Source organism: Stenotrophomonas acidaminiphila (assembly GCA_002951995.1).
Classification (GTDB): Bacteria; Pseudomonadota; Gammaproteobacteria; order Xanthomonadales; family Xanthomonadaceae; genus Stenotrophomonas; species Stenotrophomonas acidaminiphila_A.
Window position 1 is genome coordinate 3,181,623 of record CP019797.1, and the last position, 57,008, is coordinate 3,238,630.

The 57,008-nt window shown below is 70.0% G+C and carries 52 protein-coding genes and 2 pseudogenes (2 of these 54 cut by a window edge); 25 read left to right on the forward strand and 29 right to left on the reverse strand.

Features of this window, described 5'->3' with window-relative positions; genetic code table 11:
• Nucleotides 1-85, reverse strand: partial view of an ABC transporter gene (locus tag B1L07_14245; GenBank protein AUZ56054.1) — the 5' end (the start) only. Its footprint begins 2,036 nt before the window's first position; 85 of the gene's 2,121 nt are visible here — the first part of the coding sequence; the start codon lies at nt 83-85; the stop codon falls past the left edge of the window.
• Nucleotides 86-735: 650 nt separating this feature from the next.
• Nucleotides 736-2,000 (reverse strand): annotated as a pseudogene (locus B1L07_14250) (hemolysin D).
• 285 nt (nt 2,001-2,285) lie between these two features.
• Here B1L07_14250 and B1L07_14255 point away from each other — a divergent pair.
• A complete protein-coding gene (locus B1L07_14255) occupies nt 2,286-2,651 on the forward strand; it encodes a hypothetical protein (protein AUZ56055.1) in 366 nt (121 codons plus the stop codon).
• A 56-nt stretch (nt 2,652-2,707) separates the two neighbouring features.
• On the opposite strand, the gene B1L07_14260 is transcribed toward B1L07_14255, so the two are convergent.
• Nucleotides 2,708-3,616, reverse strand: coding sequence for a hypothetical protein (locus tag B1L07_14260; GenBank protein AUZ56056.1), 909 nt, complete (start codon nt 3,614-3,616; stop codon nt 2,708-2,710).
• A gap of 178 nt (nt 3,617-3,794) precedes the next feature.
• Here B1L07_14260 and B1L07_14265 point away from each other — a divergent pair, with 178 nt between their 5' ends.
• The gene (locus B1L07_14265; GenBank protein AUZ56057.1) at nt 3,795-5,447 is read left to right on the forward strand and encodes an ABC transporter substrate-binding protein; all 1,653 of its coding nucleotides are present in this window, start codon (nt 3,795-3,797) and stop codon (nt 5,445-5,447) included.
• Nucleotides 5,448-5,740: 293 nt separating this feature from the next.
• Nucleotides 5,741-7,843, forward strand: a complete 2,103-nt coding sequence (locus B1L07_14270; protein ID AUZ56058.1) for a phosphoglycerol transferase I — start codon at nt 5,741-5,743, stop codon at nt 7,841-7,843.
• Nucleotides 7,844-7,913: 70 nt separating this feature from the next.
• Here the strand turns inward: B1L07_14270 and B1L07_14275 are convergent, their stop codons facing one another.
• Both B1L07_14275 and B1L07_14280 read right to left on the reverse strand, forming a co-directional pair.
• A complete protein-coding gene (locus B1L07_14275) occupies nt 7,914-10,328 on the reverse strand; it encodes an Ion channel protein (GenBank protein ID AUZ56617.1) in 2,415 nt (804 codons plus the stop codon).
• 135 nt (nt 10,329-10,463) lie between these two features.
• The gene (locus tag B1L07_14280; protein ID AUZ56059.1) at nt 10,464-10,712 is read right to left on the reverse strand and encodes a hypothetical protein; all 249 of its coding nucleotides are present in this window, start codon (nt 10,710-10,712) and stop codon (nt 10,464-10,466) included.
• A 133-nt stretch (nt 10,713-10,845) separates the two neighbouring features.
• Between B1L07_14280 and B1L07_14285 the strand changes: the two genes are divergently transcribed.
• The 3 genes from B1L07_14285 (at nt 10,846) to B1L07_14295 (ending at nt 13,102) form a co-directional block, all read left to right on the forward strand.
• On the forward strand, nt 10,846-11,337 hold the full coding sequence (locus tag B1L07_14285) for a hypothetical protein (protein ID AUZ56060.1): 492 nt from the start codon (nt 10,846-10,848) through the stop codon (nt 11,335-11,337).
• Between the two features lie 21 nt (nt 11,338-11,358).
• Nucleotides 11,359-12,570, forward strand: a complete 1,212-nt coding sequence (locus tag B1L07_14290; protein AUZ56061.1) for an amino acid oxidase — start codon at nt 11,359-11,361, stop codon at nt 12,568-12,570.
• Nucleotides 12,571-12,667: 97 nt separating this feature from the next.
• On the forward strand, nt 12,668-13,102 hold the full coding sequence (locus B1L07_14295) for a hypothetical protein (GenBank protein AUZ56062.1): 435 nt from the start codon (nt 12,668-12,670) through the stop codon (nt 13,100-13,102).
• 33 nt (nt 13,103-13,135) lie between these two features.
• Here the strand turns inward: B1L07_14295 and B1L07_14300 are convergent, their stop codons facing one another.
• Nucleotides 13,136-13,459 (reverse strand): hypothetical protein, encoded by a 324-nt coding sequence (locus B1L07_14300; GenBank protein AUZ56063.1) that lies wholly within the window; start codon nt 13,457-13,459, stop codon nt 13,136-13,138.
• A 239-nt stretch (nt 13,460-13,698) separates the two neighbouring features.
• Between B1L07_14300 and B1L07_14305 the strand changes: the two genes are divergently transcribed.
• Nucleotides 13,699-14,169, forward strand: coding sequence for a hypothetical protein (locus B1L07_14305; protein ID AUZ56064.1), 471 nt, complete (start codon nt 13,699-13,701; stop codon nt 14,167-14,169).
• Nucleotides 14,170-14,273: 104 nt separating this feature from the next.
• Here the strand turns inward: B1L07_14305 and B1L07_14310 are convergent, their stop codons facing one another.
• From B1L07_14310 to B1L07_14320, 3 genes are all read right to left on the reverse strand, one after another.
• On the reverse strand, nt 14,274-14,849 hold the full coding sequence (locus tag B1L07_14310; protein ID AUZ56065.1) for an Ax21 family protein: 576 nt from the start codon (nt 14,847-14,849) through the stop codon (nt 14,274-14,276).
• Nucleotides 14,850-14,984: 135 nt separating this feature from the next.
• Nucleotides 14,985-15,455, reverse strand: coding sequence for a Cu(I)-responsive transcriptional regulator (locus B1L07_14315; protein ID AUZ56066.1), 471 nt, complete (start codon nt 15,453-15,455; stop codon nt 14,985-14,987).
• A 39-nt stretch (nt 15,456-15,494) separates the two neighbouring features.
• Nucleotides 15,495-17,969 carry a copper-translocating P-type ATPase gene (locus B1L07_14320; GenBank protein AUZ56067.1) on the reverse strand — a complete coding sequence of 825 codons (2,475 nt, stop codon included), beginning with the start codon at nt 17,967-17,969 and terminating at the stop codon, nt 15,495-15,497.
• A gap of 230 nt (nt 17,970-18,199) precedes the next feature.
• Here B1L07_14320 and B1L07_14325 point away from each other — a divergent pair, with 230 nt between their 5' ends.
• Entirely contained in the window at nt 18,200-18,397 is a 198-nt protein-coding gene (locus B1L07_14325) for a hypothetical protein (GenBank protein ID AUZ56068.1), read from the forward strand.
• Nucleotides 18,398-18,490: 93 nt separating this feature from the next.
• On the opposite strand, the gene B1L07_14330 is transcribed toward B1L07_14325, so the two are convergent.
• Nucleotides 18,491-18,925, reverse strand: a complete 435-nt coding sequence (locus B1L07_14330) for a hypothetical protein (GenBank protein AUZ56069.1) — start codon at nt 18,923-18,925, stop codon at nt 18,491-18,493.
• A 137-nt stretch (nt 18,926-19,062) separates the two neighbouring features.
• Here B1L07_14330 and B1L07_14335 point away from each other — a divergent pair, with 137 nt between their 5' ends.
• Nucleotides 19,063-19,458, forward strand: coding sequence for a hypothetical protein (locus B1L07_14335; GenBank protein ID AUZ56070.1), 396 nt, complete (start codon nt 19,063-19,065; stop codon nt 19,456-19,458).
• 329 nt (nt 19,459-19,787) lie between these two features.
• Here the strand turns inward: B1L07_14335 and B1L07_14340 are convergent, their stop codons facing one another.
• The 11 genes from B1L07_14340 to B1L07_14390 form a co-directional block, all read right to left on the reverse strand.
• Nucleotides 19,788-20,438, reverse strand: a complete 651-nt coding sequence (locus B1L07_14340) for a dethiobiotin synthase (protein ID AUZ56071.1) — start codon at nt 20,436-20,438, stop codon at nt 19,788-19,790.
• Nucleotides 20,435-21,724 (reverse strand): adenosylmethionine--8-amino-7-oxononanoate transaminase, encoded by a 1,290-nt coding sequence (locus B1L07_14345; GenBank protein ID AUZ56618.1) that lies wholly within the window; start codon nt 21,722-21,724, stop codon nt 20,435-20,437. The genes B1L07_14340 and B1L07_14345 overlap by 4 nt, the downstream gene beginning before the upstream one ends.
• Nucleotides 21,725-21,774: 50 nt before the next feature.
• Entirely contained in the window at nt 21,775-22,338 is a 564-nt protein-coding gene (locus tag B1L07_14350) for a damage-inducible protein DinB (protein ID AUZ56072.1), read from the reverse strand.
• A gap of 49 nt (nt 22,339-22,387) precedes the next feature.
• The gene (locus B1L07_14355) at nt 22,388-22,657 is read right to left on the reverse strand and encodes a hypothetical protein (GenBank protein AUZ56073.1); all 270 of its coding nucleotides are present in this window, start codon (nt 22,655-22,657) and stop codon (nt 22,388-22,390) included.
• Between the two features lie 293 nt (nt 22,658-22,950).
• Nucleotides 22,951-23,391, reverse strand: coding sequence for a hypothetical protein (locus B1L07_14360; protein AUZ56074.1), 441 nt, complete (start codon nt 23,389-23,391; stop codon nt 22,951-22,953).
• Between the two features lie 120 nt (nt 23,392-23,511).
• A complete protein-coding gene (locus B1L07_14365) occupies nt 23,512-24,636 on the reverse strand; it encodes an alpha/beta hydrolase (GenBank protein AUZ56619.1) in 1,125 nt (374 codons plus the stop codon).
• 151 nt (nt 24,637-24,787) lie between these two features.
• Nucleotides 24,788-25,498 (reverse strand): hypothetical protein, encoded by a 711-nt coding sequence (locus tag B1L07_14370; GenBank protein ID AUZ56075.1) that lies wholly within the window; start codon nt 25,496-25,498, stop codon nt 24,788-24,790.
• A gap of 196 nt (nt 25,499-25,694) precedes the next feature.
• Nucleotides 25,695-26,411, reverse strand: coding sequence for a hypothetical protein (locus tag B1L07_14375; protein ID AUZ56076.1), 717 nt, complete (start codon nt 26,409-26,411; stop codon nt 25,695-25,697).
• 167 nt (nt 26,412-26,578) lie between these two features.
• The gene (locus B1L07_14380; protein ID AUZ56077.1) at nt 26,579-27,343 is read right to left on the reverse strand and encodes an NrdJb; all 765 of its coding nucleotides are present in this window, start codon (nt 27,341-27,343) and stop codon (nt 26,579-26,581) included.
• Nucleotides 27,344-27,419: 76 nt separating this feature from the next.
• On the reverse strand, nt 27,420-28,106 hold the full coding sequence (locus B1L07_14385) for a hypothetical protein (protein AUZ56078.1): 687 nt from the start codon (nt 28,104-28,106) through the stop codon (nt 27,420-27,422).
• Nucleotides 28,107-28,248: 142 nt separating this feature from the next.
• Nucleotides 28,249-30,402: a ribonucleoside-diphosphate reductase, adenosylcobalamin-dependent gene (locus B1L07_14390; protein AUZ56079.1), complete on the reverse strand. Its 2,154-nt coding sequence runs from the start codon at nt 30,400-30,402 to the stop codon at nt 28,249-28,251.
• Between the two features lie 461 nt (nt 30,403-30,863).
• On the opposite strand from B1L07_14390, the gene B1L07_14395 reads away from it, so the two are divergent.
• The 10 genes from B1L07_14395 (at nt 30,864) to B1L07_14440 (ending at nt 39,442) form a co-directional block, all read left to right on the forward strand.
• Nucleotides 30,864-32,288 carry a heat-shock protein gene (locus tag B1L07_14395; protein ID AUZ56080.1) on the forward strand — a complete coding sequence of 475 codons (1,425 nt, stop codon included), beginning with the start codon at nt 30,864-30,866 and terminating at the stop codon, nt 32,286-32,288.
• 96 nt (nt 32,289-32,384) lie between these two features.
• Nucleotides 32,385-32,744, forward strand: coding sequence for a hypothetical protein (locus B1L07_14400; GenBank protein ID AUZ56081.1), 360 nt, complete (start codon nt 32,385-32,387; stop codon nt 32,742-32,744).
• A gap of 7 nt (nt 32,745-32,751) precedes the next feature.
• Nucleotides 32,752-33,249 (forward strand): hypothetical protein, encoded by a 498-nt coding sequence (locus B1L07_14405; protein AUZ56082.1) that lies wholly within the window; start codon nt 32,752-32,754, stop codon nt 33,247-33,249.
• On the forward strand, nt 33,246-33,677 hold the full coding sequence (locus B1L07_14410) for a hypothetical protein (GenBank protein AUZ56083.1): 432 nt from the start codon (nt 33,246-33,248) through the stop codon (nt 33,675-33,677). Before B1L07_14405 ends, B1L07_14410 begins: the two co-directional genes overlap by 4 nt.
• Nucleotides 33,678-33,724: 47 nt before the next feature.
• Complete coding sequence (locus B1L07_14415; protein AUZ56084.1) at nt 33,725-34,834, forward strand: AI-2E family transporter; 1,110 nt, start codon at nt 33,725-33,727, stop codon at nt 34,832-34,834.
• A 38-nt stretch (nt 34,835-34,872) separates the two neighbouring features.
• The gene (locus B1L07_14420) at nt 34,873-35,568 is read left to right on the forward strand and encodes an HAD family hydrolase (protein AUZ56085.1); all 696 of its coding nucleotides are present in this window, start codon (nt 34,873-34,875) and stop codon (nt 35,566-35,568) included.
• 4 nt (nt 35,569-35,572) lie between these two features.
• Nucleotides 35,573-36,232 (forward strand): hypothetical protein, encoded by a 660-nt coding sequence (locus tag B1L07_14425; GenBank protein AUZ56086.1) that lies wholly within the window; start codon nt 35,573-35,575, stop codon nt 36,230-36,232.
• 55 nt (nt 36,233-36,287) lie between these two features.
• Entirely contained in the window at nt 36,288-37,661 is a 1,374-nt protein-coding gene (locus B1L07_14430; protein ID AUZ56087.1) for a leucyl aminopeptidase, read from the forward strand.
• A gap of 141 nt (nt 37,662-37,802) precedes the next feature.
• A complete protein-coding gene (locus tag B1L07_14435; GenBank protein AUZ56088.1) occupies nt 37,803-38,909 on the forward strand; it encodes a catalase in 1,107 nt (368 codons plus the stop codon).
• Complete coding sequence (locus B1L07_14440; protein ID AUZ56089.1) at nt 38,906-39,442, forward strand: cytochrome B; 537 nt, start codon at nt 38,906-38,908, stop codon at nt 39,440-39,442. The genes B1L07_14435 and B1L07_14440 overlap by 4 nt, the downstream gene beginning before the upstream one ends.
• Before the next feature lie 108 nt (nt 39,443-39,550).
• Here B1L07_14440 and B1L07_14445 read toward each other — a convergent pair whose 3' ends face one another.
• From B1L07_14445 to B1L07_14460, 4 genes are read right to left on the reverse strand one after another with little or no spacing between them, the layout of a single operon-like run.
• Nucleotides 39,551-40,153 carry a DNA-binding response regulator gene (locus B1L07_14445; protein ID AUZ56090.1) on the reverse strand — a complete coding sequence of 201 codons (603 nt, stop codon included), beginning with the start codon at nt 40,151-40,153 and terminating at the stop codon, nt 39,551-39,553.
• On the reverse strand, nt 40,150-41,361 hold the full coding sequence (locus B1L07_14450; protein AUZ56091.1) for a two-component sensor histidine kinase: 1,212 nt from the start codon (nt 41,359-41,361) through the stop codon (nt 40,150-40,152). Before B1L07_14450 ends, B1L07_14445 begins: the two co-directional genes overlap by 4 nt.
• Before the next feature lie 15 nt (nt 41,362-41,376).
• A complete protein-coding gene (locus tag B1L07_14455; GenBank protein AUZ56092.1) occupies nt 41,377-42,162 on the reverse strand; it encodes an ABC transporter permease in 786 nt (261 codons plus the stop codon).
• On the reverse strand, nt 42,162-43,088 hold the full coding sequence (locus B1L07_14460) for a multidrug ABC transporter ATP-binding protein (protein ID AUZ56093.1): 927 nt from the start codon (nt 43,086-43,088) through the stop codon (nt 42,162-42,164). Before B1L07_14460 ends, B1L07_14455 begins: the two co-directional genes overlap by 1 nt.
• Nucleotides 43,089-43,291: 203 nt before the next feature.
• Between B1L07_14460 and B1L07_14465 the strand changes: the two genes are divergently transcribed.
• From B1L07_14465 to B1L07_14490, 6 genes and pseudogenes are all read left to right on the forward strand, one after another.
• On the forward strand, nt 43,292-44,542 hold the full coding sequence (locus B1L07_14465) for an efflux transporter periplasmic adaptor subunit (protein AUZ56094.1): 1,251 nt from the start codon (nt 43,292-43,294) through the stop codon (nt 44,540-44,542).
• A gap of 798 nt (nt 44,543-45,340) precedes the next feature.
• Nucleotides 45,341-46,027, forward strand: coding sequence for an ABC transporter ATP-binding protein (locus B1L07_14470; protein AUZ56095.1), 687 nt, complete (start codon nt 45,341-45,343; stop codon nt 46,025-46,027).
• Nucleotides 46,028-46,109: 82 nt separating this feature from the next.
• Nucleotides 46,110-47,270 (forward strand): hypothetical protein, encoded by a 1,161-nt coding sequence (locus B1L07_14475; protein ID AUZ56096.1) that lies wholly within the window; start codon nt 46,110-46,112, stop codon nt 47,268-47,270.
• 10 nt (nt 47,271-47,280) lie between these two features.
• Nucleotides 47,281-48,587, forward strand: a pseudogene (locus B1L07_14480) (hypothetical protein).
• A 240-nt stretch (nt 48,588-48,827) separates the two neighbouring features.
• Entirely contained in the window at nt 48,828-51,683 is a 2,856-nt protein-coding gene (locus tag B1L07_14485) for a TonB-dependent receptor (GenBank protein AUZ56097.1), read from the forward strand.
• A 191-nt stretch (nt 51,684-51,874) separates the two neighbouring features.
• Entirely contained in the window at nt 51,875-53,008 is a 1,134-nt protein-coding gene (locus B1L07_14490; GenBank protein ID AUZ56098.1) for an alpha/beta hydrolase, read from the forward strand.
• Nucleotides 53,009-53,048: 40 nt separating this feature from the next.
• Here the strand turns inward: B1L07_14490 and B1L07_14495 are convergent, their stop codons facing one another.
• The 4 genes from B1L07_14495 to B1L07_14510 all read right to left on the reverse strand — a co-directional run.
• Nucleotides 53,049-53,960 carry a hypothetical protein gene (locus tag B1L07_14495; protein AUZ56099.1) on the reverse strand — a complete coding sequence of 304 codons (912 nt, stop codon included), beginning with the start codon at nt 53,958-53,960 and terminating at the stop codon, nt 53,049-53,051.
• Nucleotides 53,957-54,856 (reverse strand): drug/metabolite exporter YedA, encoded by a 900-nt coding sequence (locus B1L07_14500; protein ID AUZ56100.1) that lies wholly within the window; start codon nt 54,854-54,856, stop codon nt 53,957-53,959. Before B1L07_14500 ends, B1L07_14495 begins: the two co-directional genes overlap by 4 nt.
• A gap of 301 nt (nt 54,857-55,157) precedes the next feature.
• On the reverse strand, nt 55,158-56,810 hold the full coding sequence (locus tag B1L07_14505) for a peptidase M20 (GenBank protein ID AUZ56101.1): 1,653 nt from the start codon (nt 56,808-56,810) through the stop codon (nt 55,158-55,160).
• A gap of 114 nt (nt 56,811-56,924) precedes the next feature.
• Nucleotides 56,925-57,008 carry the end of an MBL fold metallo-hydrolase gene (locus B1L07_14510; GenBank protein AUZ56102.1) on the reverse strand. 849 nt of this gene lie beyond the right edge of the window, so the window shows 84 of its 933 coding nt (coding positions 850-933); the start codon falls outside the window, past its right edge — the gene reads right to left on this strand; the stop codon is at nt 56,925-56,927.

The window sequence follows — 57,008 nt, forward strand, 5'->3', positions numbered from 1 at the left end:
CGATATGGAGGCCGTGGGCGGAAGCAGCCATTGCCAGAGAGGCCAAGCCGCATTCGGCGGACTCGGATTGGAGGATTTGTTTCAACCTTCATGCCCTATCAATGCGTAATAGCAAGCCTTGATCCGTCCTGCCGCAGATCCGGCAATTTCAAGCCCACCGCCTGCTTGCACAAAATCCAGGGCATGCCCAGGAAATCACCTTCCCTTGCGCCTCCTTAAATCCATAAAACTGAACAACATCAAACAAAGAAAAATTCCAGCCCCCATAGAAATAAATGCCTCTGCATTAACCCGCCCACCAATCCTGAAAAATGCAACAACAAAAACAAAGAAAGAAAATATCATCAATACGAGCCTTCCCATATTTATTCTCCAAATCAACCATCAGGACCAACAAAGGGCGCCAAATAGACTTTGGCGCCCGTCAGACCTATTTTAGATTAGCTTCGCATGCGGCCTGCTTATCCATCAAAGACTTCTGGAAAGCCAACATACCCATCAATCCCGCAAACCCCGCAACGCCACCAGCGGCAAACCCCAAGCCCGTTGCAATTGACAGCCCGCCAATATCAAAACATCACCACCATCCGCATCGCATTGCGAAGCAGCGCCATCAACAAACGAAACCTCCTCAGACATCAAATCGCGCATATCCTCAATCTCCAACGTATGCGACACAGACCCCCTGCGCCACGGGGCCGGGATACACCGGCAATCCATTACCTGCGAAGAAGATCAGCCATTGCCGACTTTCCCTTTCAGCGAATACAACGGCTCAAAAATCCATTCGATCAGCCGACGCCGCTCCCCCATCACATCGGCGTCCAGCAGCATGCCGGGCTTGAGCGGCTCGGGCTTGCCATAGGCAGTGATGGCCTGCTGCGCCAGCGCCACGGTAATGCGGTAATACGGTTCGCCCTGCTGGGCATTGCCGATCAATGCCCCCAACTCGCCACTGCTCAATGCGCTGCGGCTGATGCGCGCCACCCGCCCCTCCTGGTGGCCGAATTTCTGGTACGGAAACGCCTGGTAGCGCAGCAGCACGGTGTCGCCGGGGGCGATGAAGCCGATGGCACGGCTGGGCACCAGCAGTTCGGCTTCCAGCTTTCCGTCACCGGGCAGCAGGCTCAGCAACGGTTGTCCGGCCTGTACCGCCTGCCCCGGCTTGACGATCTGCGTGGCGACCACACCAGTTACCGGCGCCTTCACCAGCAGCGCACCACTGGCTTGCGTCTGCACCCGTTCCTGTTCCAGCTGGGCCAGATCGCGCTGGTAGCCGGCGTCGCTGGCCTGATGCTGGCCGGGCAGTTCGCGCTGTGCCTGCTGCAGTTGCGCCATCAGCCGGCGGGTGCCGATCGCTTGCCGCTGCAGAGTCTGCATCTGGCCGGTGTAGTCCAGCACCAGCGCTTCCTGCTGTTTGATCTGCAGCACGCTGACGTACTGCCCGCCCTCGAGCCGGCGCAGGCGATCGAGGGTTTCGCTGGCGATACGGATCTGCTGCTGGCGGGTGACTACTTCTGCCTCCACCTGCGCCAGTTCGCGCTGCGCATTCGCCAGTTGACTGGCGATGCCCTGCGCCTGCGCCTGCAACTGTGCGTGCTGGGCCTGTTGCGTAGCGAGCAGACCGTCCTGACGTTGCTGCAGGCGTTGTTCCAGGGCCGCCAGGGTGTCGCCGCTGCCTTGGGTGGCGCGCGGTACGGTGACCAAGGCCAGTGTCCCGCCGGCGGCGACCTGCCCCCCTCCGGAACCTCCATACGCGTCACGACGCCACTGGCAGGCGCCACTACGGTCGCCAACCCCTGCGTTGGCACCAATTGACCCGTGACGGTGGAACGGCGGGTGTAAGTCCCCAAGGTGACGAACAGCACGATGGCGGATGCGGCCATTACTGCCAGCCCGGTCAGTACCCAAAGTCGCAGCGGTTGCGCCAGCGAAATGCCACCCAGCCAGCTGGTGCGGCGAGCCTTGAGCACTTCATCGCGGAACAACGGTTGCGACATTGCATCCCCATGCGTCGTCATCGGACGAGAATGACTCTTTCCCATCCACGGAGATGCGGCAAGCCCCGATACATGCCACATCTGATGACACAACCGCTTCATGAACCAGACACGACAGCACATATGAGACAGCTGTCAGCCTTAATGACCAGATGCGACAGTATCAATGGCATGCCTATTTGACGTGGCGACATGCCATCGCGGAATCAGGCGTGAGCCTTGATCAGGCGACCCCATCCCGGTCGTGCCTATAATGACCACGTTCCTGTAGGGGGAAGGAGTGAAATGGCGGGAAGCCTGGGAATAAGAATCCGCATGGCGCGACAGCGGAAGAAGATGACGCAGGGCGAACTGGCCGCGGAACTGCGGGTCAGCCGCAGTGCGGTCGGCAACTGGGAAAGCGTTACCGGGATTTCGCCCAGCAGTACGCGCCTGATCGCCATCGCGCTGGCAACGGACGTCTCGTACGAATGGCTGGCAACGGGCCGCGGCGAGCCCTCGCTGCACGAGGACTGGACGCCCGCCGCCGATGCCGAACTGGTCGACGATCCGGTCGAACGGCGCCTGCTGCACGCATTCCGCCACGCCCGCTCGGCCACGCGCAGGATGGTGTTGCAGATGCTTGAGGCAAGCACGACGTCACGCACCTGAGAAGCGCCATCGAGACGGCGCCCTGCGGCATCCTCATCTGGCGGGATATGTGAGGCTCAATGCGCCGACTTGCCGCTCCGCAGGCGTTGCACCCCGGTCACCGCCGCCAGCACCAGCGCGCCAACCAGGATGCCGACCACCACGCTGCCCAGCGCGTTGGCCGCGATCTCCCAGGACGGTGACGGAATCCAGCCCACCACCAAGTGGTGCAGTGCCGGTATCGCGTGCACGAGGATGCCGCCGCCCACCAGGAACATCGCCGCGGTGCCGGCGATCGACAGGCCGCGCATCAGCCACGGCATGGCGCGCAGGATGCCGCGGCCCAGCGCGGCGGCGGCACGGCCGCGACGCAGCAGCCACAGGCCGATGTCGTCGAGCTTGACGATGCCTGCGACCAGTCCGTAGACGAACACCGTCATCGCCAGGGCGATGGCCGCCAGCACCAGCACCCGCTGCAGGAACGGCACGTGCGCCACCACGCCCAGCGACAGCACGATGATCTCGGCCGAGAGGATGAAATCGGTGCGGATCGCGCCGCGCACCTTGTCCTTTTCCCAGGCGACCATGTCCACCTCGGCATCGGCCAGCGCCTGGATGCGCTCGGTGTGGCGTTGCGCGTCTTCCTTGCCGTGCAGGAACTTGTGCGCCAGCTTTTCCACACCCTCGTAACAGAGGAAGGCACCACCGAGCATCATCAGCGGCGTGATCGCCCACGGCAGCCATGCGCTGATCGCCAGCGCCGCCGGCACCAGGATCGCCTTGTTGAGCAGCGAGCCCTTGGCCACCGCCCAGACCACCGGCAGCTCGCGCACGGCGCTGACCCCGGTGACCTGCTGCGCATTGAGCGCCAGGTCGTCGCCAAGCACGCCGGCGGTCTTCTTGGCCGCGACCTTGGTGAGGATGGAAACGTCGTCGAGCAGGGTCGCGATATCGTCGAGCAGGGCGAACAGGCCGGCTCCAGCCATGGGGCACCGTGAGTGTTGGGGATTCCGGGATTGTCCCGCATCGCGGCGCCGCGCGACATGTCCGCCACGTTCACCCGGCGACCACCGGCCGCCGGTGACACTGCCAGGCCATGCCGTACGGGAGAACGCCTTGACCGCTGCGAAACAAGATCCGGCCGCGCCCGCCACCGTCGGCAGCATGAGCCGGCGCCAGCAGATCCTGCGGTTGCTGCTGCGCTATCGCAATTCGGGGGTGTTTTCCGGGCTGCAGCTGGACGGCGAGCCACCGCCCAGCACCCGGCTGCCCGATGATGCCGATCCGGCGCAGTTCGTGGCCGACCTGGAGGCATTGGGGACGACCTTCGTCAAGCTCGGCCAGGTGCTGTCCACGCGCCCGGACATGATCCCGCTGGAGTACGTGGCCGCGCTGGAGCGCATGCAGGAGCAGGTCGCGCCGATCCCGGTGGAACAGGTGCGCGCGGTGATCGAGGAAGAGCTGCAGGCGCCGGTCGGCAAGCTGTTCGCCGTGTTCGACCCGGAGCCGCTGGGCTGCGCCTCCATCGCCCAGGTCCATCGCGCGGTGCTGCACGATGGCCGCGAAGTGGCGATCAAGGTGCAGAAGCCCGATGTCGCCGCGCAGTTGCGCTCGGACATCGCGGTGCTGCGCAGCTTCGCCAGCGCCGCCGACCACCTGACCCGGGTCGGCCGCCGCGTGCGCTTCGCCGACTGGCTGGACGAGTTCGCCACCACCCTGCGCATGGAGCTGGACTACGAAGCGGAGGCGGCGAACCTGGCGCGCTTCGGCCAGCACCTGGCACCGTATCCGGAGCTGTGGGTGCCGCAGCCGCTGTGGGACCTGTGCCGGCGGCGGGTGCTGAGCATGGAACTGGTGCATGGCGTGCGTGTGGACGCGATTCCGCCGGTGCGCCGCACCGAGCAGTCGATGCAGCCACTGGCCGCGGCGCTGGTACGCGGCTACCTGGACCAGATTTTCGTGCACGGCGAGATCCATGCCGACCCGCATCCGGGCAACCTGCGGGTGACCGACGACCAGCGCCTGGCGGTGTTCGACCTGGGCATGGTCGCGCACGTGCCGCCGCGCCTGCGCGAACGGCTGCTCAAGGTGCTGTTCGCGGCGGTGGACGGGCGTGGCGAGGAAGTGGCCGACGAAATCATCGGCATCAGCACGCGCCTGGAGGACTACGACGAGGAGCGCTACCTGCGCCTGACCGGGCAGATGATTGCCCGCTATGCCGCCAACGACACCCTGTCCGAGGGCCGCGTGGTCCTGGAGATCGTGCGCATCGCCACCGCCTGCGACCTGCGCACGCCGCCGGAGCTGAGCCTGCTGGGCAAGGCGCTGCTCAACCTGGAAGGGGCGTGCCGGCTGCTGGCACCGGAGCTGGATACACGCAGCGTGGTCGAGCGCCAGCTGCAGCACGTGATGCGCGCGCGTCTGGTCAAGTCGTTGTCGATGGCCAACGTCGCCAGCGAGGCGATGGAACTGCAGCAGTTGTTGCGCACCGGCCCGCGGCGGGTGTCCGACATCCTCAGCCTGGTGGCCGAGAACCGGCTGCAGATGAAGGTCACCGGGCTGGAGGAATCGCGGCTGATGGAGAACATCCAGAAAGTCGCCAACCGCATCGCCGCCGGCCTGATCACCGCCGCGCTGCTGCTGTCGTCGGTGCTGCTGATGCGCGTGCCCAGCCGCTTCTCGCTGTTCGGCTACCCGGCGTTCGCGATGCTGCTGTTCCTGGTCGGCGTGGTGATCGGCCTGGGCCTGATCGTCAGCGCGCTGCTGTTCGACCGCCGTACCCGTGCGCGGGCGCGCGAGGAACGCGGGCACCGCTGAACGCCTGCGCGGCGACACCGCCGCGCGGATGCCGTGCGTCATTGCGCACCGGTAAACGCACGCGTCCGCGCGGTGTGTGCGTGGTGCGCGCATGCCCCGCACGCGGGAATCCATGCCGCTGAATGGACGCGGTTTCGCGGCATGCGCCATGCCGCTTCGTGCAAACATTCCAGTCAGGTTCGTCTGTGCATGATTTCCGTCATCCACGTTTCATGAGCCTGACATGGGCCTGTGGATCGCGCCTTTGCTCCCCGTGCGAAGGCGCCTTCCGTCTCCACTACCCAAGCGACCGCATGCATTGGACTTTCTGGCTGTACCTGCCCGCCCTGTTCCTGTTGTTGCTGTGTACGCCCGTGCTGGCGCGGCTCAAGGCGGCACTGTTGGCACTGACGCTGCTGGCGTTCAGCGGGTGGTGGCTGATCGACCGGCTGAGCGGTGATGGCATCAACTCGGCCACGCTCTACCACCTGCGCAGCGACATGGAAGGAGCGGGCGTCGGCGACTTCACCGGGTATATCGCCGCGTTCGCGGTACTGGCGGTGCTTTCGCTGGTTCCACTGCTGCTGGTGCGGGTGCGGCGCCTGCACCGGCCACGCCATGGCGGCCTGCTGACGGCGGCATTCGCGGCGCTGCTGGTGGCCGCCGTCGTCGGCAGCCCGCTGTACGGCGACGCGCGGCGCATGTACCAGCAGATGAAGCCGGTCGACTACAGCGCGGTGGCGCCGGAGTACGTGGTTCCCACGCGGGCACTGGCGCGTGCCAGGAACATCGTGTGGATCTACGGCGAAAGCCTGGAACGCACCTACCTGGACGAGCGCGTGTTCCCCGGGCTGATGCCGAACCTGCAACGGCTGGCCGGGCAGGCACTGGACCTGCGCGGCATCGCCTCGGCAGATGGCAGCGGCTGGACCATCGCCGGGCTGGTGTCTTCGATGTGCGGCGTGCCGCTGACCACCGCGCAGGGCGACGAGAACAGCATGGGCCGCATGGGCAGCTTCCTGCCGGAAGCGTTCTGCCTGGGCGACTATCTGAAACAGCAGGGCTACAGCAACCATTACCTGGGCGGCGCCAACGGCCAGTTCGCGGCCAAGGCCGATTTCCTTGCCAGCCACGGCTACGACGACATCCGCGACCTGGCCTGGTTCCGGCAGCAGCGCGTCGCTGCCCGGCATTTCTCGAACTGGGGCATCCACGACGACGTGCTGCTGGAACTCGCCTACGACCGCTTCATCGAGCTGTCGCGCGCCGGCCAGCCGTTCATGCTCACCGCGCTGACCATGGATACCCACCATCCGGCCGGGCACCTGCCGGTGGCGTGCAAGGGCACGCGCTACCGCAGCGCGCATGGCGACATCGGCCTGCTCAATGCGCTCAAGTGCACCGACCGGCTTATCGCGCGGCTGGTGGACCGCATCCGCGCCAGCGAGTTCGGCGACGACACGCTGGTGGTGGTCGCCTCCGACCACCTGGCCATGCCCAACGACCTGAGCCACGTGCTGGAAACCCTGCAGCGCGAAAACCTGCTGCTGTTCCTCGGCAAGGACATCGCCCCGCGCCAGCTGGCCGCCAGCGCCGGGACCACCCTGGATTCGGGCGCGACGCTGCTGCAGCTGCTGGATCCGGCAATCGACGCGATCGGCTTCGGCCGCTCGCTGCTGGCAACGCCACGCGCGGCCAGCGCCAGCGTCGCCGCGCTCAAGGCCGATCCGTCCGACTATGCGCGCTACCGCGCGTTCGCGCGCTCGTTGTGGCTCGGCGAACAGACCCGCGTGCTGCGCCTGGAAGGCGACCAGGTGCTGGTCGGCGTGCAGAAGGTGCAGCCGCCGGTGCTGCTGGAATACGACGCGCAGTGGGCGCTGGAGTCGGTGTACCTGGAAAACACCTCGCGCCGCTTCGACGAGGCCGACCCCAGCCACCGCCTCGCCTATGTGGACCGCTGCACCGCGTTCGAGGACGCCTCGGCCGACGGCGACTGGTGCGCGCTGCTGGTGGACAGCGACCAGGGCATGCGCCTGTACCGCGACGCGCAGCTGCGCCGCGGCATCGCCGTGGACGCGCCGCTGGAGCCGTTCCATGGCCCACGCCCGAGCGTGCGCCAGTCGCGCATGATCAGCCGCACCGCGCACCCCACCCGTCCCGGCCAGTACGTGCTGGAGCTGTACGCCAGCCAGCGCCCGGCACGCGCATTCTGGGTCGAGGCGGTGTCGCCGCAGCGCAAGGTGGTCGTCGCCCAGCAATGGGTGCAGCCGGACAGCGACGGCCGCATCCGCCTGCCGCTGGGCCTGGACGAGGAGATCGACGACCTGGAGATACGTGCCTGGCTGGGCCACGCCGAGACCCTGGCGGTGGAGCGTTACGCGCTGGTGCCGGCGATCCGCGCCCGCCCGCGTTCCTGAGCCGCCACGCGGCCCCTGCCGTGGACCCGGCCGACGCCGCCCGGCGACGGGTGTCGCCGGCGCCAGCGGTTCAATGCGCCGGGTCGCCGGGCTGTGGATCGGCGTGCAGGACGCGTACGTCGGTGGGGGTCACCAGCGCGATGCCCTGCTCGGCGGTGGCGCGCAGCAGTTCGAACAGCAGGTCCGAGCGCACGCCGTATACGGCACGCGGGCTGGACACGTAGGCGAAGCAGTTCAGCGCCACCAGGCCGCCGCTGATGGAGTCGATGAACACCGACGGCGCCGGGTCCGCCAGCACCTTCTCATGCCCGGCGAACAGGTCCAGCAGCAGTTGCCGCACGCGTCCCACGTCGGCGCCCAGCGGTACCGAGAACTGGATCTGCACGCGGCCCAGCGCGTTGGCCATCGTCATGTTGCGGATGGTCTTGGTTATCAGCTCCGAGTTGGGCACGATCAGCGTGGACTTGTCGCCCACCTGGATCTCGGTCGAGCGCACCGAGATGCGACGGATATCGCCCTCCTGGTCGCCGATCTTCACCCAGTCGCCGATCTTCACCGGGCGCTCGGCGAGCAGGATCAGGCCGGACACGAAGTTCTGGGTGATCGCCTGCAGGCCGAAGCCGATGCCCACCGACAAGGCGCTGGCCAGCAGCGCCAGTTTCTCGAAGCCGATGCCCAGCGTGGCCAGCGACCACAGCACCGCCAGCGCGATGCCCAGGTAGCGGGCGACCGTGCTGATCGAATTGCGCGCACCGGTATCCAGGCCGGTCTTCGGCAGCCAGGTATCCACCAGCCATTGCTGCAGCACCTTCATCAGGCCCAGGCCGAGCAGCAGCACCACCACCGCCCACAGCAGCGCCACCGGGCGCAGCGTCTGCCCGCCGATCTTCAGGCCGGTATTCAGCGTGTCCAGCCAGGCGGTCAGCGCCGCGGTATTGCCGAACCACACCACCACCGCGGCAACGCCCAGCAGCACCAGGGTGATGCGCAGCGCGGCCGACAGCAGCACGCCGGCCTGCTCCAGCCGCGCCGGCGACACGCCGGTGGACAGCCGCAGGGTGCGGCCGAAGGCACTGTCCGGCGCGAACAGCCACAGCGACAGGTCGTCGGCGAAGCGGGTCAGCAGCGCGACCGCCATCACCACCACGGTGACCCACACCATCTGCTGGGCGACGAACAGGGCAAAGTTGAGATAGCCCAGCAAAGTGGCCACCAGCGCCGCCAGCACGGTCAGGTGGCCGCCCAGCCGCGCCAGCACCAGCCAACCGCTGCGGGTGGCCCGCGGCGGCTTGCCGTCGTTCGCGGCACCCGCCTGTTGCTCGGCCAGCGCGGCTTCGGCGGCGCGGCGCCGGTGCAGCCGCGCCAGGGTCACCAGCGCGGCCATGATCAGCGCCACGTAGCTCAACGCGACCACGCCGTCGAGCGTGACCGTGCTGACCTCCGAGGTCCGCGCCGAGCGGTTGATCTCGCGCAGCAGCGCGGACATCCAGGTCAGGCCCGCCGCGCCCCAGGCGAACCGGCGCAGATGCAGCGCGGCCACGTCATCGATGCCCAGCAGGCGCCAGGACGGGCGGTGCGGCACCAGCAGCGCGGCCGCCAACGCGGCATAGAAAGCGGCCACGAAGCTGGCCATGACGAAGGTGTCGGCCACCGACTCCAGCCGCGGCGGAATCGCCGAGATCCCGTGCAGGCTGGCCACCACCCCCATCGCCGCCAGCCCCGGCAGCAGGGTACCGACCAGCAGCAGCCACACCGCCAGCCCGGAACGGCGCAGGCGCCCGGCCGGGGCAAGATCGGACGCGGCGTAGCGGCGGCCCAGGCGGCGCAGCCACAGGCGCAGCGGGAACAGCATCAGCAAGGCCAGCCCGGCGCCCAGCAGCGGCGTGGTCCAGCCATGCGCGGCCACGGCGGTCCGCAATCCGCCCGCCGCCTGCCGGTACAGCCCCCGCAGCCGCCCCAGGTCGTCGGGCAGGCTGGCGGCGAACTGTCGCCACAGCGCCGGCGACAGCGGCGAACCGACCTTGCGCCCGAGCTGCTCGCCGAACTGCTGCGCACGCGTCTTCTCGATCGAATCGCTCAGCTGCCGCGCATCCTCGGCCAGCAGCTTGCCGCGCTTGATGTCCGCGTCGAGCTGGCTGCGCTGCTGGTCCAGCATGCCGCGCTGGCGGCTGATGCTGCGTTCCTCGGTGGCGCCGTCGTCCAGCGGCCCGAGCTGGGCGATGCGCGCATCGACCTGCTCCAGCTGCGGCACCAGCGCGGCCACCGCGGCATCGGCGTCACGCTTGGCCTGCAGCGCCTGTTCGGAGAGCGTGCGCAGGGTCTCCGGCGCGTCGGCGTCGTCCAGCGAGCGGCGCACCGCCTGCAGCGCACGCTCGGCCTGGCCGATGCGCGCCTGCGGCGATGCCGCGGCGGTGGCCGTGTCGACCGCCGCGACGGCCACCGTCGTCACCCCGCTCCCGAGCAGCAGGAACACCAGCAACAGCATGCGCAGCAACGGGAAACGGTGGCGGAGGGACAAGGCGGTGGACCGGCGGGCATGCGCGGACCACCGCGCGTGTGCGGACTATAAGTCAGCGCGCGTCCACGCTCCGCAAACGGCGCGCCACCCGCGCCGCGACCGTCAGTACTTCAGGCCGAGCTCGGCCACGTGCGGCCGGTGCGTGGCGTACAGGTCCTGGAATTCCTCCTCGGTGAGCTCGTCGGGCGCATACACCGCCACCGGGTCCCATTGCCGGTCGGTGGCCAGCGGCTGCCGCGGCCCGGCGCGCAGCGAGTAGCTGGCGCCCGCGTACTCGACCAGATCCGGCACCTGCTCCCAGCGCTCGCGCGCGTAGCGCTCCGGGTCCGTGAGAAGGATCACCGCGTACATGTGCGTCTCCCGTTTTCGGTAGCGCAAGCCTAGCGCAGGCATGCCGCCCCGGGGGTGCGGCGCGGCCGCTGCGCACGCCGCATTCACCGCCGCTGCCCTATAGCTGCACCCCCCTGCCCGGAAAGGAGCCGTCATGGACCACCCACCGCTGCCCACCGTCCCCGCCCTCGACCTGCCGCGCTACCTGGGCACCTGGTACGAGATCGACCGCCTGCCGATGCGCCATGAACCGGAGGACGCCACCGACGTCAGTGCGCACTACACGCTCGACGACGACGGCAGCATCCGCGTGCGCAACCGCTGCCTGCGTGGCGGCGAGCTGGAAGAAGCGATCGGCCAGGCCAAGCCGGTGGACGCCTCCAACAGCCGCCTGGAGGTGAGCTTCCTGCCCGAGGGCCTGCGCTGGATTCCCTTCACCAAGGGCGACTACTGGGTGATCCTGGTCGATGGCGCCTATACCGCGGCGCTGGTCGGCAGCCCCGACCGCAAGTACCTGTGGCTGCTGTCGCGCGAACCACGCATGGACGAGATCACCCGCCAGCACTACATCGCCTATGCGCGCCAGCAGGGCTTCGACGTGGACCGGCTGATCCACACGCCGCATACCGGCCACCCCACCGCCTGAGCCGGCCGGCGGAACCCGCGCATGGACCTGAAAAGCGGCTATCCCTTCTGGGCGGTCAGGAACGGCCTGATGCACGCCTATCCGCCGCTGGCGCAGGCGCTGCGCTGCGACGTGCTGGTGGTCGGTGGGGGCATCACCGGCGCACTGATCGCCGACGAGCTGGCCCGGCACGGGCACGAGGTGGCGGTGGTCGAGCAGCGCGACATCGGCTGGGGCTCCAGCGCCGCCAGTACCGCGCTGCTGCAGTACGAGATCGACACCCACATGACCGAGCTGGCCGCGGACTACGGCGAGGACGCCGCGGTGCTGGCCTATGGTGCCTGCGCCGACGCCATCGGCCAGCTGCAGGCGCTGGCCACGGACCTGCGCGGGGTCGATTTCCGCCGTGCCGACAGCCTGTACTACGCCAGCCGCCGCCGCCACCGCAGCGCGCTGCATGCCGAATATGCGCTGCGCAGGAAACACGGCTTCGGCGTGCGCTGGCTCGAGCCCGGCGACGTCGAGGACGGCTACGGGTTCAGCGCGCCGGCAGCGATCCTCAGCGACCTTGCCGCCAGCATCGACCCCTACCGGATGGCGCACCGGCTGCTGGCGCGGTTGCAGCGGAACGGGATGCAGGTGTTCGACCGCACCACCATCAGCGCCCTGCGCCCGACCTCGCGCGGGGTGGTGGCCACCACCAGTGAGGGGGTCCAGGTACGATGCGGGCACGTGGTGCTGGCCGCCGGCTATGCCAACCAGCAGTGGCTGGAGCAGCGCGTGGCGCGCAACCGCAGCAGCTACGCGTTCGTCACCGACCCGCTGCCGGCCGAGGCGCTGGGGCCGCTGCGCCGGACCATGCTGTGGGAATCGGCGCGCCCCTACCTGTACCTGCGCAGCACCGCCGACCTGCGGCTGCTGGTGGGTGGCGAGGACGACGCGCTGGACATCCCGGCGCGCCGCGACGCGCGCGTGGAACGCAAGGCGCGGCGGCTGGCCGACAAGCTGCAGCGGCTGTTCCCGCAGCTGGCGCTGACCCCGGCGTTCGCCTGGGCCGGGACCTTCGCTGAAACCCGCGACGGGTTGCCGTTCTTCGGCGCGCATCCGCAGTGGGGGCCGCGGGTGTTGTTCGCCATGGCCTACGGCGGCAATGGCATCACCTACTCGATGCTCGGCGCCGGCCTGCTGCGCGCCGCCATCGAGCGGCGCCGGCACCGCCTGGCGCGATTGTTCGGGTTCGGGCGGCTGGGCTGAGCCACCCGGCCGCGACAGCCCCGGTTCACCGCCGCCGCGCTAGCGTCGGCGTGTCCCACCTGCCACCATGACCGCCCCCGCCAGGAGCACCCGCGCGATGAACCGGTTCCCCATGATGCTTGCCTGCCTGCTGGCCTCGCCGCTGGCGGCGGCGCAGCCGGCGGACACCGCGCCGGGCGCGTTGGACCTGAGCGTGCCGCAGGCGCCGCTGCGTTACCTCAACGACCCGTCCTACCAGGCCGACGCGCCAGGCACCTATTACGGCGACCACAGCGGTCCGCAGCCGCGACGCGACGCGGCCGCCGCGACCGTCACCGACGACAAGCTGCAGGTGCACGGCACCCTCAGCACCGGCATCGGTTATTCCAAGGCGTTCGGCAACAGCCACTGGAGCGCGGCCGACATCAATCTCGGCAAGAACTACACCACCGACGAGGGCAAGACCCGCCGGGTGGACCTGAACATCCATGTCAGCCAGGGCAAGGGCGTGGGTCCGTTCGGCTACGGCCCGGGCCCCTGGTACGGCTGGTAAGCCCGCGCTGCCCGGCAGCCGGCATGGCCGGCATCAACCGCCGCAGCGCATCCAGGCGCAATCGATCGCGTCCAGCGCCAGATGCAGCAGCAGGCCGATGCCGAACAGCCGGGTGCGGCGCGGCAACAGCAATCCCGCGTAGACGGCCGCCGCCGGCGCGGTGTGCAGCGGGTGGAAGCCGATGCTGCAGCGGTCCGGCGCGTAGATCGGATCGGCCAGCAGGTGGTCCAGGTCGATCACCCAGCCCAGCAGCAACAGCACCCAGGCGCGGCCGAACCGCGGCCGCCAGAACATCCATGCCAGCAGTGCGGGCACCACCGCGTGCAGGCACAGGTGCAGGATGGCGCGCAGTCCCATCCGCTCAGGTGCCCATGGGCTGGCCGACGCCGGCGGCGGGACGGCGCGCCTGGCCCGCGCGCGGCGTGCGCCAGGCGCGGGCCGGTGCCGGAACGGCGGTGGAAAAAGCAGCAGGAACCGGAGGGTGCATGACGCGGCGGCAAGGCGATCGGCCAGCGAGTGTACCGGCCGCCGGCGGGCGCCGGCGTTACACTGTGCATCTTGCCGGGCAGTGGCGCCACGGCCGTTCCGGAGTGGTGATGATCAACAACGACGTACTGCGCAGCATCCGCTACATGCTCGACCTGGGCGACAGGCACGTGGTGGACCTGATCCACCTGGCCGACCCGGCGTTCGATGTCGACCCGGCGCAGGTGCACGACTTCCTGCGGCGGGACGACGAGCCGCTGTTCGAGCCCTGCCCGGACGCCGCGCTGGCACGTTTCCTCGACGGGCTGATCTACCACTTCCGTGGCCGCGACGATTCGCAGCCGCAGCGCGCGCCCGAGGCCCGCATCACCAACAACCTGGTGCTGAAGAAGCTGCGCGTCGCCTTCCAGCTCAAGGACGTGGACATGCACGCGATCTTCGCCGCGGCCGGCTTTCCGCTGTCCAAGCCGGAGCTGTCGGCGCTGTTCCGGCAGCCGGACCACAAGAATTACCGCGCCTGCGGCGACCAGCTGCTGCGCAACTTCCTCAAGGGCCTGACCGCGCGCGTGCGCGGCGCATAACGGCAGCAACAACCGGCGCGCCGCCGCCGCGTGCGCAGCCACGTGCATAAAGGAAAAAGCCCGGCATCGCCGGGCTTTTTCCTGTTACGCCGTGCGCGGGCTGCTTACCAGCTGAAGCGCGGGCCGACCGACCATTCCTTGTTGCCGTGGCGGTCCATCTTGATGTCGCCGTTGATGCCCCAGTTCTGGTTCAACTTCACCTGCCCGCCCAGGCGGCCGTAGAACGCGCCATCCGGGTTGACGCCGTGCTTCTTGGTGTAGTCCTGGTAGCCGGCGAAGGCATACACCTCGACGTGCTCGCCGAACGCGTTGCGCAGGCCCACTTCGGCGTTGTAGCCGTCGAAGTCCAGGTTGCTGTGGTGCGGGTCGAACTTCTGGTAGCCCACGCGCGCGACCAGGTCGGTGCTCGTCGCGATGGCGCGGTTGTAGCCGGCGCCGATGCGCCACTGGTCGAACTTGGCGTCGGTGTGGTCGACCTTCTGCTGGGTGAAGTCGCCGAACACGTGGAAGTTCGGGTGGAAGGCCCAGGAGCCCTTCAGCGCCCAGCCGTCGGCATCGGGACCGGACACGTCGGTCTTGACGTAGTCGCCTTCGACATAGTTGTAGGAAAGGTTGTCGGCAGCGGAAGCGGCGAACGGGAGGGCGGCCGCCAGGGCCAGGGCAATCAGGGAAGTCTTCATGGGGGTACACCTTCAGGAATTACTGTCTGGTGGCGCGGCGGCTCGTCGGCTGCCTGCGTCCGGATGTAATTTTTCCGTTATCCAGCCCAACCCTTCCTGAAATCGCGAGGCGCACTGCAACGCGTTTTTAGGCCTCTATTCAGGCGTTTTCTGGCACGCGCGCGCCGTGCCACGGTTCGTCGGCCGCGTGCTTTGCCGCGAGCGGCGGTGCAGCGGGGCACCGCTGGCGATATCGCTCAGGATCGGGCAGTCCGGGCGCTCGTCGCCGGCGCAGCAGTCGGCCAGGGCGCGGACGGTGGCGACCATGTCCTGCAGCTCGGCGATGCGCTGCTGCAGCACCTCGACATGCGCCAGCGCCATGCGCTTGACGTCGGCGCTGTGGCGCGAGCGGTCGCGCCACAGCTGCAGCAGTTCGCCGATGCGCTCGACGCTGAAGCCCATGTCGCGCGAGCGCTTGATGAAGCCCAGGGTGTGGATGTCGCGGGGGCCGTAGACGCGGTAGCCGGCCCCGCTGCGCGCGACCGGGCCGATCAGCCCGTTGTCCTCGTAGTAGCGGATCATCTTGGCCGAGATGCCGGTGGCCCTGGCGGCCTGGCCGATGTTCATCACGTCTTGCATCGTCGTCTCCGTCGCCGCCGGGCAGGATCAGGGCGCGAAGCGCCGCAGCCGCAGCGCATTGCCCAGTACGAACACCGAGGACAGCGCCATGGCGCCGGCGGCGAACACCGGCGACAGCAGCACGCCCCACAACGGATACAGTACGCCGGCCGCCAGCGGGATCAACGCGGTGTTGTAGGCGAACGCCCAGAACAGGTTCTGGCCGATGTTGCGCATCGTCGCCTGGCTCAGCGCGATGGCGTTGGGCACGCCCTGCAGGCTGCCGGACATCAGCACCACGTCGGCCGCCTCGATCGCCACGTCGGTGCCGGTACCGATGGCCAGGCCCACATCGGCCGCGGCCAGCGCCGGCGCGTCGTTGATGCCGTCGCCGACATAGGCCAGGCGGCCATGCGCGGCCTGCAGCCGCTTGACCGCCTCGACCTTGCCCTGCGGCAGCACTTCGGCGACCACCTCGTCGATGCCGAGCTGGCGGGCGATGGCGGCGGCGGTGCGGCGGTTGTCACCGGTGATCATCGCCACCTTCAGCCCCAGCGCATGCAGGTGGGCGATGGCCGCGGCGGTGTCGGCCTTGACCGGATCGGAAACGGCGATGATCGCCGCCAGGGTGCCGTCGATGGCGGCGTACAGCGGGGTCTTGCCCTCGCCGGCCAGCCGCGTGGCGACCTCGGCGAACGCCGCCACGTCGAGCCCCAGCGTACGCATGAAGCGGTCCGCGCCGACGTCCACGCGCACCCCGTCCACCTGCGCGCGCACGCCATGGCCGGTGACCGATTCGAACGCCTGCACCGGCGGCAGCGCCAGGCCTTCGGCCTGCGCGGCGCCGACGATCGCGCGCGCGATCGGATGCTCGGAGCGGTCTTCCACCGCGGCCACCTGCGCGAGCACGCGTTCGCGGTCGAAACCGCCGGCCACGTGCAGGTCGGTCAGCAGCGGCCGGCCTTCGGTCAGGGTGCCGGTCTTGTCCACCGCCACCACCGCCGCTTCCTTCAGCAGCTGCAACGCCTCGCCCTTGCGGAACAGCACGCCCAGTTCGGCGCCGCGGCCGGTGCCGACCATGATCGAGGTCGGCGTTGCCAGGCCCATCGCGCACGGGCAGGCGATGATCAGCACGGCCACCGCGTTGACCAGGGCGAACGTCAGCGCCGGCGATGGACCGAATGCCCACCACACGGCGAAGGTCAGCAGCGCCAGGCCCATCACCACCGGCACGAACCACATCGTGATGCGGTCCACCAGGCCCTGGATCGGCAGTTTGGCGCCCTGCGCCTGTTCCACCAGGCGGATGATCTGCGCCAGCACGGTGGCGCCGCCGACGGCTGTGGCGCGCACCCCGAGCGTGCCGGTCTGGTTGACGGTACCGCCGACCACGCGCGCGCCGGCCGCCTTGGCCACCGGCACCGGCTCGCCGGTGATCATCGATTCGTCCACGTAGCTGTCGCCGTCGACCACCTCGCCGTCGACGGCGATGCGCTCGCCGGGGCGCACGTCGATCACGTCGCCGGCCGCCACCTGCGCCAGCGGCACTTCCACCGCGCCGCCGTCCCGGCGCACCCGCGCGGTCCTGGCCTGCAGCCTGAGCAGGCGCTTGATCGCTTCGGAAGTGCGGCCCTTGGCGCGCGCCTCGAGCATGCGCCCGAGCAGGATCAGGGTGACGATGACCGCCGCCGCCTCGTAGTACACGTTGACCGTGCCGGCCGGCAGCAACCGCGGCAGGAAGGTCGCCACCAGCGAGAAGCCATAGGCGGCCAGGGTGCCGACCGCGACCAGCGAATTCATGTCCGGCGCGGCGCGCAGCAGCGCGGGAATGCCGGCGCGGTAGAAGCGGCGGCCCGGGATCGCCAGCACCAGCGTGGTCAGCACGAACTGCAGCAGCCAGCTGTTGCGCGTGCCCAGGGTGCTGGCGATGGCGTGGTGGAACGCCGGCACCAGGTGCGCCCCCATTTCCAGCACGAACACCGGCAGGGTCAGCGCCGCGGCCAGCAGCAGGTCGCGGCTGAGCCCACGCAGTTCCGCGTCGCGACGCTGCGCTTCCCGGTCCTCGTCCACGGCCGCCTGCAGGACGCGCGCCTCGTAGCCGGCCCTGGCGACCGCGGCGAGGAGCGCGGCCGGATCCAGCGTGGCGTCGCCATGCACCTGCGCGCGACTGGTGGCCAGGTTGACGCTGGCCGAAAGCACGCCGGGCACCTTGCCCAGCGCGCGCTCGACCCGGCCCACGCACGACGCACAGGTCATGCCGTCGATGCCCAGTTCCAGCGGTGCCGGCGCGGACACCGCGTAGCCGGCCTTCTCCACCGCGCGCACCAGCGCCTGCCGGTCCACGCCGTCGCCGCGCACGGTGGCGCGGCCGGTGGCCAGGTTGACCGCGGCGCTGGCCACCCCGGGCACGGCGGCCAGCGCGCGCTCCACCCGGCCCACGCACGACGCGCAGGTCATGCCCTCGACCGCGAGGGTCTGCGTCATGCCGCCCTCGGCGGCGGGGTTCTGGCTGTTCGGGGTCATCACCGGCTCACCTGGCGTTGTCCATGATGGCGGCATCTTGAAGCTTCCCATCATGGGAAGGTCAAGGGGCGAGGAGTGAGTGAAGAGGAGTGAGAGGTGAGAGAGAGCGGCATTGCTTGCGCTTTGGCTTTTTCTCACTTCTCACTCCTCTTCACTCACTCCTCGCGCCGCCCCTTGACCTTGCCACCATGGCAAGCCCCAGACTGCCCTCCCCTCAAGGAGAAACCGCCATGAACCTGCATATCGAGAACATGACCTGCGGCGGCTGCGCGCGCAGCGTCACCGCCGCCATCAAGGACGTGGACCCGGCCGCGACGGTCACGATCGACCTGGCCAGCAAGCGCGTGCACATCGAATCGGCGCAGCCGGCCGAACGCTTCACCGCGGCGCTGGACGACGCCGGCTTTCCGCCACGGCAGGACCCGTGAAGGCGGGGGCTTGCCCCCGCATCCAGCATTCCCGGTGAAGCCCCAGGCGCGGCAAGCCGCGCATCCACCCGACCGGCAGCGGCGCGATCGGCGCTACCGGCCCACCCGCGTCCACACTTCGCGCTCGACCATGCGCCCGCCGTTCCAGCGCTCCAGCGTCCAGGTGTCGCCTTCCAGCGTGTAGCGGAATTCGTAGCTGCCGCCGTTCTGCAGCGGATAGGACGCCATCAGCGGCCGTTCCAGGTAGCGCGTGGCGTCGCCCTCGTAGGTGCCCGAGCCCGCGGCCCAGAACACGCCGTTGCGGGTGCTGGTGAAGGCGAAACGCCCGTCGGCCAGTACCTTGGTGCCGGCCAGGCCCTGGCTGGCATAGTCCATGCGCGCGCCGTCGCCATCGAGCGACTCGCCCGACCGCAGCTGCCACGCGCCCTGCAGCCGCGCCAGGTCGGTGGCCGCGGCGGCCCAGGCGGAGGACGCCACGCACAGCAGCAGCACGGCGGCAGGCAGCCGCAGGATCGGGGGCATCGGCATCGGGATCTCCGCACAGGGCAAAGCGGCATTGTGCCGGCATCGGCGCGGCGCCGCCGGCATCGGTTCATCGGCAACTTCCGCCCGGGCGGCGCCGTGGGCCGGGGCGCTATCATGGCGCCCGTACTTTCTTCGGCGGCATGCACGTGCAGACCATCCTCACCCCGGTATCGATCGGCGAACTGATCGACAAGATCACCATCCTCGAAATCAAGGCCGAGCGCATCACCGACGCGGCCAAGCTGGACAACGTGCGCACCGAACTGGACGGGCTGTGGCCGCTGTGGCTGCAGCAGCAGGCCGCGCGCCCGGAACTGGCCGCGCTCAAGCAGCAGCTCAAGGCGATCAACGAGCGCATGTGGGACATCCAGGACCAGCTGCGGGCCAAGGAAACCGCGCAGGACTTCGGCGAGGCGTTCATCGCCCTGGCGCGCGGCGTCTACGGCACCAACGGCGAGCGCGTGGCGGTCAAGAACGCGATCAACCACGTCGCCGGCTCGGCGCTGGTCGAGGAGAAGCAGTACCAGGGCGAGTAAGCCGCCCGGCCCGGCGCGATGCAAATGAAAAGGCCAGGTCGATGACCTGGCCCGCGGGATACAGCGCAGTTGCGGTTCAGTGCAGGGCGGCCGGGGTGCCGCGTGCCTGTTCGGCCGGCACCGGTGCGGTCTTGATCGACAGGCACATCGGGCAGACGCTCTCCAGCACCTTGATCGCGGGTTGATACACCGTATTGCACTTCATGCACTGGACCATTCCAGTCGTGACGGCTTCCATAAGCCCTCTCTTTGTCGTTGCTCGATCCTGCAATATCGCGACGACCACCGGGTTTTTCAAGGGCCGGCGGCATTTCCGGCGCGCGGGAGGCTCAATCCAGCGCCAGCAGCGGCACGTCGTACCAGTGCGCCTGCGGGAAGCGCGCCTGCATCCAGCCACGCAGGTAGCGGCGGCTTTCGGCGGCGATGACCTCGTCGCTGCCGTCGTCGCGGCTGTTCCAGGCGATGCCGTGCAGGGCGACGCCACGCGCGGCGATGGCCTCCAGCGACAACAGGGTGTGGTTGATGCTGCCCAGCCGCCCCGAGGTGACCAGGAGCACCGGCCAGCCCTGCCGGGCCACGTAGTCGAGGGTCAGCAGGTCCGGGGTCAGCGGCACCAGCAGCCCGCCGGCGCCCTCCACCAGCACCGTGGCGTAGCGCGCGCGCAGGCGCGCGGTGGCGGCGCCGATGACGTCCAGGTCCAGCGCGCGCCCCTCCAGCCGCGCCGCCAGGTGCGGCGAGGCCGGGTAGGCATAGAGCGCCGGCATGGTGGTGCCGTCGCGATCCTCCTCGAACAGGCCACAGCCCATCAGCCGCCGGTGCAGCAGGATGTCGTCCGACGCGCCGACGCAGCCGGTCTGCACCAGCTTCTGGGTGATCACCTCGCTGCCCTGGTCGAGCCACTGCCGCGCCAGCCAGCCGGTGACCACGGTCTTGCCGATCTCGGTGTCGATGCCACCGACGAAAATCACCTCGCCGTTCATGCCCGCATGTCCTCGTCCTGCAGTCCTTCCACCAGCGCGACCATGCCATCGCACAGCCGCCGCAATTGTTCGTCGTCGATCACGTAAGGCGGCATCGCGTACACCAGCCGCCCGAACGGACGCAGCCAGATGCCCAGGTCCAGCAGGCGCCGCTGGATGCGCTCGAGCCGCAGCGGCGCGGTCAGCTCGATCACGCCGATGGCGCCGAGCACGCGCACGTCGGCCACCCGCGGCAGCGCGCGCGCCGGCGCCAGTCGTTCGCGCAGGACCTGTTCGATGCGCTGCACGTTGCCCTGCCAGTCCTGCGCCAGCAGCAGTCGGGTGGACGCCAGCGCCACCGCGCAGGCCAGCGGATTGGCCATGAACGTCGGCCCGTGCATGAACACGCCGGCCTCGCCGGCCGCGATGGTGTCGGCGATGTCGCGGCGGGTGAGGGTCGCGGCCAGGGTCAGGTAACCACCGGTCAGCGCCTTGCCGATGCACAGGATGTCCGGCGCGATGCCGGCATGTTCGCAGGCGAACAGCCGGCCGCTGCGGCCGAAGCCGGTGGCGATCTCGTCGCAGATCAGCAGCACGTCGTGGGCGCGGCACAGCCGTGCCAGTTCGCGCAGGTACTGCGGGTGATAGAAGCGCATGCCGCCGGCGCCCTGCACCACCGGCTCGATGATGAACGCGGCCAGCTCGTCGCCGTGGTCGGCGAACAGGCGTTCCAGCGGTGCGATCTCGGCCGGGTCCCAGGCCCCGTCGAACGGCGTGACCGGCGCCGGCACGAAGCGCCGCGACGGCAGCGCCGCGCCGAACAGCCCATGCATGCCGGTGACCGGGTCGCACACCGACATCGCGTTCCAGGTATCGCCGTGGTAGCCCGAGCGCGTGGTGGCGATGTTGTGGCGGCCGGGTCGGCCGCGCGCGGCCTGGTACTGGATCGCCATCTTCAGCGCCACTTCCACCGACACCGAGCCGGAGTCGGCATAGAAGATCGCATCCAGTGGCTGCGGCACCATCGCCAGCAGCTGCCTGCCCAGGGCGATGGCCGGTTCGTGGGTGAGCCCACCAAACATCACGTGCGCCATGCGCCCGAGCTGCTCGATCGCCGCCTGGTTCAGCTGCGGATGGTTGTAGCCGTGGATCGCGCACCACCACGAGGCCATGCCGTCGATCAGCCGGGTGCCATCGGCCAGCTCCAGCAGCACGCCATCGGCACGCGCCACTTTCAGCGCCGGCGGCGCATGGCCCAGCGCGCTGTAGGGATGCCAGAGGTGCTCCCTGTCGAATGGATCGGTCAGCATGTACGGGTGTGTCGTGACACCGGCGCGGCGGCGTGCGGGCGCGTACCTTACCGCGTCGTCGGCGGGCCTGCATCCGGATCGGCGGGCATCGTGCCGGCGCGTCGCTGCGGCTGGGCCTGGTGGATGAACACCGTATAGGTATCGGCCGGGTGCGGCACCCCCGCCCGGTCCAGCGCATGGCCGATGGCGCCGCGGTGGTAGGTGGCGTGGTTGAGCACGTGGAACAGGATTTCGCGGCGCGTCATGCAGCCGTCGCGGCCGTCGGCGAAGCGGAAGCGCAGCGCCTGGTCCCATTGCGCCGGCGCCAGCGCGGCCAGATGGGCGGCATACCACTGGTCGGAGGCTTCCAGGCGCATGGCCAGCGCCTCCAGGGCCGGTACTTCGGCGCTGTTGGTGGCCGCATGCGGCGGCGCCTCGCCCAGCAGCCGCGCGCGGAACAGTTCCTCCACGATCACGATGTGGTTCAACTGCTGCCGCGCGAAGGCGACGCTGGCGGGGAACGCCCGTGCGTCCACGGCGCGTATCGCCTCCAGCGTGCGCTGCATCGCCCAGCGCTTGTAGGCGAAGGCGTCGTCGAACAACGTGTCCGACGCCGTGGCGGGCGATGGCATCACCGGGGTGGGCCGGCGATGGCACGGGAAAAAAGGTACGACGCGGGCATCACGCCTCGTCTTCTTCCTCGTCCTCGTCTTCCTCGTCCTCGTCGTCTTCTTCCTCGAACGCGTCCAGCTCCTGCACCCGCACGAAGTTGGGCAGTGCATCGGCGAAGCCGATCTGGGCGCCGTCGGCGATCATCGCCCGCACCTCGCGCTTCATCGCGCTTTCCACCAGCGCGAAGCACACCACGCCCTGCGCGCTCTCCTCGCCGTCTTCGTCGAACACGGCCACCCAGCCGGCCGCGGGCATGATCTGGATGATGTTGTCTTGCATGGACGGTCACCAGGAATGAAGAAGCCCAGAGCTTGCGCGAAGCGCATGGCCAACGCAATCGCGGTGCACCGGTTCACCGCGCCGTCGCCGGCGTGGCGTTGTCGGCCAGGTACGCCGCCGCGCGGCTGAACGCGGCCGGCGCACCGCAGCGGCAGCCTTCCCGGGGCGCGGGCAGCCACGCGCACGGCTCGGCACGGACCGCGCCAATGGCGCTGGACGGCGCATCGGCCGCCCGCGCCCGGCACCGCGCCAGGCAGGCAGCGGCTGGGCGTGCGGCGCCGGCGCGGCCGCGGTCAGTCGGCCTTCCAGGTACCGCCGCCCTGTGCGCAGCTGGCCGGCAGGCCGGCCAGGTCGTCGGCCGAACGCTCGTAGTAGAAGCCGTCGAAATCCTGGCCGAACAGGCGCCGGCAACTGCCCTGCGCCGGCGCTGGACAGGCGTCCATGTAAGTGATCTCGCCCGCCTTGCCGCCCATCTGCGCCGAGGTCTGCGCCAACCCCTCGCACACGCGCTTGAGTTGCGCTTCGGTGGAGGCACCCGCGGTCTGCACGCAGTCGCGGGAACGGATGACCTGGCCGAGGAGCGAAAACTCGCCGGCGATCATGCACGCGTGCGTGGCGGCGACACCGGGGGCCGCATCCGCTGGGCCCGCCGTCGCCGCTGCATCCGCCGGGGTGGCCTGCGCCGGCGTGTCCTGCGCGCCGCAGCCGGCCAGTACACTCATCGCGCCCGCCAATGCCCATGCCTTTCCATGCCGCCATGCCCATGCCATGCAGTGTTCCTTCATCCGTGGGAACGCCGATCATAGCGTGCGCGGGCGGCGGGCCTGTGGCGGCGGGCACCGCAACGCGCGTGGTCAGCGCTCGCCGGCCTCGCCCTGCAGCGCCAGCGGACGCACCTGCTCCAGCAGGCTGACCAGGGTCTTGCCCGGCTCCTCCCACGGGATCATGTGCGCCGAATGCTCGAACCAGACGCCGCGCTTGTACGGCGCGCGCACCTGCGCCAACCAGGCCGCGGTCGGTTCCGAGGGCGTGGTGTAGTCGTGGCGCCCCATGAACATCAGCACCGGGATGGGGAACCGCTTCACCCCGCGGTAGTCCACCTGCAGGAACTCATCCAGCAGCCGCCCGAGGGTGAATTCGCTGCCGGCGTTGATCGCGCAGCGCGCCGCATCGTCGTAGTCGGGCGACAACCGCGGCCCCTGGAAGAAGTAGTTCGACTCGCTGCGGAACGCACTCAGGCCGCCGTAGTGCTGTGGCCATTTGCGGGCCACGACGATCCGCTCGCGGGTGAGCGGCGCGTCGCCCGGATAGGGCGCGATGGCCTCCATCTCGCGCACCGCTTCGGCGTTGCCGCGCTCGCGCGCGGTGCGCAGGCCGTAATCGAAGCTGACCCGCTCGTTGGTGCGCACGTCGATCACCTGGCCGATGCCGACATACGCATGGAACAGGTCCGGGCGCTGCAGCGCCGCCTGCATCGCCACCACGGTGCCCCAGCTGTGCCCGACCAGCACCAGCTTGCGCTTGTGGTAGCGGCTGCGCAGGTAGTCGGCCAGTTCGATGGCATCGTCGACGTAGCGCTGGATGCGCAGCGTGCCGGCCACCTCCTGCTGCGGGTTGAGCAGCAGCGTCCGCCCGGCACCGCGCTGGTCGTAGTTGACCACGGTGAAGTACTCCTCCAGCGGGCGCTGGAACTGCCACAGCGTGGGGATCACCGGCGATGCCGGCCCACCGTGCACGAACAGCAGCAGCGGGTTGTCGCGGTCCTGGCCGCGCACGTTGACCCACTGCGCGATGCCGCCGATCTTCGCCGCGTAGTCCTCCTGCACGCCGTTGGGCGCGACGATGCGCCCCAGGTCGGCGATGATCCCGCGCGCCGGCGCGTAGCTGGAACGGTCCGGGCAGGCATCCTGCGCGGCCGCCAGCAGCGGCGCCAGCGCCAGGACCAGCGCTGCAGGCAGGCGAAAACGGTATGCGTTCATCGGCATTGGCCTCCAGGCCGGATTGTGGGCACCGCCGGAAGCGGCATGCTGGCGGCCGCCGCGGCCGGACCGTGGCGGTCATGCACCGCGCCGCGGGACATCGGTGGTCGACCGTTCCCGATCCGCGTTGCCCGCCGGCGACGGCAGCGGCTCATTCGCCCAGTTCCGGGTCGAGCAACAGGAGCGCGGCGGCGGCCGCGGCGAAGTACACGCGCTGGTCATCGTCGAGCCGGCGGTCCAAGTGCACCCGGCCGCGGTTGAGCACGTCGACCACAGCGCGCGTGCCGCCATCGCCGGCGATGACGTAACCGGTCGGTGTCATGCCCCTGACCGGCGTGCCCTGGTAGGCATACACGGCGCGCACCGCGTAGTCGCTTCCCCATGGCGACTGCAGGCGCCCGTGCAGGCCCTCGCCCTCGCGCCTCACCTCCAGCACCTGCACGGGCTGGCCATCCATCCGCAGCCCGCATGCGAGCAACGGCCCGGCCATCGCCGTCAGGTCGACCGTCAGCCGGTGTGATTCGCCCCCCCGGCCCGCGGTCCATGCCTGCGTGCGGCACTGCACCTCCACCGGTGGCTGGTCGCGCGCCACCATCGTGTAATCGTAGGGCCGGGACGTGCGGCCCACGTCGAATGCCGGCAAGGGTACGCGCCAGGAGAAGGTCGAGCCCTCGCGCATCCGCAGGGCGCTGTACGGCCCGAACCGCACCGGTTCGTTGAAGCGCCGCGGCGAGTGGCCGCTGACCTCGTAGGTCACCGCATCGGCGGTGAAGCCGTCGGGCATGCGCATCTGCGCGGGCGTGCAGGCCGGCAGCAGCGGGACCAGCAGCAGGCAGACCGCGACCGGGGCAGTGATGCGCATGACCGTATCCAGCAGGGGCGATGGGCGGATGCTAGGGCGCATGCGCGGACCGCCACCCCTGCCATTGGTTTGCCGCGCCCGGGAGGTTCAGGCGACGTTGCCGGCGCGCGGGCCGCCAGCGCCGGACGTTACCGCGGGTGGTCCACCGGCCGCCGCCTGGCCGCCGGGACACCCTCGACGCGTGCTCCCACGGGGATCAGTACCAGATCGCGGCGGGCAACCCGGTGCGGTCCGGCTGCACCTGCGCCGGCAGCGATCGCGCGCGGCCAGCGGCAATGCGTTCGGCACTCCACAACGCCGCCAGGGCATCCAGTACGTCGTCGGTCGCGGCCTGGCGCGCCGGCACCGCACGCAGCAGCGCCATCACTGCGTCCTGGCCGTAGATGTCCGCCAGCAGGCTGACACGCATCTGCGCACCGGCGAAGGTGCGCTTGCCATCCGCCAGGCCGCGCCCCGCTCCACCATTGAGCGCAGCGAACGACACCTCCGGATGTATCTCGCGCACCCGTTGCCGTGCATCCACGTCCCCCTGGAGCAGTTGGTCCCACTGGCGGATCTTGGGCAGGATCGCGAACGACTGCGCGCCGAAGCCGCGCCCGTCGATCTCCCGGTGGCGGCGGGATGCCTCGGGCTGCGAGCCCGCATCGAGAATGCCGCGCACGGGCGTGGAAAAAACACTGCTGGCCCGCTTGCCGCCAACGAAGCAGCGCGCCTCGCGATCGGCCGGGCGGCCACCCTGCTCGCAGAGCCCTATCGGAATATCCACCGCGATCACCCGGGCCGTCCGGTGCGTGTGGAAAAGTTGCTGGGCGTCGGGGTACAGCGCATGCACCAGCCCGCCCCCGCCCCACCAGACGGCGATCCATCCGCTGCCGGCGCCATCCACGCCGACGCACCCCTTGAACTGTTCCATGCTTCCCCCCCCCCGGGCACTGGTCACAGGATGACACAGCCGCCCACGCACGCCTGCGTCCACACCAACTCGCAAGGCAGCCCCGTCGGCTGCTCCCCGCCGGCGGAAAAGACAAGGGCCGGGTGCTCGCGCACACCGGCCCCGGTCTCATCCGGCGTTGCCACCGGTCAGCCGCACTTGCTGTAGCCACAGTTCAGGCAGGTGGCGCACCCGTCCATCACCACCAGCGCCTTGGTGCTGCACTTGTGGCACATGGTGGCGCTGGGCGGGAAGCTGGTGCCCTCGCCGGTGACCTGGACGTCCTCATCGCGCCCGGCGGGGGCGGCGACTACGGCGTCAGTGTTTTTTTTTGAGCGGTCCTCGAACTGCTTGCGCTTCTCGGCGATCAGCGCGCGCTGGTGGGCGCTCATTTCCGGATCGTGCAGCAGGCCGATCGACTTCATGTGGTCTTCGACGATGGAGCCCAGCTCGGCGACCAGCGACGGCATGTACACGCCGCCGGCCTTGAAATAGCCGCCCTTGGGGTCGAACACGGCCTTCATCTCGTCGACGATGAAGGTGACGTCGCCGCCCTTGCGGAACACCGCCGACATGATGCGGGTCAGCGCCACGATCCACTGGAAATGCTCCATCGACTTGGAGTTGATGAAGATCTCGAACGGACGGCGCAGTTCGTGCTCGGTGCCGGCGTTGAGCACGATGTCGTTGATGGTCACGTAGAAGGCGTGCTCCACCAGCGGCGACTTGATCTTGTAGGTGCTGCCGATCAGCACGTCGGGGCGCTCGATGCGCTCGTGCATGTGCACGATGTTGCTGTCCTGGGCATCGTCCTGCGCCTGTGCGACCGGAGCCTTGGCCGTCGCTTCCCGGGCCTTGTCGTCCGGGGTGATGACGGAATAACCCTTGATTTTCTTGTCGATCTTGACGGCCATGGTGCGGGTCCTGGTTATGCGTTGTGGTGCGGGTTGCGGCGCCCCCGCCCGCGGCGGGCGGGGGCGCGGGTGCGGCTTACTTGCGGGCGGCCTTCTTCGCCGCCTTCTTCACCGCGGTGGTCTTCCTGGCCACCGTCTTCTTCGCCGAAGCCGCCTTCTTGGCCACGGTCTTCTTTGCGGAAGCGGTCTTCCTGGCCACCGTCTTCTCGACCTTCTTCACCGCCTTACGGGTGGCGGCGGTGCGGGTGGCGACTTTCTTGGCGACCTTGCTGCCGGCCTTGTCCACCGCCTTCTTCACCGCGGCGGTCTTCTTGGCCACGGCCTTGGCCACTTTCTTCTCCGCGGCCTTCACCGTCTTCCTGGCCGAGGCGACCTTCTTCGCCACCTTCTTCTCGGCGGCGGCGACGGCCTTCTTGGCGGCGGCCTGCTTGCCGGCACCCTTCTTCTTCAGGGCCGCGGCCTCGGCCTTGGCATTAGCCTTGGCGGCCTCCAGCTTGCGGCGCACGCTGGAAACGGTCTTGCCGACCTCCTTCTTCGCCGCGGCGGCCTTCTTGGCGACGACCTTTTCGGCCTTCTTGACCGCCTTCTTCACCTTGGCGACCTGCCGGGTGGCGCCGGCCTCGACCTTGCGTGCGCGGGTCTTGACCGCGGCAACGGCATCGCCGGCGGTGGCGGCCATGGCGTCGCCGAGGTTGGCTGCGGTTTCCTTCACGTTCTCGGCAACCTGGGACACGGTCGCCGTCACACCATTGCCATTGCTCATAAAGCCCTCCTTAAGGGCATTGGATCGGTCACGTTGGCGATGCGGAATGAAGCGGGTGGGGCATGGAACACAGGCGACAACCCGGTGGTGGCGGCCACCGTCGCCGTCCCGCGCGGCGGCGGGACGGCGTGCGAAGGCGACCTCAGAACTTGCCGTAGTAGCCTTCCTTGAGGGCGTCGAACAGATTGGCGGCGGTGTGCATCTCGCCGTCGTACTCGATCTGCTCGTTGCCCTTGACCTCGACCACCTGGCCGTCTTCCAGTTCGAAGCGGTAGGTGGTGTTCTCCAGGTCCGCCTCCTTGACCAGCACGCCCTGGAAGGCGGCCGGGTTGAAGCGGAACGTGGTGCAGCCCTTCAGGCCCTGCTGGTGGGCGTAGCGGTAGATGTCCTTGAACTGCTCGTACGGGTAGTCCGTCGGCACGTTGGCGGTCTTGGAGATCGAGCTGTCCACCCACTTCTGCGCGGCCGCCTGCACGTCCACGTGTTCCTTCGGCGAGATGTCGTCGGCGGCGATGAAGTAGTCCGGCAGGCGCGACTCGGCGTCCTCGGCGAACGGCATCGCCCGGGGGTTGACCAGTTCGCGGTAGGCCAGCAGCTCGAAGGAGAACACGTCCACCTTCTCCTTGGTCTTCTTGCCTTCGCGGATCACGTTGCGGCTGTAGTGGTGCGCGAACGAGGGCTCGATGCCGTTGGAGGCGTTGTTGGCCAGCGACAGGCTGATGGTGCCGGTCGGCGCGATGGAGCTGTGGTGGGTGAAGCGCGCGCCGGTCTCGGCCAGTTCGTCCACCAGCTCCGGGGCGACCGAGGCGATGCGCTGCATGTAGCGGCTGTAGCGCGCGTGCAGCACCTTGCCCTGGATCTTCTGGCCGACCTTCCAGCCGTCCTTGCGCATCTCCGGACGCTGCCGCAGCATCGCCGCGGTGACCTCGAAGGTCTCCTCCATGATCGGCGCCGGGCCCTTCTCGCGGGCCAGTTCCAGGCCGGTTTCCCAGCCGGCCACGGCCATGTCGCGGGCAATGGCTTCGGTGAACTCGCACGACTCCGGCGAACCGTACTTCATGCGCAGCATGGTCAGGGTGCTGCCCAGGCCGAGGAAGCCCATGCCGTGGCGGCGCTTGCGCATGATCTCGTTGCGCTGCTGTTCCAGCGGCAGGCCGTTGACCTCGACCACGTTGTCGAGCATGCGGGTGAACACGCGCACCACTTCCTTGTACTCGTCCCAGTCGAACGAGGCCTTGTCGGTGAACGGGTCGCGCACGAACTTGGTCAGGTTGACCGAGCCGAGCAGGCAGGCGCCGTACGGCGGCAGCGGCTGCTCGCCGCAGGGGTTGGTGGCGCGGATGCTCTCGCACCACCAGTTGTTGTTCATTTCGTTGACGCGGTCGATCAGGATGAAACCCGGCTCGGCGTAGTCGTACGTCGAGACCATGATCATGTCCCACAGGTGGCGGGCACGGATGTGGCCGTACACCTTGCAGGCCACCAGGCCGTCGTCGCGGACGATGTAGTTCTCGTGGGTCGGCCATTCGCGCCAGACCACTTCCTCGCCGCTGGCCGGATCCAGCTCGGCCTGCTCCTTGGTGTTGATCGGGAACACCAGCGGCCAGTCGGCGTCCTTGTCCACCGCCTCCATGAAGCCGTCGGTGATCAGCAGCGACAGGTTGAACTGGCGCAGGCGGCCGTCCTCGCGCTTGGCGCGGATGAAGTCCTTCACGTCCGGGTGCGACACGTCAAAGGTGCCCATCTGCGCGCCGCGGCGGCCACCGGCCGAGGACACGGTGAAGCACATCTTGTCGTAGATATCCATGAAGGACATCGGCCCGGAGGTGTAGGCGCCGGCGCCGGCCACGAATGCGCCGCGCGGGCGCAGGGTGCTGAACTCGTAGCCGATGCCGCAGCCGGCCTTCAGGGTCAGGCCGGCCTCGTGGACCTTCTCCAGGATGCCATCCATCGAGTCGGTGATGGTGCCCGACACGGTGCAGTTGATGGTGCTGGTGGCCGGCTTGTGTTCCTGCGCGCCGGCGTTGGAGGTGATGCGGCCGGCCGGGATCGCGCCGCGGCGCAGCGCCCAGACGAAACGCTCGTACCAGTAGGCGCGCTTGTCGTCGCTGCCTTCGGCGTCGGCCAGGGCGCGGGCCACGCGCTGGTAGGTGCCGTCGATATCGGCATCCAGCGCCTGCCCGGCCTTGGTCTTGAGGCGGTACTTCTTGTCCCAGATGTCCTGCGAGGCGGGCTGCAGGGGGATAAGGTCCGATCGGGTTGAGTTGCTGACCACTTCCAGACGCACCGTGCTCATGATGGTGGAACTCTCCTTGTGCACCTTGCGGTGCGTTTACCGTTTCCCCGGTCGGGCGGGGCTGCAACGACGACGATGCCGGCGCGTGGTCACGCGCCTGCGGGCGGGCGGGGATTGGTCCGGCGAGGGCCGGAGGTCTGCATCGCTTCCGTCGTCATTGCACGCCTTCCTATGGGGTGCCTGCACCCCGGGCCTCAACCCTACTTCTTGGGGACGCATTTCACATCAACCCAACATCTAGTGGCTGATGGCGATGCCAAGCTTACCCACCGCTTGGGTGATGTCAAACGAAAAATCTGCCCCCGGCATCTTGCAATCCGCGCAGGGCTTGCGCCCCCTGCGATTGCGGCGGCGCGGAATGTTTCATTGTCGATTTAGGTCGCTGCCGCCACACTCCATTCAGCCACTCCCGCCCCACCCGGACGCCCCGCGCGGCGTCCCCGCATGGAACCCCGGCCCTTATGCGACCGCTCCCGACCCTGCTCACGCTTGCCCTGGCCGCCGCCTTCGGCGGCTTCACCGCCAGTGCCATCAACGCCCACCTGGACAACCGCGCCCAGGCCTCCACCGGCGCCATGCTGCCCGCCACCGCGGCGCTGCCGGCGGCGGTCGCCGGCCAGCCGGTGCCGTCGCTGGCACCGATGCTGGAACGGGTGATGCCGGCCGTGGTCAGCGTCAACACCAAGCAGGTGGTGCGGGTGCGCAACCCGTTCTTCGACGACCCGTTCTTCCGCCGCCTGTTCCCGCAGGTACCGCAGGAGCGCATCAACGAGTCGCTGGGCTCGGGGGTGATCATCGACGCGGCCAGGGGCTACGTGCTGACCAACCACCACGTGATCGAGAACGCCGACGACGTGCAGGTGACGCTGGCCGACGGGCGCACGGTCAAGGCCGAATTCCTCGGGTCGGACCGCGACACCGACATCGCGCTGATCCGCATTCCCGCCGAAAAGCTCACCGCGCTGCCGCTGGGCGACAGCGACCAGCTGCGCACCGGCGATTTCGTGGTGGCCATCGGCAACCCGTTCGGCTTCAGCCAGACGGTGACCTCGGGCATCGTTTCGGCGGTGGGCCGCAGCGGCATCCGCGGGCTGGGCTACCAGAATTTCATCCAGACCGACGCCTCGATCAACCCGGGCAACTCCGGCGGCGCGCTGGTCAACCTGGCCGGGCAGCTGGTCGGCATCAACACCGCCAGCTTCAACCCGCAGGGCAGCATGGCCGGCAACATCGGCCTGGGCCTGGCCATTCCCTCCAACCTCGCCCGCGACGTGGTCGAGCAGCTGATCACCAAGGGCGTGGTGGTGCGCGGCACGCTGGGCGTGGAAACCCAGAACCTGAGCCCGCAGATCGCGCAGGGGCTGGGCCTGGCCGAAGCGCGCGGCGCGCTGGTCACCCGCGTGCTGGCCGGCTCGGCCGCGGCGGCGGCCGGGCTGCGCGCCGGCGACGTGGTCACCGCGATCAACGGCCAGCGCGTGGACAACGCCCAGGCACTGCACAACTTCGAGGGCCTGCAGCCGGTCGGCCGCGTCGTCGAGCTCGACGTGCGCCGCGACGGCAAGCCGCTGCAGCTCAAGGCCACGCTCAAGGAACAGCCGCGCGCGGTGACCGGTGATACGCTGGACCCGCGCCTGTCCGGCGCCACGTTCGTCGACCTGCCCGAGTCCGCGCGCCAGTCCGGCCTCAACGGCGTCCTGGTCAGTGAGGTGGCGCGTGGCAGCCGCGCCGCGCAGTCCGGCCTGGCCAGCGGCGATATCGTGCTGGCCGCGAGCAGCGGCGAGTTCGTCGACCTGGCCAGCTGGCGCGCCAGTTTCAGCCCGCGCCCGCCGCAGCTGGTGCTGCGCATCGTGCGCGGCACCACCCAGGGACAACTGGTGATGCGCTGATCGGCCGGCGCTCGTAACGTTCCTTACACCCGGCCGCTGGTATTGCTTTCCCTGCGCCTCCCCGCTGGCGTCCCCCGAACCGAAGGAGACGAAACAATGAGCCCCACGAACACCGACACCATGAAGGACCACCTGGGCGACGCCGGATCGCACCTGAAATCGGCCGCGCGCGCCGCCGGCACGGCGGTCAAGGACGCAGCCGGCCTGGCCGGTGACGAACTGCGCCTGGGCAAGGCCAACGTGAAGGCAGAGCTGTCCGACAGCGCCCTGTCCGGGCTGGCCGCGGCCGAGCTGTCGGGCGCCGCCGCCAAGGAACAGATGGACGCGCTGATGGACAAGGGCAAGGACCTGATCGACAGCGCCGCCGACCTGATCCGCGAGCGCCCGCTGGCCTCGTTCGGCGTGGCGTTCGCCGCCGGCTGGATCATCGCCAAGCTCGCCCGCAGCAACGACTGACGCGGGCGTGGGCGACAACGCGCCACCATCGGGCGCCACCGGAAACGGCAACGACGAGGCCGGCAAGGCAGCGCCCGGGCTGGAGGAGAGCATCCGCGAGGTCGGCAGCGCCGGCCGGCAGACGCTGGATGCGGCGACCCACACGCTGCGCTCGCTGCGGCGGCTGGCCTCGGCTGATTTCGCGCTGGCCCGCAGCGCCTTCGGCCGTGGCCTGGCCTGGAGCGGCGTGGCCATCGTGTTCGGTGCCTCGGCGTGGCTGCTGCTGGCGGCCACGCTGATCGCCCTGCTGCACGCGCTGGGCCTGTCCTGGTTCGTGTCGCTGCTGGTCACGTCGCTGGCCAGCCTGGCGGTCACCGGCTATGCGATCTGGCGGGTCAGCTACTTCTTCCACCACACCGGCATGCATGCCACCCGCCGGCAGCTGTCGCGACTGGGCCTGTTCGACGAACCGGCCGAGGACGACCCCGACGCCGACGTCGAGATCCCCGGGGACCGGACGCCATGAACTTCGATGCCCTGCAGCGCCGCGTGCGCCGCGCCGAAGCCGTCGTGCAGGTACGCATGGACGAGACCGTGCGGCAATGGGACACGCTGGAGGCGGCCTGGCGCCACAGCTGGACGCCGGGCCGCATCCTCATCGCCGGGCTCGCCGGTGGCTTTGTCGCCGGCAGGCTGGAACCCGGCGGCGCCTTCAGCGGCGCGCGCTGGCTGCAGATGATCGGCTCGGTATCCGGGCTGGTCGCCTCGGCGCAGGCCTCGATCGCCACGCTGCAGGAAGCCGGGCTGGCCGCGGCCGCCGCGGCGACCGCGGAAGCGGCCGGCGACGACGCCCCGCAGGCGGACCCGCCCACGCCGACAGCAGGGGCGACGCCCGCGGCCGCGGGCACGCCGCCGCAGGCGGCCGCCGCCGCCACCGAACTGTCAGAATCCTGAGCCGCGCGGCCGCCGGCCACGCCCCTTCCGCACCGGAGTGCCGCCCGATGTCCGCACTGCCGTCCGACACCGCTGCGCCCGACACCGCCGCCTCCACCGAACCGGCCGCGCCGGCGCCGCGCCCGCGCGCCTCCACCGCCCTGCTGGTGCTGGCCACGCTGGCGGTGGGCGCGACCCTGTGGGCCGCGCAGGACGTGGTCCTGCCGGTGCTGCTGGCGATGTTCTTCGCCCTGGTCGGCAACCCGATCATCCGCCTGCTGCAGAAACTGCGCCTGCCGCGCTTCCTGGCCGCGCTGCTGGTGCTGGTGCTGGGCCTGGCCAGTGCCGGCGCGCTGGCGGTGCAACTGGCCGGGCCGGCCGCCGACTGGTTCGCCGAGACGCCGCAGCAGCTGCGCGAGGTATCGCGCAAGGTCCGCGACCTGGTGCGGCCGGTGCAGCAGGCCAACCAGGCCGCCGAGAGCTTCGCCCGCGCCGCCGGCGGCGAGGACAACCGCAAGGTGGAAGTGATCCGCACCCGGCTCGACGACCCGTACAAGGTACTGGTGCGCACGCCGCGGCTGGCCGCCTCGGCACTGGCGGTGGTGCTGCTGACCCTGTTCTTCATGATCTACGGCGAAACCCTGCAGCGGCACGTGATCGCGCTGCTGCCCAACCGCCAGCAGAAACGCTTCACCACCGACATCCTGCGCGCGATGGAGCGCGAGATCTCGCGCTACGTGCTGACCATCACCATCATCAATGCCCTGGTCGGGCTGGCCCTGGCCGGGGTGCTGGTGCTGCTGGGCATTGCCGCGCCCGAGGCGCTGCTGTGGGGCACGGTGGCGATGCTGCTGAATTTCGCGCCCTACGTGGGCCCGCTGATCGGCATCGCGCTGATGCTGCTGGTCGGCCTGACCCAGTTCCGCGAGCCGCTGGCCGTGGCGGCGCCGGCGCTGGCCTACCTGGCGCTGCATACGCTGGAGGGACAGCTGGTCACCCCGATCGTGCTCGGCCGGCGCATGGCGATCTCGCCGTTGATGCTGGTCTTGGCGCTGATGCTGTTCGGCTGGCTGTGGGGCATCGTCGGCCTGTTGCTGGCGGTACCGCTGCTGGTCTGCGCCAAGCTGGTGCTGGCACGGCTGGACGGCATGCAGGGCTGGGCGCGCCTGCTGGAATAGGCAAGGCGCCGCGTGCCGCGCTGCCGTAAAATGGCCCGGTGAACTTTCCTGTCCTAGCAATCACCCTCGACCTGGACGACACGCTCTGGCCGTTCGCACCCATCGGTGCCCGCATCGACCAGGTGCTGCACGACTGGATGCGCGTCCACAGCCCGGCCACGGCGGCGATGTACCCGGTGGAGGCCATGCGCGAACTGCGCGTGCGCACCTTCGACGACAACCCGCACCTGCACTACGACCTGAGCGCGCTGCGCCGCCTCACCCTGGCCGAAGCGCTGGAAAAGAGCGGTGCCGGCCTGGCGCTGCTGGAACCGGCCTACGAGGCGTTCTACGCCGCACGCAACCAGGTGGAGTTCTATCCCGACGCGCTGGACGCGCTGCGGCGCATCGCCGCGCGCGTGCCGGTGGCCGCGGTCAGCAATGGCAACGCCGACCTGCAGCGCATCGGCATCGGCGACCTGTTCGCGTTCCAGCTGGGCTCGCGCGAGTTCGGCGCGGCCAAACCGGACCCGGGCATCTTCCACGCCGCCTGCGCCCGGCTGGGTGTCGAGCGCACCCATGTCCTGCACGTCGGCGACCACGCCGAGATGGACGTGGCCGGGGCCATCCGCGCGGGCCTGCGCGGCTGCTGGATCAACCGCGAATCGCACCCTTGGACCCACGCCGGCCTGCAACCGGACCTGCAGTTCGACACCCTCACCGGGCTGGCCGACTGGCTGGACGCGCAGGAGTGAGGTCATGTCGCAACTGGGCCGCATCGAGCACTGGAACGACGGCAAGGGCCATGGCTTCGTGCGCCCGCTGCAATCGCAGGCCGGTGCCGGCGACGCGGCGCGCGCCTTCGTCCACATCAAGGCGATTGCAGGGGCCGGGCGCCGCCCCGCCGATGGCGACCTCATCCGCTACGACTGCGAGCGTGATGCGCGCGGCCGTTTGAACGCGGTGGACGTCACGCTGGTCAATGCCGCGGTGATGCGTACCCGGGCGCAGCGGCGCGTGGCGGCGAAGACCACCGCCCGCCAGCGGCGTGCCGCGGCCGCGCCGATCGACGCCGTGCAGCGTTGCATTCTTGCCTGTGCGCTCATCGCGCTGGCCGCCGGCGGCGCGCTGCGGCTCTGGCCGCTGCCGGTAACGCTGGCCTATATGGCGATGGGCACGGTGTCGTTCTTCGCCTATGCCCGGGACAAGAACGCCGCCGGCAACGGCCAATGGCGCACGCGCGAAAGCACCCTGCACGCCTTCGACCTGCTGTGCGGCTGGCCGGGCGGCCTGCTGGCGCAGCAGGCATTCCGCCACAAGACCCGCAAGATCGGCTTCCAGCTCGGCTTCTGGACCAGCGCGGTGCTGAACTGCGCCGCCCTCTACTGGCTGCTTCCACGTATCGGAACGGCATCATGACAACGGGCGGCCGGCCATCACGCGCCACCGCCCCCCATTACCAGGAATGACCCCCATGTCTGCTTCGCCATCCATTGGTTTCACCTCCGATGCCAACAACGCCCTGCCGCTGCACGTGCTCGACAAGGCGTCGTTCGCTGCGTGGCTGGACGCCCAGCCGGCCGCCACGCAGGCGTGGCTGAAGAGCCAGCAGTTCACTGCCGCGCCGGGCAGCGTGGCGCTGCTGCCCGGCGACGACGGACTGGCCGGCGCGGTGCTGGGCGTCGGCGACCGCGCCGATGCCCATGCCTACGCGCACGCCCCGTTCGCACTGCCGGCCGGCAGCCGCTGGCAGCTGGCCAGCGCGCTCGATGCCGCCGGGCTTTCCAACCTGCACCTGGGCTGGGGCCTGGGCAGCTACCGCTTTGCCCGCTACCGCAAGCCGGCACGGCAACCGGCGCAACTGCTGGCCACGCCGTCGGCGGAGGTACAGGACGTGCTCGCCGCGTGCCTGCGCGTGCGCGACTGGGTCAACACCCCGACCGAGGACATGGGCCCGCAGCACCTGGAAGACGCCGCGCGCGCGCTGGCCGACGCCCACGGCGGCACGCTGGAAGTGATCGCCGGCGACGAACTGCTGGAGATGAATTTCCCCACCATCCACGCGGTCGGCCGCGCCTCGCACCGCGCGCCGCGGCTGATCGTGCTGCGCTGGGGCCAGGACACCGCGCCGCACCTGGCGCTGGTCGGCAAGGGCGTGTGCTTCGACACCGGCGGGCTGGACCTGAAGCCGGCCGATGGCATGCGCAACATGAAGAAGGACATGGGCGGCGCCGCCCATGCGCTGGCGCTGGCCGGGCTGGTGATGGCGCAGAAGCTGCCGGTGCGGCTGACCCTGGTGGTGCCGGCGGTGGAGAACGCGGTCGGCCCCGATGCGTTCCGCCCGGGCGAAGTGATCACCACGCGCAAGGGCATCACCGTGGAGATCGACAACACCGATGCCGAGGGCCGCCTGATCCTGTGCGACGCGCTGGCCTACGCCAGCGAGATGCAGCCCGACGCGATCATCGATTTCGCCACCCTGACCGGTGCCGCGCGCATCGCCCTGGGCCCGGACCTGCCGGCGCTGTTCGCCAACGACGACACGCTCGCCCGGCAGTGGCTGGAGGCCGGCGAGCAGACCCGCGACCCGGTGTGGCGCATGCCGTTGTGGCGGCCGTACCAGCGCTACCTCAACAGTGGCATCGCCGACATGGCCAACGCCGGCTCGCGCATGGCCGGCAGCGTCACCGCGGCGCTGTACCTGGAGCGCTTCGTCGACGAAGGCCGCGCATGGGCGCACCTGGACGTCTACGCCTGGAACGACAGCGACCGCCCGGGCCGCCCGGCCGGCGGCGAGGCGCTGGCGCTGCGCTCGGCGTGGGCGATGCTCAAGGCCCGCTACGGCTGATGCCGGCACTGCCGGCCGGAGCGGTCCGGCCGGCGCTGCCCGGGGCGGGGAATATCTGACGAAAAATTGAATTTTTCCGGCTGCCCGGTTCTGCGACGATGTGCGGGCCCTTCCCATGCTCGACCCAGGCAGGACCGCGACATGCCACTGCTCCCCCCTACCCCTGCAGGCCAGGATCCACAGCCGCCCGGCCGCCACACCGCCTTGCCCTGGATCGCGCTGATCGCGCTGATCCTGGGTGCCGCCGCGCTGACCTTTGCCTGGCTGGCCGGCTGGATCGGCCGCGAACGGCTGACCGCGCAGCGTTTCACCGACACCATCGAGGCGACCGGCGCGGCCCATCCCGGCTTCCGCCGCGCGCACAGCAAGGGCGTGTGCGTGAGCGGCTGGTTCGAACCCAGCGCGCAGGCGCCGTCGCTGTCGCGGGCGCGCGTGTTCACGCAGCCGCGGGTGCCGGTGCTCGGCCGGCTGTCGATCGGCGGCGGCGATCCGCATGGCGCCGACGGCAATGCGCGGGTGCGCAGCATCGCCCTGCGCCTGGCCAGCGACGATGGCCAGGAATGGCGGATGGCGATGAACAGTTTCCCGTTCTTCGCGGTGCCCACGCCCGAGGCCTTCTACGAACAGACCCGTGCGCAGGTGCCGGATCCGGCCACCGGCAAGCCGGACCCGGCGAAAATGGCCGCGGTGCTGGCGAAATACCCCAGCGCGCAGGCGTTCCAGCAGTGGGCGCGGACCGCGCCGTGGACCGACAGCTGGGCCAACACCACGTTCAACGGCATCAACAGCTTCTGGTTCACCAATGCGCAGGGCCAGGCGCGTGCTGTGCGCTGGCGCTGGCAGCCGCAGGCGCCGGTGGTCGAGCTCGACGCACAGGCGCGCAAGCACGCGGACGCGGATTTCCTCAGCCAGGACCTGCAGCGCCGGCTGGCGGCCGGTCCGCTGCGCTGGAACCTGGTGGTCAGCCTCGCCGGCCCCGGCGATGCGGTCGACGATCCCTCGGTGCCGTGGCCGGCGTCGCGTCCGGAAGTGATGGCCGGCGTACTCAGCCTGGAGCACATGCAGTCGCAGGAACAGGGCGCCTGCGGCGAACTGAACTTCGACCCGCTGATCCTGCCCACCGGCATGCGCGGCAGCGATGACCCGGTGCTGGCGGCACGCTCGGCGATCTATTCGCAGTCGTTCAACCGCCGCGAGCGCGAACGCGCCGCCGGCGCCCCGGCGCAGCCGCGGGAGGCCACGCGATGAGCACCGGCAACGGCCATTTCAACCTGCTGGCGCGGGTGCTGCACTGGTCCATGGCGCTGATGATCGTGGCCATGCTGTTCATCGGCGTGAGCATGGTCGCTTCGCTGCACCTGCGGCCGCTGCTGATCGACCTGCACCGCCCGCTGGGCATCGCCATCGGCGTGCTGGCGCTGCTGCGCCTGTACAACCGGCTGCGCCACCGCCCGCCACCGCTGCCGGCGGACCTGCCGCCATGGCAGGCACTGGCGGCCAGGGCCTCGCACGCGGTGCTGTACGCGCTGATGCTGGCGATGCCGCTGATCGGCTGGGCCATGCTGTCGGCCGGCGGCTATCCCATCGTGCTGTGGGGCGGCGTGCACCTGCCGGCGATCATGCCGCATACGCCGGCGCTGTACGCGGCGCTGCGCGCTGCCCACGGCGTGCTGGCCTATGCGCTGTTCGCCACGGTGCTGGCGCACGTCGGCGCGGCGCTGTTCCACCTGTGGGTGCGCCGCGACGGCGTGTTCCAGGCGATGGCCCGCGGCAGGGACTGAGGTTCCCCCGCGCGGCGTGGGCGTCCACACCGCGCGGCGCCGCGGAAAGCCTCGCGCTGCCGCCGCCTCAGGTATCGCCACCTGGCGACCGGTGGCGGCGGATCCCGACTACAACCAGCCCTTCTGCCGTGCCAGCCGGTGCGCCTCGATGCGATTGGCCACGCCCAGCTTGCCGATGCAGTCGGACAGGTAATTGCGCACGGTGCCGTGCGACAGCCCGAGCTGTTCGGCGATCTCGTTGGCCGAGCGGCCCTCGCCCGCCAGCCGCAGCACCTGGCGCTCGCGGTCGTTGAGCGGGTCGGCCTCGGACCAGGCTTCCACCGCCAGTTGCGGATCGATGGCGCGGCCGCCGCGGTGCACCTGGCGCAGGGCCTCGGCCAGCTTTTCCGCCGGTGCGTCCTTCAGCAGGTAGCCCTGCACCCCGGCGTCCAGGGCGCGGCGCAGGAAGCCGCCGCGGGCGAAGGTGGTGACGATCACCACTTTCGCCGCCAGCCCATGGCGCTGCACACGCTGGGCCAGCTCCAGCCCGGTCAGCCCCGGCATCTCGATATCGGTGACCAGCACGTCCGGGGCCAGCCGCTGCAGCTCGCGCCACGCCGCCTCGCCGTCGGCCGCGGTGCCCACCACCTCGATGTCCAGTTCCAGGTTCAGCAGCGCCGACAAGGCGCCGCGCACCATGGCCTGGTCTTCGGCCAGCAGGATGCGGATCATGCGCGCGCCTCCATTGCCGGTGTGGGTGCCTCGGGCGCGGTGCCGGGGGCGGCGCCCGGTTCGCCGAGCGGCACGGTTACCGCCAGCCGCGTGCCGCCGCCGCGCGGCGAGTCGATGCGCAGGCTGCCGCCCAGTGCCGCCACCCGTTCGCGCATGCCGGCCAGGCCGTTGCCGTTGGCGGATACGCCGCCGCGGCCGTCATCGGCCACCTCCAGCACCACCGCCCCGTCCTCCACCCGCAGCGCGATCAGCGCCTCGCTGGCCTGCGCGTGGCGGGCGATGTTGGTGACCGCTTCGCGCAGCACCATGGCCAGCCCGCATTCGATCCAGGCCGGCATGGGCGGTGGGGGTGTGTGCCGCAGGTGCACCCGCGAGGACTCCAGCAGCAGGTGCGCCGAGGCCAGCTCGGCGGCCATGTCGGCGGCGCGGAAGCCGGTGACGGCGCTGCGCACCTGCGCCAGCGCGTCGCGCGCGATCTGCTCGGCCTCGGCCAGCTCACGCCGCGAACGCGCCGGGTCGCGCTCGAACAGCTTGCGCGACAGCTCCATTTTCAGCGTGATCAGCGACAGCGTGTGCCCGAGCAGGTCGTGCAGGTCGCGGCCGATGCGCTCGCGCTCGGCGGTGGCCGCCAGCCGGCGCACCTCCTCGTGCGACAGCCGCAGCGCGGCGTCCTTCTCGCTGCTGGCGCGCTCGACGTTGACGATCAGGCCGATGATCACGGTCAAGGCCGGGATCCAGGCGACGACCTGCCACGGGTAACCGATCCACGCGGCCAGCGCGACGAAGCCGGTGTTGAGCAGCGCCAGCTCCAGCAGGTAGCGGCGCACGCTGATGCAGCGGTTGGAGCGCAGCATCACGCAGCCGAACACGAAGTAGTTCATGCCCGACGGATAGCTGCGCAGCAGCGCCATGGACAGCACGATCATCGCCAGCGCGAACAGCGGTGCGTTGCGCCGCGACGCCACCAGGGTCATCACGAACAGCACCAGGAACAGCGGGTACGACCACAGCGTGATCAGCACCCAGCGCAGGGTGAAGCCGCCGCCGAACATCGGCGTGAGGAACACCCACACCGTCCACAGCAGGTGCACCGCGTCGATCCACGGCCATTTGCCGAGCTTGAGGTTGTCGGCCACCACCGAATCGGGGGCGGGCGTCAGCCAGGCGGGGATATGGCGGTGGTTCACGAGGCGGTTCCTGTCGCGCAGGCGTCGATGATGCCATCAGCCATGGCGGCGCAGGCGGTGCACGGCCAGCGCCAAGACCACGGCGGTGAACCCGGCCAGCCACAGCACGTGCGGTCCGGCGCCGCCGGTGCCCAGGCCCAGCGCCGACTGCGCCAGCGCGTTGAGGTGGTAGCTGGGCCACAGCGGCGCCTGCGCGCGCAGCAGCGGCGGCAGCATCTGCAACGGGAACCACAACCCGGACAGGAACGCCATGGGCAGGTACAGCAGGTTGACCATGGCCGGCGCGCCCTGGCCCTTGACCAGGGTGCCCAGCAACAGCCCCAGCGCGCAGAACGGCACCGCGCCGAGGATGCAGACCAGCGCCAGCCGCAGCATCTGCGCCGCCTGCAGCTGCACGTGCGCCAGGGTCAGCCCCAGCGCCTGCAGCAGGCAGGTGATCAGCGCCGCCATCAGCATCGCCATCGCGGTCTTGCCGAGCAGGTAGGCGGCCGGCGGCATCGGCAGCGCGCGCTTGAGGGTGAGCAGGCCGTTGTCGCGCTCCAGCGCCAGCGACATGCCGAAGCCGAACAGGCCCGGCGCCATCACCCCGAAAGTGGAATACGACGCCAGCAGGAAGCGCGGCGCCTCGGCCGCGCCGCGGCCGCCCAGCACCACCGCGAACATCACGAAGAACACCGCCGGGAACAGCAGCGTCGGCAGCAGGAACGACGGGCTGCGCAGGTAACGCAGGCATTCGGCGCGCGTCTCCTGCAGGTAGGCGGCAACCACGCGGCCGCGCGGCATCGGCGGCTGGACGGCGGAACAGGCAGGCAGGGTGTCCATCAGGCGGCCTCGCGCAGAACGGAGCAGGCGACGCGGTCGTCGCGGGTCAGGTCGCAGAACGCCTCGTCCAGGCCGGCGGCCTGCACTTCCAGGCCGGCCAGTGCCGGATCGGCCTCGAGCAGGCGCCGCACCACGGTTTCCACCTGGTCGCTGGAGACCTGCAGCCAGGTGCCATCGTGATCGACCTGGCGTACGCCGGGCCAGCCGGCCACGGCGCTGGCCGCGAGCGTGGACCGGCAGCGGATGCGGCGCGTCTGTACCCGGGCGCGCAGCGCGTCGACGCTGCCGTCGCTGACGATGCGCCCGCGCATGAGCACGCAGACGCGGTCGGCCAGGTGCCCGGCCTCCTCCAGATAATGCGTGGTCAACACCACGCCCACGCCTTCGCCGGCCAGCGTGCGCACGGCGGCCCACAGCCGCTGCCGCGCCGGCAGGTCCAGGCCCACCGTGGGCTCGTCCAGGAACAGCAGCCGCGGGCGCCCGCACAACGCGATGGCGAACTGCACGCGCCGCTGCTGGCCGCCGGACAGCTTGCCGTAGGGCCGCCCGAGCAGATCCTCGATCCCGGCCAGCGCCGCGCTCCCGGCCAGCGGCCGCGGCGCCGGGTAGTAGCTGGCAGTCAGCCGCAGCAGCTCGCCGACCTTCAGCGTCGGCGGCAGGGCCGCGTCCTGCAGCATCACGCCGATGCCGCGACGTGACCCCACCTGCTGCGGGTCCCGCCCGAACAGGCGCACCTGGCCGGCGTCGGCGCGCAGCAGGCCCAGCAGCAGGCCGATGGTGGTGGTCTTGCCGGCGCCGTTGGGCCCAAGCAAGGCCAGCACCTGCCCGGCATGCAGGTCCAGGTCCACGCCATCGAGCGCCTGCAGCGCGCCATAGCGCTTGCGCACCCCGCGCAGGCTCGCCAGTACTTGCCCCCTCGTGTCCATCCACCCACCTCCGCTGATCGATGGCGCCACGGTATCCAGCCGCGCCGCCGGCGCGCAGTGGCGGCGGTCAGGCCAGGCGGGTGACACCCGTCACCTGCGCGCTGCAGGCGCGCCACCTAGAATCGGTCCCCGCCACCGGCCGCCCGCCAGCGCCGGTTTGGGTTACCTTCCGTCACTTCTTCCCGCCTCCCGTTCCGGTACCGATGAACACCTCCGCCGACCTGCTCAAGGAACTCCGCATCGACCGCTCGGCGCCGCCGCCGACCGGCCCCGCCGCCCCGCGCCGCTGGCTGTGGTGGGTGCTGGGGCTGCTGGCGCTGCTGGTGCTCGCGGTCGTCGCCGGCATTTTCTTCAGCCGTGGCAAGCCGGTGGTGGTGGAGACCGCAGCGGTGGTCGCCATCGGCCAGGACAGCGCCAGTGCCTCGGTGCTCGACGCCAGCGGCTACGTGGTGGCGCGGCGCATGGCCACCGTGTCGGCCAAGATCACCGGCAAGGTGCGCGAGGTGATGATCGAAGAAGGCATGCGCGTGGAGGAGGGCCAGGTCATGGCCACCCTCGACCCGATCGACGCCAACGCGCAGCGCGCGCTCAACGCCGCCCAGCTCGACGCCGCGCGCAGCCAGGTCGAAGGCCTGCAGGCGCAGTTGCGCCAGGCCGAGGCCGACGCCCAGCGCCTGCAGCAGCTGGTCGGCCGGCAGCTGGTGTCGCGCTCGCAGTACGACCAGTCCGTGGCCCAGCGCGACAGCCTGCGCGCGCAGCTGGCCACCGCCCGCCACAACGCCACCGTCGCCCGCGACGCGCTGGCCATCGCCGACCTGGGCGTGGACAACAACGTGGTGCGCGCGCCGTTCGCCGGCGTGGTCACCGCCAAGGCCGCGCAGCCGGGCGAGATCGTCTCGCCGCTGTCGGCCGGCGGCGGCTTCACCCGCACCGGCATCGGCACCATCGTCGACATGGATTCGCTGGAGATCGAAGTCGAGGTGGGCGAGGCCTACATCGGCCGCGTGCAGCCGAAGATGCCGGTCGAAGCCGTGCTCAACGCCTACCCGGACTGGAAGATCCCGGCCGAAGTGATCGCCATCATCCCCACCGCCGACCGCGGCAAGGCCACGGTCAAGGTGCGCGTGGCGCTGAAGGTGAAGGACCCGCGCATCGTGCCGGAGATGGGCGTGCGGGTGAGCTTCCTGGAAAAGCCGGCGGCCGCCGGTGAGAAGAAGCCCGAGGGCGTGCGCGTGCCGGCGACGGCGATCGTGCAGCGCGGGCAGGACACGGTGGCGTTCGTGGTCGGCGGCGACGACACGGTGCAGGCGCAGGCGCTGAAGACCGGCATGGAAATGGGCAAGGACCGGCAGGTGCTGTCGGGCCTGTCGGCGGGACAGACGGTGGTGGTGAACCCGCCGCCGACACTGAAGGACGGCGACAAGGTGGCACTGGCCAGCGACGCGGCGCAATGACCGGGCGCCCTTCTCCCGGGGGAGAAGGTGCCCGGATGGCGGATGAGGACGCACGGCGCCGGGGGTGGCTGATCCGTCCGGGCTCCATCGCCCCTCACCGCAAGCCCCGCTCCAGGACACGCGCCAGTGGCACGCAGCCCGCGCCTTCTCCCCCGGAGGGCGAGGGGCCTGAAAACTGATCTCCGCGGTTGCTGTTGCTGTTGCTGTTGCTCGTGACTCTGCTCTCGCTTTTGATTTCCGGCCCCCTTCCGCAGCGACGGAGCCGGCGGGAAAAACCCGAAGGGCGACGTGCATGGATGCACGTCGTTTTTCGACGAGACAGGGATGTCTCGTCGAAAAATCCCGCCGTCGGAGTGGACCCGGCGCGCGTAGCGCGTCGGGCGCGTAGGCAGGGCGTGCTTTCTCTTGGTTACTTCTCTTTGCACGAGCAAAGAGAAGTGACTCGCTCCTGCGAAGCAGGAGTGACAGCCCTGCTTTCAAGCTCTCGCTTGGGTTGTTGTTTCTTTCCAAAGCAAAGCCCCAAGCAACGGCTCAAGCAGGATCAGGAGCTTTCGCTCCTCCTTTGGGGCCCGCCGGGCTGCGCCCGCCGGTTCCCTGCGCTCCTCGCGGGCCAGGGGGACGGCCCGCTCTACGGCCTGAAGAAGTCAAAAGAAAACTGCAAAAGCAACCGCAACCGCAACCGCAACCGCAACCGCAACCGCCCAAGCATCGCCCCATTCACCGCTCCCGCCCACGCGGGAGAAAAAAGCAGAACGGCGCGGCAGCGCCACCCACCGCATTACCCGCAGAGGACCACCCATGACCGCCCTCGTCACCCTCCGCAACATCACCAAGACCTACCAGCGCGGCCCCGAGAAGGTGCAGGTGCTGCACGGCATCGACCTGGACATCGACCGCGGCGACTTCGTCGCGCTGATGGGTCCGTCCGGTTCGGGCAAGACCACACTGCTCAACCTGATCGGCGGACTGGACACGCCCAGCGGCGGCGAGATCGCCATCGAAGGCCAGCGCATCGACCAGCTCGGCGCCGGCCAGCTTTCGACCTGGCGCAGCCACCACGTTGGCTTCGTGTTCCAGTTCTACAACCTGATGCCGATGCTCACCGCGCAGAAGAACGTGGAGCTGCCGCTGCTGCTGACCAACCTGTCGGCCGGCGAACGCAGGCGCCGCGCGCAGATCGCGCTGGCCCTGGTCGGCCTGGCCGACCGCCGCGACCATCGCCCCAACGAGCTGTCCGGCGGCCAGCAGCAGCGCGTGGCCATCGCCCGCGCCATCGTCTCCGACCCGATGTTCCTGATCTGCGACGAGCCCACCGGCGACCTCGACCGGCAGAGTGCCGAGGAGGTGCTGGGCCTGCTGCAGCTGCTCAACCGCGAGCACGGCAAGACCATCATCATGGTCACCCATGACCCGAAGGCGGCCGAGTACGCCACCCACACCGTGCATCTGGACAAGGGCGAGCTGGTCGACGCCCCGGTGCACTGAAGGAGCCGGCCATGAACATTCGACACGATCGCTGCGCTTCGGCGCACCGCCGCCCGCGCCACGGCGCGCAGGAGGGCAGGCCATGAAGTACTTCTCGCTGATCTGGGCGCAGCTGTTCCGCAGCCGCACCCGCACCCTGTTCACGCTGCTGTCGGTGGTCACCGCATTCCTGCTGTTCGGCATGCTCGATTCGGTCCGCGTGGCCTTCAGCAGCGGCGGCAGCAGCGTGGCCGGCGCCAACCGCCTGGTCGTCGCCTCGCGGCTGTCGATCACCCAGTCGTTGCCGATCCGCCTGGAATCACAGATCCGCCAGGTACAGGGCGTGCGCGACGTCACCTACGGCATGTGGTTCGGCGGCATCTACCAGGACCCGAAGAACTTCTTCCCCAACTTCTCGGTGGCGCCCAACTATTTCGACGTCTACCGTGAGTTCGAGATCCCGAAGGAGCAGCTGGACGCGTTCCACAACACCCGCACCGGTGCCATCGTCGGCGCGACGCTGGCCAATCAGTTCGGCTGGAAGATCGGCGACACCATCCCGCTGCAGGCCACGATCTTCCCGCGTGGCGGCAGCAACGACTGGCCGTTGCAGCTGGTGGGCGTTTTCCACTCGAAGAACACCGCCACCGCCGCCAACGACGAGCGCCAGTTGATGATGAACTGGAAGTACTTCGACGAATCCAACGACTACATCAAGAACCAGGTGAGCTGGTACACGGTCACGCTGGACAATGCCGACCACGCCTCGCGCGTGGCCCAGGCGATCGACGCGATCTCGGCCAATTCCGACCACGAGACCAAGAGCCAGACCGAGTCGGCGTTCCAGCAGGCCTTCATCAAGCAGTTCGCCGACATCGGCATGATCGTCACCTCGATCATGGGCGCGGTGTTCTTCACCCTGCTGCTGTTGACCGGCAACACCATGGCGCAGGCGGTGCGCGAGCGCATCCCGGAGCTGGCCACGCTCAAGACGCTGGGCTTCAAGGACGGCACCGTGCTGATGCTGGTGATGGTCGAATCGGTGCTGCTGGTCGGCCTGGGCGGCGCCCTCGGTCTTAGCCTGGCGGCGCTGGCACTGCCGCTGATGGCCCCCAAGACCATGGGCATGCTGCCGCCGCAGGTACCACTGCAGACCTGGTTCATGGGTCTGGGGCTGATCGTGCTGATCGGCCTGGTGGTGGGCGTGCTGCCGGCGCTGCGCGCCAAGCGGCTGAAGATCGTCGACGCACTGGCCGGGCGCTGAGGAGAGAGCCATGAAGAAGTTCATTGCAAACGCACTGGTGGTGCTGGTGCTCGCCATTGGCCTGGGCATCTGGATCACCCTGCCCTGGGTCGGCGTGCTGGCCGTGGCGGTCGCCATCGCATTGTGGCTGCCGCTCACCCGCAGCGGGCGGCTGGCGCTGGCCGCCACCCGCATCGGCATTTCCAGCCTGCCGCAGCGCTGGGGCGCGTCGTCGGTGATCGTGGTCGGCATCGCCGGCGTGGTCGGGGTGCTGGTGGCGATGCTGGCGATGGGCGAAGGCTTCCAGGCCACGCTCAACAGCACGGGCGATGACACCACCGCGATCGTGCTGCGCGGCGGCTCGCAGGCCGAGACCAACTCAGTCATCACCCGCGACCAGGTGCCGCTGCTGGGCACGCTGCCGGGGTGGCGCGCGACGCGCAGGGGCGGCCGCTGCTGTCGGCCGAGCTGTCGCAGGTGGTCAGCCTGGTCTCGCGTGCCGACGGCACCGACGTCAACGCACAGTTCCGCGGCGTCGGCGACATGGGCTGGGCGGTGCACGACAAAGTCAGGATCGTGAAGGGCCGCCCGTTCAAGCCGGGCCTGCGCGAGATCGTGGTCGGCGAGGGCGCGCAGGGCCAGTTCCGTGACATGGAAGTGGGCAAGACCCTCACCCTGGGCAACCAGGCGTGGACGGTGGTGGGCGTGTTCGCCTCCGGCGACGCGCACGATTCGGAGCTGTGGACCGACGTGCAGACCCTGGCCACTACCTACCAGCGTGGCGCCTACCAGTCGATCAGCGTGCGTACCGAGGGCAAGCCCGGCTTCGAGCAGTTCAAGGCGGCGGTGGCGGCCGACCCGCGGCTGAAGCTGGACGTGGAGACCACCCGCGCCTACTACCGCAAGCAGGGCGGCGGGTTGAACACGCTGATCAGCATCCTCGGCAAGGTGATCGGCGCGATCATGGCCATCGGCGCGGTGTTCGGCGCGCTCAACACCATGTACGCGGCCGTGGCCACCCGTGCCCGCGAGATCGCCACCATGCGCGCGATCGGCTTCCGCGGCCTGCCGGTGGTGACAGCGGTGATGCTCGAGACCATGCTGCTGGCGCTGGTCGGCGGCCTGCTCGGCTGCGCGGTGGCGTGGCTGGTGTTCAACGGCTACAGCGTGTCCACCATCGGCAGCAATTTCAGCGCGGTGGTGTTCAAGTTCCACGTCTCGCCCGAGCTGCTGTGGAGCGGGCTGAAGTGGGCACTGGGCATCGGCCTGGTCGGCGGCCTGTTCCCGGCGTTGCGCGCGGCGCGGCTGCCGATCACCACCGCGCTGCGCGAGACCTGACGGCCACGGTGGCGGCGCGTGCGCGCGCCGCCCCTTTGGCGACTACGGCGATCGGCCGGCAATGGCGGAGTTTGCCTCTTCACGCATCGATCCGTTTGGTCCATGATGCGCGCCCGCTGGAAGCCCGGCGGGCAGCGCAGCTGCATGGCACGGATGCCGCGTCCCTCCCCCAACGGTGATCGCATCTGTTCAGGGCGCCCTTCCCGGGCGCTTTTTTTCGTAGTCAGTAAAGGAAAACCGATGTACCTGAAGTCGACCCCGCTTCGCTCCGCCATCGCGCTGGCCCTGGCCAACGCATGCAGCGCCCCCGCCTTGGCGCAGTCCGGCAATGACGGCACCACCACCCTGGACCGCGTCGAGATCACCGGCTCGCGCATCCGCCAGGCCAGCGTCGAGACCGCCAAGCCGGTCATCGCGCTGAGCCGCGCCGAGATCGAGAAGAAGGGCTACGTCAACGTCGCCGACATCCTGCAGGACGTCACCGCGGCCGGCGCGCCGGCGCTGAGCCGCGCCTCGGCGCTGTCCTCGGCGCGCGATTACGGCGGCATGTTCGTCAGCCTGCGCAACCTCGGCCCGGAGCGCAGCCTGGTGCTGGTCGACGGCCGCCGCATGGGCGTGAGCGCCGGTGGCTACTCCGACGTGGGTTCGATCCCGTCGGCGATCGTCGAGCGCGTTGAAGTGCTGACCGACGGCGCCTCGGCGCTGTACGGCTCGGACGCCATCGCCGGCGTGGTCAACATCATCACCCGCAAGAACTTCGACGGCGGCCAGGCCAACGCCTATGTCGGCCAGTACGGCGAAGGCGACGGCCAGAAGCGTTCCTACAGCGCCACCTGGGGCAAGACGTTCGCGCGCGGCTGGGTCACCATCGGCGCCGAGAAGGTGAAGGAAGACCCGGTGCTGGGCGGCGCACGCGAGTTCACCGCCTATCCGAACGGCCCCTACCACCCGACCGACGGCCTCAACGGCACCACCGCCTGGGGTTCGGTCACGGTCGATGGCAAGGTGCTCAGCGTCGGCCCCGGTGGCGACCCGTCCAAGGTGGAGGACTTCAAGCCGCTCGACCGCTCGGCCTACGCCAACACCAAGACCAACATGACGCTGCTGTCGGGCCTGGAGCGCCGCTCGGCGTTCGCCAACGGCGGCTTCCAGATCAGCGACGACCTGCGCGTGGTCGCCGACGTGCTGTACAGCGAGCGCGAGTCGGTCAAGCAACTGGCCGGCTACCCGTACTCGGTGTCCTCGGCACAGGCCGCCAGCGGCGCCCGCGCTATGCTGTCCAAGGACAGTGCGTTCAACCACTGGGGCAAGGACGTGCTGTTCTCGCACCGCACCGAGGAGTTCCCGCGCGCGACCAACAACAGCCTGACCACCAAGCGCGCCAGCGTCGGCCTGGAAGGCAGCTTCGAGACCGGTTCGCGCTTCTGGGACTGGAACGTGGGCTACATGTTCAACCGCAACGAGGGCGAGCGCCGCACGCTGCAGAGCATGTACCAGCCCAACGTCAACAAGGCGGTGGGCGCCTCCTTCATCGATGCCAACGGCGTGGCCCGCTGCGGCACCCCGGACAACGTGATCCAGGGCTGCGTGCCGTGGAACCCGCTGGCGCCGATGGGCAGCAACAGCCCCGGCTCGCTCAGCGGCGACCCGGCCGTGCGCGACTACCTGTTCCGCAGCTTCGTCGATGACATCCAGAGCACCACCAAGGTGGTCAGCGCCAACCTCTCCGGCTCGCTGTTCAGCCTGCCGGCCGGCGACATCATGGCCGCGATGGGCGTGGAGCACCGCAGCGAGGAAGCCAGCTACACCCCGGACCTGATGGTGCAGAACGGCGAGATCGCCGGCACCAGCGGCCAGCCGACCCGTGGCGACTACACGCTGGACGAGGTCTACCTGGAACTGCAGGTGCCGCTGCTGGCCGACCTGCCGTTCGCGCGCGAGCTGTCGCTGGACGTGGCCGGGCGCTACTCGGACTACGACAACTTCGGCGGCACCACCAACGGCAAGTTCGGCCTGAAGTGGAAGCCGGTCGACGACCTGCTGGTCCGCGCCACCTACGGCACCGGCTTCCGCGCGCCCACCGTGGATGACCTGTACGGCGGCACGGTGACCACCCGCGACCGCATCACCGACCCGTGCGACCGCGCGTTCGGCGCCGCCGCGCGCAATGCCGAAGTGGCCGCGCGCTGCACCGCCGCCGGCCTGGGCGGCGGCTTCCGCCAGAAGACCGGCGACGGCGAACTGGCCAGCACCTCCGGCGTGCAGGCGGTGACCGACTTCACCTCCGGCTCCAACCCGGACCTGAAGCCCGAGACCGCCAAGACCTGGACCGTGGGCGTGGTCTACAGCCCGGACTTCGTCGGCGGCCTGGACCTGAGCCTGGACTGGTGGAAGATCCGCATCGACAACGTCATCGTCGGCGAGTCGGCCACCGACATCCTCAACCAGTGCTACGTGCAGGGCATCGCCTCGGCATGCTCGCGCTTCACCCGCTACACCTCCGGCAGCAACAAGGGCCAGGTCAGCGGCATGAACCGCTCGCTCAACAATGCCGGCTACCAGGAAACCGCCGGCTATGACCTCGGCGTGCGCTACCGCCTGCCGGAACTGGCCATCGGCCGCTTCGCGCTGAGCTGGAACACCACCTACGTCGACTACCTGTCGCGCAAGAGCGACAACGTGGACAGCACCCCGGTCGAGGAGTTCACCGGCTGGGGCGGCAACTTCCGCGTGCGCTCCAACCTCAGCCTCGACTGGCAGTACGGCGACCTCGGCATCGGCTGGACCACGCGCTACTACTCGGGCATGAAGGAGAAGTGCTCCTACGACCTGGATGGCGGCCCGGAGTGCAACCTGCCCGACTTCCGTTCCGCGTACACCGACGTGCAGCCCAGCCGCAAGGTCGGCGCCAACACCTTCCATGACCTGCAGGTGCGCTACAGCCTGCCGTGGAACGGCACCGTGTCGCTGGGCGTGAACAACGTCTTCAAGCACGTCGGCCCGGTGATGTACAGCCAGCCCAACAGCAGCTTCACCTACTACGGCGGCTTCGACATCGGCCGCTTCATGTACATGAAGTACCAGCAGCGCTTCTGATCCCCGGATCCCGACCCGTTGCAACCGGCAAAGGCACCGCAAGGTGCCTTTGCCTTTTCCGGCGCCCGGCCCGCCCGGCGCGGCGCGAAACCAAACACCACACAACGGTCATGCATTTGTCATCGCCGCGCGGTAGAGCCGCCGCGGCGCAGCCGCTACCGTGGCGTCCTCCCCTATTTCGGATCTCCGCCATGCTGCGTTCGCTGGCGCTGGCCGGCGTCTGCGTGATGCTGGCCGGCTTCGCCCTGTCTTCGCCGATGCCGCCGCTGTCGCTCAGCGCGCGCCTGGCCGCGCCCGGCGGCACCTCGCCGATGGTGCCCAGCGCGCGCATCGATGCCCTGCTCGCGCGCCTGCCGCACCGCCAGGGCCAGGTGCCCGGCGACGGCGGCGTGGCGCTGCACTGGCTCGCTTTCGATCCGGGCGACTACCGCCTGCATTACCGCTACCTCGGCCAGGGCGAACGCTTCCCCGAGTTCTCGATGCAGGCCAGTGCGCCGGCGGCGGGCGCGGCCCCGGCCGCACCGCGCGGCACGGTGATCCTGCTGCATGGCTGGATGATGGACGGCGGCTCGCTGCTGCCGTGGGCGCTGCAGCTGGCGCAGGGCGGCTACCGCACCATCGCCCTGGACCTGCGCAACCACGGCCGCTCCGGACAGGCGCCGTCCGGCTACGGCACGCGCGAGGGCCAGGATGTGGCCGCCGCGCTGCGCGCGCTCGATGCCCGCGGCGAGATCAGCGGCCCGGTGCACCTGCTCGGCGTGTCCTACGGCGCGGCCACCGCCATCTTCGCCGCGCGCGAGCTCGGCCCGCGGCTGCGCAGCGTGGTGGCGATGGAGTCCTTCGACAACGCCGGCCAGGCGATCCGCGCGATGGTGCCGCACATGCTGTCGCGGCCGCCCGAGCGCCTGGGCGACTACCTGGCGCTGCCGCTGGTGCGCTGGCAGTACGGCGGCAGCGGGCTGGACGAGGCCATCGCCGCCGCCGACCGCCGGCTCGGCCTCGACCTGGACCGCGTGGACGTGGGCCAGGCGCTGGCGCAGGTGCCGGCCTGCGTGCTGCTGCTGCACGGCCGCGACGATGCCCACATCCCGGTGGCGCAGGGCCGCGCGCTGGCCGCCGCCGCGCCACGCGCGCGCTACCTGGAACTGGCGGGCGAGGACCACCTGACCCTGCCGCTGCGGCTGGATCGCCTCTCCGGCGTGGTCGAGGACTGGTTCGCGCGCGCCGGCAACGATGGCGGGCCGTGTCCGTTGCCCGCCGCGCCCGCCTCCGGGTGGACGCACCGGGCGGACGCGGCAGCGCTCACGCCGGAGCGCCGTCGATGAGCGCCGGCACCGACGCGGCCCACCTGGCGGGCGGCAGTGCCTAGGCGGCGGGCGCCCGGGTTCGTGAGCGCGCGGCCGCACGCACGCCGTTGACGGCGAACACCGCCAGCCCGGCCCAGATCAACCCGAAGCCGACCAGCTGCGAGGACGCGAACGGTTCGTGCAGGACCAGCACGCCGATCAGGAACTGCAGCGTCGGGCCGATGTACTGCAGCAGCCCGACCACCGACAACGGGATGCGGCGCACGCCGTAGGCGAAGGCGATTAGTGGCACCGCGCTGACCACGCCGGCCAGCACCAGCAGCGCGTCGTTGCGCCAGCCCCAGCCGGAGATGAAGCCGCCGCCATGGCCGTTCTCCGCCCACAGCGCGAAGGCCAGCGCCGGCGCCAGCATGAACAGGCTTTCCACGCCCAGCCCGGTCACCGCCTCGACCACCACCAGTTTGCGCAGCAGTCCGTACAGGCCGAAGGTGATGGACAACCCGATGGCGATCCACGGCGCGCGCCCGCTCTGCCAGGTCAGCCAGGCCACGCCCAGCGCCGCCAGCGCCACCGCCAGCCATTGCAGGCGGCCCAGGCGCTCGCGCAGCACCACCACGCCCAGCACCACGCTCAGCAGCGGGTTGATGAAGTAGCCCAGGCTGGTCTCGACCACATGGCCGGCATTCACCGCCCAGATGTACAGGCTCCAGTTGGCGCCGATCAGCAGGCTCGACAGGCCCAGCAGCCAGAACCGCCGCGGCGTGGCCCACACCTCGCGCAGCCAGCCCCAGCCACGCACGATGGCCAGGCCGCCGACCAGCAGCACCGCGCTCCAGATCACCCGGTGGGCGATGATCAGGAACGACGGCACCTCGATCAGCAACCGCCAGTACAGCGGGAACAGCCCCCAGATGACGAACGCCAGGGTGGTCGCCAGCAGGCCGTTGCGGTGCTCGTGCGCGGGCGTCATGCGCGGCGCAGCCGGGCCAGGGTGATGACTACGACGCCGGCCAGGATCACCGCCATCGCACCGATGTCCGCCGCACTGAAGCGCTCGTGCGCGATCCACGCGCCCAGCGCCACCGCGATCACCGGGTTGACGTAGGCATAGCTGCTGGCCAGCACCGGGCGCACGTTGTGCAGCAGCCACACGTAGGCGGTGAAGGCGACGATCGAACCGAACACGGTCAGGTAGCCCACCGCCAGCACGCCCTGCAGCGATGGCGGCCCGTCCATGCGCTCGCCGCGCAGCAGCCCGGCCGCCACCAGGATCGCGCCACCGCACAGCATCTGCGCGGCGGCGGTCATGAACGGCGACGGCAGGTCGCGCCCGCGCGACCAGATCGAACCGGCCGCCCAGCCCAGCGGTGCCACCAGCAGGAACACCAGCCCGGCCGGGGTCGCGGTCAGGCTGCTGCCGGCGTTGAGCCACAGCACGCCGGCGAAACCGACCGCGATGCCCAGCCATTCGCCAGCGGTCACCTTCTGTCCGCGGAAGGCGGAGAACAGCGCCATCCACAACGGCACCGAGGCCACCGCCACCGCGGCCAGCCCGGAGGACACGTCGCGCTCGGCCATGACCACCATGCCGTTGCCGAGGAACAGCAGGCTGAAGCCCATCACCGCCAGGGTCGGCCACTGCGCGCGCGTCGGCGCGGGCACGCCGCGCCAGCGCAGCAGCGCGTACAGCACCCCGCCGGCGATCACGAAGCGGGTACCGGAGATCACCGACAGCGGCGGCATGCCGCCTTCCAGCGCCAGGTGGATGCCGAGATAGGTCGAACCCCAGACCACGTACACGAGGAGCAGGGCCAGTACGACAAGGCCGCTCCGTGGAGCAGCCGATGTGGTGGGGGGCGCAGACATGGGACAGGTACCGCCATCCGGGGAATGCGGATTCTAGGGCACCACGACGCCGCCGATCAGCCCGAAAAACGGCATGCTGTATCCGCCGGGGCCGGCCCCCGGCATGCGTCGCCCACGCCGCTACTTTCCGGGATGCGCATTGGCGCCTGCGCACCCGCGCCGGGCGGCACGCCAGCCAGTGGAGCGAGCCGTAACCGCAGGCGCCCGCGTGCATGCGCGATGCCTGCCAGCCGGGCGCACGTTCCGCCGGGTGGACGCAACCGCGGAGCAGGCGCAGGCACGCGCCGCGGCATGCCTACGGTCAGCGCCTGGCGGTGTCGCTCGCCCCGCGCGCGGCCTCGAACTCCGCGCCCTGGTCCCACGCCGGCCAGCGCCGGCTGTTGGCCAGTTCCAGGCCCAGGTCGTAGACCAGCAGCGTGTCGGCGGCCAGGCCACGCGGGTCCCACTGCGGCGACCATGCGTCGCAGGCCTGGTGGTAGCAGCGGGCGAAATAGGCATCGCGCAGCGCGCGCCCGGCAGCGACGCCGCCGTCGCGCTTGTCCAGGCCGGCGCCGACGGTGATCGCCGGCACGCCCTTGCGGGCGAAGGCGAAATGGTCGGCGCGGTAGAAGAAGCCCGCTTCCAGGTTCGGGTCCGGCGACCAGCGGCGGCCGCGCGCCCGCGCGACGCGGTCCACGTCCGCCTCCAGCGAAACCCGGCCCTTGCCCCAGGTGGCGATGTCAGCGGTCTCGCCGTCGGGGCTGAACATCTCGATGTTCAGGACCGCGGCCGTGGTCTCCAGCGGCGCCAGCGGATGCTCGGCGTAGTAGCTGGCACCCAGCAGGCCCTTTTCCTCCGCGGTCAGGGCGATGAAGTACAGCGTGCGCTGCGGGCGCGGCCCGGCGGCGAACACCCGCGCCAGTTCCAGCACCGAGGCCACGCCGGTGGCGTTGTCGATGGCGCCATGGCGCACGGTGTCACCGCTGGCGTCGGGCTGGCCGATGCCGAACGCATCCCAGTGCGCGGAGAAGATCACCGATTCGTCCGGATGCGTCGCGCCTTCCAGCTTCGCCACCACGTTGCGGGTGACCACCGGTTCGCGCTTGACCTTGAAGCGCGCCGACAGGCGTGCGTCGCCCAGTTCCACCGGGTGGAAGTCGGCGCGCATGGCCTTGCGCTTCTCCGCGTCGAAATCCAGCCCGGCCGCGGCGAAGATGCGCTCGGCCAGCGTGCGCTGCATCCAGCCACGCAGCGGGGTGTGCTGCGCGCGCGCATCGGCCTCGCTGCGCTGGATGTCGAACAGTGGCGAGGTGCCGGAGGCCTTCACCGTCGCCCACGGATACGCCGCCGGCGCGGTCTCGTGCACGATCAGCACGCCTTCGGCGCCACGCCGCGCGGCTTCCTCGAACTTGTAGGTCCAGCGGCCGTAGTAGGTCACCGCCCTGCCGTCGAACGCGCCCGGTGCGTCGGCCTCGAAATCGGCGTCGTTGATCAGCACCACCGCGATCTTGCCGCGCAGGTCGACGTCCTTGTAGTCGTTCCAGCGCCGTTCCGGCGCGTCGATGCCGTAGCCGACGAACACCATCGGCACGTCCTTCAGATCCACCGCGCCGAGCGGGCTGAGGCTCTGCAGGGTCACGTCCTCGCCGTTGGCCAGCGGCAGGCGCTTGCCCGCCAGCCGCAGGCTGGCGTCGACCGCGCCGTCGACCTGCGCGCGCACCAGCGGCACCTCCTGCACCCAGCTGCCGTCCTTGCCGCCCGGCTGCACGCCGGCCAGGCGGAACTGCTCGACCAGGTAATCGACGGTGCGCTGCTCGCCGGCGGTGGCGGGGGCGCGGCCTTCGAACTCGTCCGAGGCCAGCACGCGCACATGCCGCGACAGCGCCGCCGGGTCGATGCCGCCGCCGGGCAGGTCGTTGGCGGCGCTGGCGATGCCGCCGACGAACAGGCAGGACGACAGCAACAGCATGCGCATCGGATTCACGGCGGTACCAGACAACAGGAGGATTGCGGGATTTTACCCGTAGATGCGGGGCTTGCCGCGCATGAAGCTGCAACGACGATGCCCCGTGCCGGGCGCGCCCGGCAGCTACGGCTTCGCGCGGTCCAGCCAGCACGCCAGCCCCTGCGCGTTGAGCTCGATGTCCATCTCGAGCACGCGCAGCACGCCGGC

Coding starts and splice junctions, on each gene's coding strand:
- B1L07_14490 (AUZ56098.1), top strand. CDS start 51,875: ATGCTGCGTTCGCTGGCGCTGGCCGGCGTCTGCGTGATGCTGGCCGGC.
- B1L07_14305 (AUZ56064.1), top strand. CDS start 13,699: ATGATCAACAACGACGTACTGCGCAGCATCCGCTACATGCTCGACCTG.
- B1L07_14310 (AUZ56065.1), bottom strand. CDS start 14,849: ATGAAGACTTCCCTGATTGCCCTGGCCCTGGCGGCCGCCCTCCCGTTC.
- B1L07_14325 (AUZ56068.1), top strand. CDS start 18,200: ATGAACCTGCATATCGAGAACATGACCTGCGGCGGCTGCGCGCGCAGC.
- B1L07_14400 (AUZ56081.1), top strand. CDS start 32,385: ATGAGCCCCACGAACACCGACACCATGAAGGACCACCTGGGCGACGCC.
- B1L07_14350 (AUZ56072.1), bottom strand. CDS start 22,338: ATGCCATCGCCCGCCACGGCGTCGGACACGTTGTTCGACGACGCCTTC.
- B1L07_14495 (AUZ56099.1), bottom strand. CDS start 53,960: ATGACGCCCGCGCACGAGCACCGCAACGGCCTGCTGGCGACCACCCTG.
- B1L07_14320 (AUZ56067.1), bottom strand. CDS start 17,969: ATGACCCCGAACAGCCAGAACCCCGCCGCCGAGGGCGGCATGACGCAG.
- B1L07_14390 (AUZ56079.1), bottom strand. CDS start 30,402: ATGAGCACGGTGCGTCTGGAAGTGGTCAGCAACTCAACCCGATCGGAC.
- B1L07_14460 (AUZ56093.1), bottom strand. CDS start 43,088: ATGGACACGAGGGGGCAAGTACTGGCGAGCCTGCGCGGGGTGCGCAAG.
- B1L07_14280 (AUZ56059.1), bottom strand. CDS start 10,712: ATGTACGCGGTGATCCTTCTCACGGACCCGGAGCGCTACGCGCGCGAG.
- B1L07_14475 (AUZ56096.1), top strand. CDS start 46,110: ATGAAGTACTTCTCGCTGATCTGGGCGCAGCTGTTCCGCAGCCGCACC.
- B1L07_14385 (AUZ56078.1), bottom strand. CDS start 28,106: ATGAGCAATGGCAATGGTGTGACGGCGACCGTGTCCCAGGTTGCCGAG.
- B1L07_14300 (AUZ56063.1), bottom strand. CDS start 13,459: ATGGGACTGCGCGCCATCCTGCACCTGTGCCTGCACGCGGTGGTGCCC.
- B1L07_14505 (AUZ56101.1), bottom strand. CDS start 56,810: ATGCGCATGCTGTTGCTGTCGTCCTGCCTGTTCGTCGGCGGCATCGCC.
- B1L07_14415 (AUZ56084.1), top strand. CDS start 33,725: ATGTCCGCACTGCCGTCCGACACCGCTGCGCCCGACACCGCCGCCTCC.
- B1L07_14445 (AUZ56090.1), bottom strand. CDS start 40,153: ATGATCCGCATCCTGCTGGCCGAAGACCAGGCCATGGTGCGCGGCGCC.
- B1L07_14425 (AUZ56086.1), top strand. CDS start 35,573: ATGTCGCAACTGGGCCGCATCGAGCACTGGAACGACGGCAAGGGCCAT.
- B1L07_14285 (AUZ56060.1), top strand. CDS start 10,846: ATGGACCACCCACCGCTGCCCACCGTCCCCGCCCTCGACCTGCCGCGC.
- B1L07_14485 (AUZ56097.1), top strand. CDS start 48,828: ATGTACCTGAAGTCGACCCCGCTTCGCTCCGCCATCGCGCTGGCCCTG.
- B1L07_14335 (AUZ56070.1), top strand. CDS start 19,063: ATGCACGTGCAGACCATCCTCACCCCGGTATCGATCGGCGAACTGATC.
- B1L07_14290 (AUZ56061.1), top strand. CDS start 11,359: ATGGACCTGAAAAGCGGCTATCCCTTCTGGGCGGTCAGGAACGGCCTG.
- B1L07_14375 (AUZ56076.1), bottom strand. CDS start 26,411: ATGGAACAGTTCAAGGGGTGCGTCGGCGTGGATGGCGCCGGCAGCGGA.
- B1L07_14440 (AUZ56089.1), top strand. CDS start 38,906: ATGAGCACCGGCAACGGCCATTTCAACCTGCTGGCGCGGGTGCTGCAC.
- B1L07_14380 (AUZ56077.1), bottom strand. CDS start 27,343: ATGGCCGTCAAGATCGACAAGAAAATCAAGGGTTATTCCGTCATCACC.
- B1L07_14340 (AUZ56071.1), bottom strand. CDS start 20,438: ATGAACGGCGAGGTGATTTTCGTCGGTGGCATCGACACCGAGATCGGC.
- B1L07_14270 (AUZ56058.1), top strand. CDS start 5,741: ATGCATTGGACTTTCTGGCTGTACCTGCCCGCCCTGTTCCTGTTGTTG.
- B1L07_14455 (AUZ56092.1), bottom strand. CDS start 42,162: ATGGACACCCTGCCTGCCTGTTCCGCCGTCCAGCCGCCGATGCCGCGC.
- B1L07_14465 (AUZ56094.1), top strand. CDS start 43,292: ATGAACACCTCCGCCGACCTGCTCAAGGAACTCCGCATCGACCGCTCG.
- B1L07_14255 (AUZ56055.1), top strand. CDS start 2,286: ATGGCGGGAAGCCTGGGAATAAGAATCCGCATGGCGCGACAGCGGAAG.
- B1L07_14395 (AUZ56080.1), top strand. CDS start 30,864: ATGCGACCGCTCCCGACCCTGCTCACGCTTGCCCTGGCCGCCGCCTTC.
- B1L07_14365 (AUZ56619.1), bottom strand. CDS start 24,636: ATGAACGCATACCGTTTTCGCCTGCCTGCAGCGCTGGTCCTGGCGCTG.
- B1L07_14295 (AUZ56062.1), top strand. CDS start 12,668: ATGAACCGGTTCCCCATGATGCTTGCCTGCCTGCTGGCCTCGCCGCTG.
- B1L07_14330 (AUZ56069.1), bottom strand. CDS start 18,925: ATGCCGATGCCCCCGATCCTGCGGCTGCCTGCCGCCGTGCTGCTGCTG.
- B1L07_14430 (AUZ56087.1), top strand. CDS start 36,288: ATGTCTGCTTCGCCATCCATTGGTTTCACCTCCGATGCCAACAACGCC.
- B1L07_14500 (AUZ56100.1), bottom strand. CDS start 54,856: ATGTCTGCGCCCCCCACCACATCGGCTGCTCCACGGAGCGGCCTTGTC.
- B1L07_14260 (AUZ56056.1), bottom strand. CDS start 3,616: ATGGCTGGAGCCGGCCTGTTCGCCCTGCTCGACGATATCGCGACCCTG.
- B1L07_14370 (AUZ56075.1), bottom strand. CDS start 25,498: ATGCGCATCACTGCCCCGGTCGCGGTCTGCCTGCTGCTGGTCCCGCTG.
- B1L07_14470 (AUZ56095.1), top strand. CDS start 45,341: ATGACCGCCCTCGTCACCCTCCGCAACATCACCAAGACCTACCAGCGC.
- B1L07_14315 (AUZ56066.1), bottom strand. CDS start 15,455: ATGAACATCGGCCAGGCCGCCAGGGCCACCGGCATCTCGGCCAAGATG.
- B1L07_14355 (AUZ56073.1), bottom strand. CDS start 22,657: ATGCAAGACAACATCATCCAGATCATGCCCGCGGCCGGCTGGGTGGCC.
- B1L07_14410 (AUZ56083.1), top strand. CDS start 33,246: ATGAACTTCGATGCCCTGCAGCGCCGCGTGCGCCGCGCCGAAGCCGTC.
- B1L07_14265 (AUZ56057.1), top strand. CDS start 3,795: ATGAGCCGGCGCCAGCAGATCCTGCGGTTGCTGCTGCGCTATCGCAAT.
- B1L07_14435 (AUZ56088.1), top strand. CDS start 37,803: ATGCCACTGCTCCCCCCTACCCCTGCAGGCCAGGATCCACAGCCGCCC.
- B1L07_14275 (AUZ56617.1), bottom strand. CDS start 10,328: ATGCTGTTGCTGGTGTTCCTGCTGCTCGGGAGCGGGGTGACGACGGTG.